Here is a 57,671-nt window from a genome sequence, read left to right on the forward strand (position 1 = left end):
CGTAACCCTCATAATGGCCACAAATAAAAACTAAATGTTCAGCTTGTGCCAATTCCTCCGCCTTAGCTTGGTTAAAGCTTTCACCCGCTGGATCCATTAAAACCACGCGTTTTTGGGTGTCAGGATGACGATCATTAATTAACTGCAAGGCCTCATCAATAGGTTGAACCTGTAATAGCATACCAGCACCTCCGCCATAAGGATAATCATCCACATGGCCATGCTTATTATGGGCAAACTGACGAAAATCGGTGAGTTCGATTTTAGCAATTCCCCGCTCCTGGGCCTTACCAATAATTGAACTAGTCATAGGTCCCGTAAACATCTCGGGAAAAAGGCTCAATATATCAATTTGCATCAGTCAATCAACCCTTCCATCAATTGTATGGTTATTTGCCCTGACTCCAAGTCAATGTTTTGAACAACATCAGCAATGTAAGGAATAAGAATATCCTTGTGACCGGGCTCAGGACTTTGGACAGCAAAAACATCATTGGCTGGTAAAGCTAATATCTCACGCACCTTACCTAAGTATTGACCTTGGTCAGTCACCACTTCCAAGCCTACAATTTCATCATAGTAAAACTCATTTTCCCCCAACTCTTCTTGGCGCTGACTCGCATGAACTTTCAATTGAGTTCCCTTAAAAATCTCCACATCATTAATGGAATCATAGCCTTTAAAATGTAAGAGATGGAAATTTTTATGCAAGCGGTGGCCATCCACCTCTACTTGGGCCAAAAGCTCCTTGTCCTTGAAAATAGCTAATTCACTGCCCACTTGAAAACGTTCTTCAGGAAAATCAGTACTCGCTAAGACACGAAGCTCACCCCGTAAAGCTTGAGTATTCACAATCTTACCCACTTGAAAATATTGGTCAACCATAGCCTTCTCCTTCTCAATCATAGTGTATAGCCATTGTAATATAAAATTATCGGAAAGCCTAGACTTGATTGTTAGCCTAAGATAGGCAGGGACTCCTCAACACTTAACAAAAAAGCTGGAGCAAAAGCCCCAGCTTCATTAATAAATACAAGGTTGAATGGATTAGCCACTTTTGTCACACCCTGTTTAGTCGGGCTCTGAAAAGTAGGACTGACATGCGTTTCCCAAAAGTCTTTGATAGCTAGTCGCTATCTACAGCCTTTTGGTCCAACGATTCCGTCCTAACGCTTTTCATCTCATCCTTTTTAATCCATTTCGGCTTTGTTGTCAATTACTAAACGAATACGTTTAGGTCCATCGACACGAACGGAGTAGAGGATGGTACGTAAGGCGTTGGCCACACGTCCACCTTTACCGATAACACGACCGACATCATCTGGGTGTAAGAGTAAATGGTACTCCAAGAACTCCTCACCATCGACAATTTGTAATTCCAATTCGTCTTGGTGTTGGATCAAAGGTTCAACCATTGTTAATAACAATTGTTTGATATCAGGCATCATAGTGATCAACTACCTTATTTTTTGTATTTAGCGTCGTGATGTTTTTCTAATACCCCTTCACGAGATAAGATGTCGCGAACTGTATCAGTTGGTTGAGCACCATTTTGTAACCATTGTAAAGCTAAGTCTTGGTCTAAAACAACTTCAGCTGGATCAACAACTGGGTTGTAAGTTCCAATCTTTTCAATAATACGTCCATCACGTGGTGAACGTGCATCAGCTACAACGATACGGTAGAATGGATTACGTTTAGAACCCATACGTTTTAAGCGCATTTTTACTGCCATGAGTAAATTCCTCCTTAAATTTCTTTTTATATGCTTTCAACATATCACAATTAAACATTCTAACAAGTTTAAATAAGGCCGTCAAGTATTTTTTCTTTACAGGCTTTATTTTTCTATATCATTCCCTCACTCTCTATTATCTCGCCAAAGAAAAGATAATTTTCAGACTCTTCATTACCCTTATGCTATAATAATGAAAAAATATTGGGAGGCTGCCTATGTCACATTCAAACAAAACCTTCAGACTCACACTTGCTGCCTTATTAATCGCTATCGGGATTATCATTCCGATGGTTTCGCCCTTTAAAATTATTTTGGAACCGGCATCCTTTACCTTGGCTAGCCATGTACCGACCATGTTTGCCATGTTCCTTTCACCAAGCATTGCCTTGGTAGTCGCTTTGGGAACGGGACTAGGCTTCTTTTTTGGTGGTTTTCCTATCATCGTATCCTTACGAGCTCTCTCTCATATAGTCTTTGCGGCAATTGGGAGTTACTACCTAAAACACCATCCGAATACCTTGACCTCAACCACTCGTCGCTTCATCTTTAACTTCTTAATTGGAGGACTCCATGCCATTTGTGAGCTAATTGTAGTTATGGCCTTCTATTTCGGTGGGGATCTCGCAGGCAATTGGGATATCATCAATATCTTCCTCTTAGTGGGGATTGCCACTATTGCCCACTCAATGATTGATTTTGCAATCAGTTATTGGATTTATCGGTCCCTACCCCAATCCATCCGTAAGCAAATGAATTAATTAATGCAAAAAAGTCGCTAGTCTATTTAAGCTAGCGACTTTTTGTTATTAAAAATTATTTTTTACCCATTTTCTTCTTCAATTTTTTCATCCGGCGAGCCATTTTTTGGGCTTCAATTTGGTCACGTTTATTGACCTTGTTACCGCCTCCCATATTAGGCATGCCAGGCATAGAACCGCCACCGCCAAACATATTTTGCAAGTTCCCAAAGTTCCCATTAGACATGCTAGACATCATATCTCGGGTTTGTTTGAACTGTTTAATCAAGCGGTTAACAGTCGCCACATCATTAGCAGATCCTTTAGCAATCCGACGCCGACGTGACTGGGAAATATCATCAGGATTCTCCCGTTCATAAGGAGTCATGGATTGGATAATCGCCTTAGTACGGGCCATTTCCTTGGGATCAATATTAAGTTGGTCTAAACCAGGCATTTTATTGAGACCAGGAATCATTTTCATAATATCTTCCAGCGGGCCTAATTTGTTCATTTGGTCCATTTGTTTCAAGAAGTCATTAAAATCAAAGGTGTTAGCCTTCATCTTCTCAGCCATACGTTCAGCTTCTTGTTCATCGAATTCGGCTTGAGCCTTTTCAATCAGGGTCAACATGTCTCCCATACCCAAAATCCGATTCGCCATCCGGTCAGGATAGAATTTTTCAATTTCGCTTAATTTTTCCCCAGTACCGGTAAACTTAATAGGTTGGCCAGTCACAGACACAATAGACAAGGCAGCACCACCACGGCTATCCCCATCAATCTTGGTTAAAACCACCCCTGTGATATCTAAATCTTCATTAAAGGTCTTAGCCACATTGGCCGCTTCTTGACCGGACATGGCATCAACAGTTAAGAGAATTTCTTGAGGGTGCACCGCTGCTTTGATATTTTTCAACTCTGTCATCAAGGCTTGGTCAATTTGCAAACGACCTGCCGTGTCAATAAAGATGGTATCATAGCCTTCAGCTTCCGCCTTAGCTACTGCTTGTTGAGCAATATCAACTGGATTGGCCTCCGTTCCTAATGAGAAAACCGGCAAGTCCAATTGTTGACCAATTGTTTGTAACTGGTTGATAGCTGCCGGACGGTAAACGTCAGCTGCTACCAACAAAGGTTTCCGCTTATCTTGCTCACGAATCAAGTTAGCAATTTTACCAACAGTAGTCGTTTTACCAGCCCCTTGCAGACCAGCCATCATTATAATGGTAGGACCTTGATCTGCATAGGCTAAACCAACTTGCTCCCCACCCATGAGTTCAGTTAATTCATCATTAACAATCTTAACCACTTGTTGAGCAGGCGATAGCGACTGTAAAACTTCACTATTTAAGGCCCGTTCATTGACCCGTTTAACGAAATCTTTTACTACCTTGAAGTTAACATCCGCTTCTAATAAAGCCAGACGTACTTCACGCATCATTTCCTTTAAATCTGCTTCTTGAATTTTACCTTTTTTTCCCATTTTTTCGACGGCGCCTTGGAGACGGTCGGATAAACTTTCAAAAGCCATGTTTACACCTCTTTGTTTTCATTTTCTATTTCATCGTCAATGGCGATGAAATCAGCCAAGGACGTCATTAAGTGATGATCGCTAGGATAATTTGTTTTGACATAGGCAAGAATGTGGTCCCCCAAATCACGACGTTGATCGTATTGGTGAATCAAATGCAAGAGGTCTTCATACGACTGCAAAATCTTCTCCGTGCGGCGGATATTATCATAAACCGCTTGTCGGCTAACCTGATAATTCTCAGCAATCTCACCCAGAGAATAATCTTCACCATAATACAAATCCACATAAGTGCGTTGCTTATTAGTCAATAAATCGCCATAGAAATCTAATAACCGATTCATCGCAGTTGTTTTCTTAATCTCCATTGCTTCTCACCTTTTGTCAAGCACTTTCCCTTTACATCATATAAGCATAACGAAATCCCCCCCCAAAGTCAATCAAGGATGTGACTCAATCGTGATTAGGGACGGACCATATCGGAAGGAGGCAAGAAATGGTGAAAGCCATTTTGATGGCTTATTCAGAAATGGACGCCGGCCCTGCGATTGCGAACTCGACTAAAAGGGTGTGACAAAAGTCGCTAAGAACAGAAGCCTTGGACCAAAACACGAAAGATGGCAAACAGTCATCTGAGGGCTTTTGGGAAAGGCAGTCTGTTCTGACTTTGGGAACCCGACTGTGAGGATGAGATGAAAAACGGTTAGCCCCAAAGGATTTGTCTGAAAATGGGAAGTATTCGCAGAATACTGACTCATTTGCAGAAAATACTGATGGAGCTGTTTTTCAGAACTCGACTAAAGGGTGTGACAAAAGTCGTTAAGAACAGAAGCCTTGGACCAAAACACGAAAGATGGCAAACAGCCATCAGAGAGCTTTAGGAAAGGCAGTCTGTTCTGACTTTTGGAGTCCGACTGCAAGGGTGTGATGAAAAGTGGTAGGACGGAATCGTTGGACCAAAAGGCTGTAGATAGCGACTAGCTATCAAAGACTTTTGGGAAACGCATGTCAGTCCTGCTTTTCAGAACCCGACTGCAAGGATGTGATGAAAAGCGCTAGAACTGAAAGAGAGATTGTTCGTCTAAAGAATAGAGGCTGGGACTTTTATCCCAGCCTCATACTAATACTGACTTCTAGCAACTTTACTCTTTTGTCGTGAAAGTCACACTATCCATCATTTGAGTAATTTCTTGATCATAGTCCATACCACCACCGTCAGCAGCAATCACCATAAAGGCCATCATTAAATCATCCTTTTCAGTAATAACAATCGCCCCTTTTCCAGGTACGCCTTGCGCGTTGAAGCTTGCATCATAGCGGTAAGCTTTTTGCCCGTCGATTTCGGTTTGACTAGTTTCGTCAACACTCATTTCGCCGAAATTTCCTCCAATAGAGGCAATTAAGTCGTCACGAGCCTCTTCATCGTCAAGGCTAAAGTTACTTGGCCACATATCAATAGTGGCTAGTGACCCATCCTTACTGTAAAGATAGTTTATAATTCCTTCGTCATTATGATTTACTTCTTGCCAACCTGCTGGCATAGTGAAATCCGCCTGTGTCTTTACTCCTAGCATAGGATTTTTAAAGACTTCAATGCTATCCTTATCTTCTTGACTTAACTCACCAATTTTAGCAGAATCAATAAATTGATTCATAATGTCATCGGTTAGTTCTTCCTCACCAGCTTGCAAGGTGGTGACGTAAGCAATATAAGAATCTTGGTTAGGAATAATTAAGCCATCGACAGCATATTCTTCACCTTCAGAAGCGAGCTGCCCTTTTATATGGTAAGCATCTCGACCAGCAACTTGGATTTTCTCTTCAGAATTTTGTCCATAAAGGCCGTCACCGCTAGCTAACAAGCCTTGCATAATGTCTTGACGATTCTGCTCATCCAAGACATTAATGTCCTGAATCCCATAAACAGTCATCACTGAGCCTTCATCGCCACGCAAAATCTTAGTCGCTGTACCATCCCGGGAATAATCAGTGAAAAAACTTGGCGCTAGGTAGCTAAGATTGAGAAAATCCACGTTTTCGTAAGAGTCTTGGTTGGTTTGCATCTCTTCCATAACATTAACCGTAGCTTCTTGACCACTGTCTTGTGGCTCCTTGGCTAAGGCATCACAGCCCGCCAGTAAAATCAGACTCGTTAACAATACAAGCGTTTTTTTCATAACGACCTCCACGTTTTTTAGGTGACTTATTCAACATCTAGATTCTATCATAGGAAAGCAAGGCAACCAAGTCCCTTAAAGCTTTCCAAGAGAAGCAGTAAAAACGAAAAAAGCGAAAATAACGAATCGAAAATGCAAAGAGACTGGGAAACTATTCCCAGCCTCTTATAAATTAGGGCTTTCTTACACTTAATGTTGGCTAGCGCCAGAATCAGCATCAGTGTTGGACTCTTCGGTTTGGTTGCTAGCACTAGCGCCGGTGTCAGCGTCAGTTGCATTTGGTGCAGCCAAGGTGGTTGCTGTTTGATCAGATTGAGCCGCTGAAGCGCCTGACGCGCCATCAACATTACCACCAACCAATTCTTGGCCAGTTTTTTCCAGATACCAATCAATCATTGGTTGGATGTCTTGGACATACTCATTGACCCCACGGTAGTTGCCATCTTCATCAACAATCCGTTGGTAAGAGTGAACGACAAACTTATCTGGGCCATGGGTCGGCACGTGGAGACGGAAGCATTCTGTTTGCCCGCTACGCAAGAGGTGGATAACCTTCTTAACATTATCATGAGCCCGTTCTGGATGGCATGCTCCTAGAGGATTTCCTACTTGACTAGGTTTCCGCTTGGCCAGCATATTATCAGTTGGCGTGTTGTAATTATAATACAGGAACTGATTATTTTCATCAGCAAAGGTCAATTCCTGAGGCATAGATTTCAAAAACTCAGAAATTTGGTTGACTGTCATTACCCCATGGTCTAGGCGGACATAGTCATCACCACTAGCAGCATTAACTTTGGTGGCAGCTTCTTCCACCCAATTATCGGAAGATTTTTCTACATCAATAGTGGTTTCAATAGTCCCACTTGCCCAGAGATCTTCATCACGAGGGTCACCAGATTCAACTTGGTTGAAGATTTGTACAAATTTAGTGAATTTATTTAAGTAATCACCTAAGACTTTGATAGTGCCTTCATCTTTCAATTGCCCATCTTGATCAAAGGCGGTTTGTGCTTCCCCTAATAAGAATTCATTACCTGGAAAAGTATACGCCCCCACGCCTGGTGCTTCTAAAACTTGGCGCAAATGCAATTGTGAGCTAGACGTTCCTTGATCCAAATAAGATGCTCCCATGACCATAACTGGTTTATTAGCAAACGGATGGGCCTGGTAAGACATCCATTCTAGGTAAGACTTCAATACTGGCGGAATGGTACGTGAATGTTCCCCAGTCGAGATAATCACACCATCAGCCCCATTCAACTTACGAAGATGGGTTTTCATTAAATCTGATTCAGTAAAATCAACATGCGGATCAAAGAGTGGGAAATCCGCAATAGATAAGACTTCTAAATTAAATTGTGATGCAAAATGGTCCTTAATAAAGTAAAGTAATTTTTCATTGTAAGAGGTCACTTCATCTAGTGACCCAACAATTCCGATAAGTTTCATTATTAGCCTCCTTATTTACGTGTAAAGCGTTGGTCATAAGCAGCCGCATGTGCCTTGCCTTGGTCAACTTGGTCTTGGTCATGAGGATGACGGGCAATCAAGTCCAAGAAACGCGTCATATAGCTTTCTAAATCGGCCAAATCTGTTTCATCTTTGAGTCGCCCTTGATCATCAAAAGCTTGCAAGGCATAAGATACCAAGTAAGAATCACCTGACAAAACATCAGCAGCTAATTGAGGGGCATTTAGCATTTGGCGTAAATGGAATTGTGCCCGGGAAGATCCCAAACGACCATAAGATGTTCCCATTAACAGAGTTGGCTTTTCCACAAAAGGATACACGCCATAAGACAACCAAGCCAAGGCATTAGATAAGATAGCTGGCACAGAATGGTCGTATTCAGCCACAGAAATAATCACACCATCCGCTTGGTCAATTTTGTCTGCTAGGTCTGCCACTTCTTCTGGTAGTTGGAAATCAGCTGGCTTATTGAATAGTGGCCATTCCCGTACTGAGACAATCTCCACATCAATATCATTTTGGAAATGGTCTTCGACAAATTCTAATAATTTCTTATTAGTTGAATCGATACTAGGCGAACCCAGTATAGCAATAATATTTTTCATTACACTCTTCCTTTCACTAACCTATACTCTTAAATCAACCATGTTCAAAACCTGGCGACTAGCAAAACGTTGGCCTGACTTATCAATGGCAATGGCTTCGATACCTGTTTCTTGGTCAACCTTCTCCATTATTTCAGGAATACTTAATCCAAATAATCGCGTTGTCCATATCTCTCCTTCTAGGGACGTCGGAGACACAATAGTCAGGGAAGCTAAATCGCTAGCCACCGGGTAACCCGTGTTCGGATCAAAGATATGGTGGTAGCTTTTTCCATCAAGTTGCAGATAGCGTTCATAAATCCCTGACGTCACCACTGATCCTTGGTCAATCTTAATGACCATATCATTAATGCCACGTTTTTGTTTAGGATTTTGAATACCAATTCGCCACTGACCACCAGGACGATTAGGTGGGTCTCCCATCACCATCAGATTCCCCCCTAGATTAATCAGCGCCGATGCCACTTGCATATCAGCCAAATAATCCATAATTTTATCCGCAAAATATCCCTTAGCCAAGGCTCCTAGGTCGATACTCATACCTGTTTTTTCCAAGAATACACAATGATTTTCAAAATCCAAGGCAATGGCATGGGGATCAGTCAAAGCTAACTTATTTTGAATCATTTGATCACTAGGTCGTTGAGCATCTGTGAAACCAATCCGCCAGGCTGAAGCCAAGGGCCCAATGGCAATATTTAAAAATGATGGTTGGGCTAGGGAATGTTCCTTACCAATAGCAACCAAGTCAAAAACATCCTCAGATACCTGAACCCACTCCTTGCCAGCTGCTGCTCGCAAACGTCCTAGTTGCGACTGATCATCATGAGCTGAAAAGCGGGCATTGAAATCCACCAGCATGGCTTCTACATGGTCCAAAAATGTTTGGGGCTGGTCAGCCGTAACCTGAATATCGATCACAGTGCCCATCATTCGCACCTGTCTACTTTGCGTTTCGATACCACCATCTCCTAAAGAAAGCTTAAGTGAACGGTTTCACTTAAGCTTATTGTAACCACTTTCCCAGGGTCTTGACAAGGAAAAATTGAAAATTTTTCAAAATTTCCATTGACAATCCTCCCCTCACTCTGTAAAATATCTCTCAGTGCAAAAATAGAATGGAGCTGAAGGAAATGCAAACACGTCATTTAATTAACATTAGTGATTTTACCCGTCGAGATCTCGACTCCCTTTTATCATTAGCTCAACAAATTATTAAGAGTCCCAAAGACTTTTCCCATTTGTGTGATGGAAAAATTCTTGGGACTCTTTTTTTTGAGCCTTCAACCCGAACTCGCCTTTCATTTGAGTCCGCTATGAACCGTTTAGGTGGGTCAGTGATTGGTATTGCGGAAGCCGCTTCTTCCTCAACCACCAAGGGAGAAAGTTTGGCCGATACCATTCGCACCGTATCAGCTTATACAGACATTATGGCCATGCGCCATCCCTTAGAAGGAGCAGCCACTCTAGCCAGTCAAACCACTCAAGTTCCCTTGATCAATGCGGGGGATGGCGGACACCAACATCCTACCCAAACCTTGTCTGACCTCTTGACGATTTTAGAAACACGAGGCCAACTGAATGGACAAACCATTGCCCTATGCGGAGACTTGAAGTTTGGTCGGACAGTACATTCCCTCATCTCTGCCCTATCGCTTTATCCAGACAATCGTTTTATCCTAGTGTCACCTGAAGAACTGCAGCTGCCAACTTATATCAAACAAAATCTTAGTCAGGCTGGGATCCCTTTCCAAGAAGAAGAGCGATTAGAAAACGTACTCGACCAAGTCGATGTGCTCTACATGACCCGGGTGCAGAAGGAACGTTTCTTCAATGAAGCGGATTATGTGCGTTTGAAAGATTCCTATATCTTAGACAATGACAAACTGAAAGACGCCAAGGAAGACTTGGCCATTCTCCATCCCCTACCTCGGGTCAATGAAATTCAGCCGGAAGTGGACTCTGATCCACGAGCCAAGTATTTCGACCAAGTGGGATATGGCGTTATTGTCCGGATGGCGTTAATTATTACTTTACTAGGATTGGAGGACTAAAAATGTTAGAAATTACAGCAATTGGTTCAGGAATCGTTATTGATCATATCAAGGCTGGCCAAGGAATTAAGATTTTCCGTACTTTGAAATTAGACCAAGCCGACTTTGCGGTGGCTTTAATTACTAATGCCTCTAGTGAAAAGATGGGACGCAAAGATATTATCAAAATTGAAAAAACTATTGATCTCGACCTCGATTTACTGGGACTCTTTGGCCAAGAGATAACAGCTAATATCATCCAAAATGAAGAAATTATTGATAAAAAGACGATTCAACTACCACAAACCATCACTAGTGTATTAACTTGCAAGAATCCGCGTTGTATCTCCAACCACGAACGCCAAGTGACGTCGCGTTTTGATCGGGTAGAAGAAGCTAGCAACCAGTATATTTGCCATTACTGTGATCAGCCCTATGAATGGGAGGATGCCTAAATGTTAGTGATTAAAAACGCGCGCCTAGTCGATAGTCAAGTCGATTGCCAGGTAGACCTCTTAATTGACCAAGGCAAGATTGTGGCAATTGGTCAAGATTTACAGGCTGACCAAGTCATTGATGGCCAAGGCCAGGTGCTGATGCCAGCCTTTGTTGATACTCACGTGCATTTTCGTGACCCCGGCTTTACAGCCAAAGAAGATTTGCAGACCGGCATGCAATCCGCACTCCGGGGCGGATATGGAGCCGTTAATCTTATGGCCAACACCAAACCGGTCGTTGATCATCCTGAAGTTTACCAAGACATCATGGACCGGGCTCAGGCTCTGGACTTGATTGCTATCTGTCAATCATACGCCGTATCCAAGAACTTGGCCGGAATCGAGTGGGTGGATTTTGACCAAATTCCCGACACTGTTAAATTCTTATCCGATGATGGCCATGGTCTCCACCAGTCCAAACAAACCTATGACCTATTCAAGGAATTAGCCAAACGTGATTTAGCAGTCATGATTCATGAGGAGGATGATGAGATTTCCCCAATTGATTACCGAATTGCTGAGGACATTGATACGATTCGTGACGTCTACTTATCTGGTAAAACAGGGGCACGCGTGCACTTCTGTCATGTATCTACTATTGATGCCATGGAAGCCATCATTGCTGGTAAGAAAAAAGGCTATCCAATCACTGCCGAAGTAACGCCCCACCATCTCTACCTAGCGGATTTTGACTATCAGGTTAATCCACCTATCCGTAGTCAGGCGGATGTAGATTTTCTGATTTCAGCGGCTTTGAGAGGAGAAGTAGACTGCATTGCCACTGACCACGCTCCCCATACGGAAACCGATAAATTCCAAGGGTCACCTGGTTTAGTTGGCTTAGAAACTGCCTTCTACATCATTTACAAGGTTTTAGTGGAAAATCACGGTGCTAGCTTGTCGCTACTCTCCCGATTAATGAGTCAGCGCCCCGCGGAAATTCTTGCCTATGACCATAAAGGGCGTTTGAAAATTGGCTACGATGCCGACTTAGTGATGATTAACCTTAATGAACAGACCCAGATTCAGGCCGAAGATATGGCATCCAAGTCCCATAATAGTCCCTTTATTGGGGAAAGTTTCACCGGTAAAATCACTCATACAATTATTGGAGGACAAGTCAAATATCAAGTTGAGCAAAGCAAGGCTTAAAAGAAGGAGGATAAAATGGCACTTAAAACCCAAATTGCTAACTTTCATTTCGACAACTGCTTGATGAATGGGTCGGGAATCTATTGTTCGGAACGAGAGTCTTTGGCCAAAATCGACCAATCGGCGGCTGGAACCTTTATCACCAAAACTGCCACCTTAGAGAAACGCTTAGGAAATCCCAAGCCACGTTATTTTAAGTTTCAAATTGGCTCTATTAATTCATTTGGTTTACCCAACTTAGGTATCGACTATTACTTAGACGCATTGGCAGATTTCCAAGCCAAAAATCCCGAAAAAACTTATTTTCTATCGGTAGCTGAAATGTCAGCGGAAAAGATTTACCAAGTATTAAAAATCGTTCAAGCGTCGGATTTCCCAGGATTGATAGAGCTAAATCTTTCTTGTCCCAACATAGCTGGCAAAGGACAACTCGCCTATGACTTCGATAGTACTGATCGCTTGTTGGGCGAAATTTTTACCTGGTTCAACAAACCTCTAGGCATTAAGTTACCCCCTTATTTCGATCCTTCCCACTTTGACCAGATGGCAGAAATCATTAACAAATATCCACTAGTTTTCGTCAATGCCATCAATTCCATTGGCAACGGCCTAGTCATCCAAGGACAAAAGACCGCCATCAAGCCCCAACACGGGCTAGGTGGCCTCGGCGGTTCCATCGCCAAACCTACTGCCCTAGCCAACGTTCATGCCTGGTTCACCCGTCTCCGTCCTGATATTGCCATCATCGGAACTGGCGGTGTCTCTAGCGGGCAGGATGCTTTCGAACATATTCTCTGTGGTGCTAGCATGGTCCAAGTCGCCACCGCCCTAGGACACCAAGGTCCTGACATCTTCGCCCGCATCAGCCAAAAACTGGAGAGCATTATGGCCGACTACGGCTACCACGACATCTCTGACTTCCGGGGCAAGTTACAATACCGCTAAAGTTATGAATAAAAAATTGCACTATACAAACAAGCTAAGTAGTGACCACAAAAAAAGAAGCTGGCCAAAGCCAGCTTCTTTTACTTGTCATTGTTTATTTTGCCCGTGATTTATAGCTACCACCGTCAGTGGTGTTGATTACTAGGACTTCGCCGTTTTCGATAAAGTCAGGCACGTTAACCACTAAGCCAGTTTCCATCGTAGCAGGTTTTCCTGAACCAGTCACAGTTGCCCCTTTAATTGAAGGTTGTGTTTCTTGAACTGCCAATTCAACAGTGTTTGGCACTTCCACACCAATTACTTCATCCCCGAAGAATTGAATTTTGGCATTCATATTTTCCTTTAAGAATAACATTTCATCTTCAACAGAGTCGTGAGGTAATTCATATTGTTCAAAAGTTTCCAAATCCATGAAAACTTCAGATTCACCATTGTTATATAGATATTGAACATCTTTTGACTCTAGGAAAGCACGTTCAAATTTTTCGTCAGGGCGGAAAGTGGTGTCATAAGTGGCCCCAGAACGGATGTCACGTAATTTCATACGCATAACAGTGTTCCCTTTACCAGGTTTGTGGTGGCTAGCTTCCAATACTTTGATTAATTTACCATCTTGTACAAAAGCCATTCCAGCTCTCAAATCAACTGCAGGTATCATAATTCACAGAACTCCTTTATCATCTTGATTTCATACCATATCATTATAGCACATTGGCCAAGCCGGTACAAAAAAATCTAAGAGACAAACAAGAAAGACAAAATCCCATCACACTATTTAACAGTTAGACCACTTTTCCCATACCCTTGTTTCAAACCAAAACATAAGGACCATCTAGTCAAACATCTTGCCCGGATTCAAGATTCCCTTTGGATCCAAGGCCTTCTTAATACCACGCAAAACACTGATATAAGTCTCATCTTTGAAATAGGACAAATAATCTTTCTTTTCTAATCCGATGCCATGTTCTGCGGTCAATAAACCTCCGTGATTGGCCACGTAAGTGAACAAATCATGTTCGTAGGCTTTTTTAGTGGCCTCCCATTCTTGGTCGCTTTGTGTGTCGCGCATAACACAAATATGAATATTCCCATCTCCCGCATGGCCAAAGAAGCCAGTTTTCACTTGATGTTTCTCTCCCAAGCGTTTGCCTTCAATCACTAGATTAGTAAAGTAATGATTAGGTACCACGGGGTCATACATTTTCCAATCCCCTTGGGCTACGATACCATTCAAGATATTATCGCGAATTTGCCACATTTCGCTGGCTTCATTTTCAGATAATTCTCGTGCTTCAATAGCACCAGCCTTATTCCCTAATTCTTGGATGGTCTCCAATTGGTAGTCCAAACCAGCATGGCCATTGTCAGCCACAGTAGCCAAAAGAAAGGCTTGGCCAGGTACCGCTGGCATTTCTTTGTCAATAAATTGTTCAGAGTAATGAATTCCGGATTCTTCTAATAATTCCAAAGCTATTGGCTGAACAGGCGACTTCACCACTTCGAAGATTGTATTGGCAACCCCATCCAAAGAGGCAAATCCTAAAATCAATGACTTCTCATAGAGGGGGCGAGGTGTGAGTTTCAATTGCATTTCAGTGATTACTCCTAACGTCCCCTCTGCCCCTATGAAGAGATCTTTCAAGTCATAGGCAGTAGCGTCTTTTTTATTAAGAGACCCTACATGCATGATTTCTCCATTGGCAAGGACCACATCATAGCCACGAATATTATCACGGGTCACCCCATATTTAATGGCCCGCATACCTCCCGCATTGGTAGAAGCAGTCCCACCGACACTAGCATTTTTATTCCCAGGGTCAGGGGCGTAAAAATAAGGTGTCCCTTTTAAATAGTCGCGAATATCCGCTAGCGTCACACCCGCTTGAACATTAAGGGTTAAGGTTTGCTCGTCCAAGGAAATGATTTGGTTCATCTTCTCAATACTCAACAACCAAGCATGGTTAGTGGGATAAGTCGCACTGGTTAAGCCGGTTTGACTCCCCACAGTCACCACATGCTGATTTTGGCTGTTAGCTTTTTGCATAAATTCCGCCACTTCTTCAGTTGACCTGGGAAAGGCAATTAAGTCAGCCGACCCCGCCTGGTCTTCTGCCATATAGGTTTTTAAATACTTGTCACTAATCGATTTTTCAATCTGCATAAGTAAGCCTCCAATAATTGTAAGTGTTTCCACTCCTAATTGTCATACAATTCCAACAAAAAAGCAACCAAGCTGGCTGCTTTAGAAATGATTTATTTGATTTGAAGAAGAAGTTGGTCCACTGTAAAGCTTAGTCTAGCTCGTTAACTTTTATAAACTTAACTCTATCCCTTATCTATTGAACAGCTGGAGTAGTGGAAGGGTCTTGATCGTTGGCATTGCTGCCTTGATTACCCTCTGATGTGCCACTAGCAGCCGGTTGATTTTCACTACTGGCTTCTTCTCCATCCACTGCGGCCTCTTCAGCAGTAGCACCATTCACTACAATATCATCAATTTCTGATACTAAAACTTCAATTTCAGCATCTGACCAATAGTCGGTCAATATAGTGAGTAGATAAGGCTTTTCCCCAATCACAAAGCCAGTTGTGTGATTATAGTACGGCCAGTAAGCCCCAATTTTTTGGAAAACATTTCCTTGAGCTACATCAAGTTTCGTGCCATCATAGTCTGTTTGATCCATGGCTAGCATGCCTTGACGCTCTTCTTGACCATAGAGGTAAAGCGTGGCTTGGGCTAATTCTCTAGCCGTGATATAAACATTGTATTCTGATACCCCGTAAACATTTTGCACAAATTGATCGAAATCATCCTTATTAGGATAAGCCACGTAATGCAAGAGCATATCGGCACCGATATTATCAGAATTTTCCATGGTTCTTTGCGTGATATCCAATAAGGTAAAACTGCCATTAGTCAAGTCTTCGTTTTGCAAAGTTCCAGACCCAATCGACCCAAAAGACTGTGGGTAGTCATGAACTTCAGGCGTATAAGTAAAAGTATCATCCCAAGACAAGTCTCCGCGCGCCACTAGTTCCTGAGTATAGGCCACTAAGATTACCTTAGGTGCGGATGCACCGTAAACCATATCGTCAGCATTCAATTCAGCATAAGACCCATCTTCAAGACTTTGATAATAGACGCGAACAGGTTGACCTTGGTACTGGTTCAGCAAAGCTTGGACTTCTTGAGCTACTTCTCCTTGCTCAGCAACAGCTGTATCTGCCATCTCTAGAGAACGCACTTCAATCGTTTCATCCCCTAAGCCACTACTATCTTGTTCATCATTAGCGAAGAGTTTGCTGATACCAAAAATAATCCCGGCTAAAATTAATAAGGCAGACACCGCCATGCCTGTCTTAATGATTCGTTTTTTTCTCCTGGACATTGTCATCCAACCGCTCCTAAAATAAATTTTCTCTATTTAGTTTACCATAGTAAGGCATTTGTCTTTTATCCTTACTATAAAAGACAAACAATTGTAATATTCTATTAACTATAATAGGTAGAAACGCAGAAAAATTTACATAAATAATACAAAACTCAGCTAGTATGTCATACTATTTATTCATCATTAGCAAAAACAAAAAGATGAGGGTTAAGATTCCAGAATAAAATCTTTATATCGTTGATATCGTGGTAAAACCGTCACAAATTGGCTCGGTCTGGAGGAGAATGGGCATCTGTTAGCCATGTAAGGGACGCCAAAGAATTACAAGCAGGGCAACTTGTTTGCCTACAGCTTGTTTGAGGCTGGCGAGGTGAGAGACCTTGGCTCGATCCGGTGCCATGGCTTTTAAACAGATGACCAATTCTCTGGAAGACCTAGCCAATGGCTAGAAAATAGGTTTTGAAACAAAACGCTTAGATTTTTGATTTTATCAATAGTATTTAAAAAGTAAAAAGACCATGTACATTGATACATACATGGTCTCAGAATGTATTTGTTTTCTTGTCTATTTGACAGGGGGTAGTTCAATTTTTGTCCCAGTCTCAATCATTTCTTCTTATTCGTCTTTGGTCATTGATTTTTCCTGGCTCAACCATTTGGTCAAACTTGGCACATCGTGAACGACTAAGAAATCCTCTTGGCCAGTGGCTTGGCCTTTTAAATCTAACCAAGCGGCCTGCCAGCCGGCACCAAGCGCCCCGTGAATATCAGTATTCAAGGCGTCACCAAAATAGAGAATGTCTTGACCAGGAATACCTAAGCTTTCACTAACATGAGCGAAAATTTCAAAACTAGGCTTGGCATAAGGCAAATCTCCTGAAACAAAGAGACGACTCTTATCAAAGTATTGGTCTAAGTCTAAGTGATGGATTTTAGTCCACTGCCCTTCTGAGGAGCCATTGGTTAAAACAAAGGTTTGAATCCCCATACTATGGGCTTGGCGTAGGCAGTCAGTAATGCCCTCGCGCAAGCTAAGATTTTGTTGTTCGGCATGGTAAACAGCGTTGAAATACAGCCCCTGATTATAGTCAATACTATAACCAAAATGAGCATAAGTCCGAATGACTCGATCAACTGAATAAGCTTCACGAGATTTCTCTCTCGCATTGAAAGCCACAAATTCTTCTTGAGAATAGTGCTCAAAGACGGGCTCAAATTGCGCGAAAGTGACATCCATTTCCAAAACCTGCATTTGCATGACCTCATAGGTACGCCGGTAAAGCTCAGCACGACTATATAAGGTATCATCTAAATCAAAACCTATTGCACGAATCATTGTTTACTCCTTGCCTCTTTAATTTTGTACCTCAACAACATCTTTAATTAATTGGTAAATGAACTTCTCAGCTTCAAAGACTTGCAAGTCATCCAAACCTTCACCCAAACCGATCAGTTTGACAGGAAGGTCAAGTTCATAACGAATAGCGAAGATAACGCCACCCTTGGCTGTCCCATCGAGTTTTGTTAAAACTAAACCAGAGATATCCACTGTTTTGTCGAATTCCTTAGCCTGAATCAAAGCATTTTGCCCAGTGGTAGCATCTAATACCAGCAAGGTCTCATGCGGCGCTTGCGGAATTTCTCTTTGGATAATCCGTTTCATCTTTTCTAGTTCATTCATCAAGTTAACCTTGTTTTGCAAACGACCGGCAGTATCAATTAAGAGGTAGTCGTAATCACCGTTAGTGGCTTCCTTGACGGCATCGAAGGCCACAGAAGCTGGGTCACCATGGGCTTTACCAGAAATGACTGGCACGTCCACACGCTTGCCCCATTCTTCTAATTGTTCAATGGCACCGGCCCTAAAGGTATCTCCAGCTGCCAGTAAAACTTTATGACCCGCTTGTTTTAATTGATAGGCATATTTTCCGATAGTGGTAGTTTTACCCACACCATTAACCCCCACAAAGAGGACCACAGTTGGACCATCTGGATTTTTGGCGATGCTAACATCAGGCTCGCCTCCTTGGTCATAGATATCAATCATCTTTTCCACAATGAGGTTTTTCACTTCTTCCCCATTACGAGCGCCTTTGAGCTGGATTTCTTCACGTAGGGCATCTGACAGGGCAATCGTCATATCGAAACCGACATCTGAAGTAATCAATGTTTCTTCTAAATCGTCAAAGAATTCTTCATCCACTTCCCGGAAGCCGGCAAACAATTCATTGATACGGTCAGAAAATGACTTCCGAGTTTTTTCTACCCCTTTGTCATATTTTTCTAATATATTCTTCTCTTCTTGAGCGTCTTCCTTATTCTGCTGTTCAACAATTGGATCTTCGCCGGTAAAGGCTTTTTTAATACGGTCAAATAATCCCATGTTTTCCCTACTCTCTCCTACTTATTAATGTGGTAATTCCGCTAAAAAGTGACGGATGGCCTGGGCCACCCCACTATCCTGGTTGTTGGCGGTAACGTAATCAGCTATGGCCTTGACATCAGAACGAGCATTGCCCATAGCCACAGCTATCCCTGCCCATTGTAACATAGCTAAGTCATTTTCTTCATCCCCAATTGCCATAACCTGCGCCTGAGGAATCCCTAGCAGCTTGGCAAGTTGGCTGAGGCCTTGTCCCTTGTCTACTCCCTTAGGCATAATTTCTAATTGGTGGGGATGGGACTGCATGACAGAATAGTCATTTCGCAAGCTTTCAGGTATTTCTTCTAAACGAGAAGCCAAGTGGTCTGCTTCGGTCGCCACCACTAATTTAAAAATCGCGGATTGAGCGTCAGAATCCATATTTTCTACCCCAGTAAAGGGCAAGAAAGGCATAGTCTTATGGTAGTTACTAGGGTGGCCATCCGGATATGGGTATTCATACACTTGGTCAAGCCCCACTGCCACCACTGGTAGATCCAAACTAAGTAAAGACTGGGCGATGGGCGTCACTTGGTCACTAGGTAAGGTTCTTTTTGACATAGCCTCACCTAGGTAATTTTGAATCACTAGCCCGCCATTATAAGTCAATGAATAATGATCAGCAGTATTCAGACCAAGCTGGTCCAATAAGTGTTGGATGGCTTCTAGGGGACGGCCAGTGGCAATTGCCACTTCTACCCCTTGAGCCAAGGCTGCTTGCACGGCCTCTTTGTTGGCTTGAGAAATTTCCTTGTGGTCATCGAGTAAGGTACCATCTAAATCGATGGCGATGAGTTTTACCATAATGGTCCTCCTTGTATTTCATGATTGCAGTATCCGACTAGTCAATAACCTTGCTTTACCATTGTCATTTTTGTCATTACCTTTTCAGTATAGCATTTTAAGCTAATTCTTCCTCCGAAAAATCTTCCAAACGCACAGAAGCGAGTTTAGAGACACCAGATTCTTGCATGGTGACGCCATATAAAATATTGGCTGCTTCCATCGTTCCCTTACGGTGAGTAATGACAATAAATTGAGTGGATTGGGCGAATTCACGCAGGTAGCGACCGTAACGAGCAACATTGGCTTCGTCCAGGGCAGCTTCCACCTCATCCAAAATTGAGAATGGCACGTCTTTTTTAACAGCCAAAATAGCAAACAGCAGAGCAATAGCCGTTAAAGCTTTTTCTCCACCAGATAAGAGACTTAAATGTTGGAGTCGTTTGCCAGGGGGTTGCGCCACAATTTCTACACCAGAATGGAGAAGGTCGCTAGGATCAGTCAAGGATAGACTGGCCTTCCCTCCACCAAACAATTTTGGGAAAATATCTTCAAAAGCGGTCCTTACCGCTTCAAAAGTCGTTTTGAACCGTTCACTGACTTCATCATCCATAGCGGCCATGGTGGTCAAGAGATTTTCCTTGGCTGCTAAGACATCGTCTCTTTGCTTGCTCATAAATTGGTAGCGGTCATTAACAGCAGCAAACTCTTCAATGGCAGCTAAATTAACGGGGCCTAATTGGTCAATAGCCTTTTTCAATTCTCTTACTTTTTGGGAAGCTTCATCAATAGACATGCTGAGCTCGCTCTGAGCCCGAGCCCGCTCATAGGTAAGACCATAATCTTCACTTAAATGTTTGAGGTGACTATCAATGCTTTCTTCATAGCGGTTTACCGCCGCCTCCAATTTGGCCTGTTTATAGTAAAGGCTCTCTAAATCTTGAGTAAGCTGGTTATTAGCTTGGTCAATAGCTTGGGCCTGGTCCTGAGCCTGACTACGCTGAGCTTGGGCCACTTTCAGGTCTTTTTGGCGGCTAGTCTGTTGGTTAAGTAAATCATCATAAGCCTTTTGTTTTTCCTGACGATTGCTGGAATGGGCCTGGCTTTGACCAGCTATTGCGGCAATCCGGTCCTCTAAAGCCTGCAAATCTTCTCGAGCAGTATCCAAATCAGTGGCTGTTTGTTTTTCTCTAGCTTGTAGGTGATTAAATTGTTCCATAAAAACTGCATAGTCGGTTTCTTTTTTCTGTAATTCCGCTTGAACTTTTTGTAATTTTTCTTGTTTTTCACTGGCTGACAAGTTGAGATCTTGGATAGCTTGGTTCAAGTCGGCTAAGCTTCGGCTTTGGTTTTCCAGTTGCTCCTTGGCTTGGGCTAAATCGTCTTGGGCTTGGGCTAAATCTGCCTGGTTATTAACTTCATCATAGTCTTGGGCAGCCAAATCTTTTTCACTTTGGCTAAGACGAGTTTTAATTTGCTCTAATTCTTGTTGGAGACTACGTTCTTGGAAGCGGAAGTCGTCACCTTGGCTCTTAATTGCATCGAGGGCTTGACTCAACTGATTAATGGTTTGTTCGAGAGCTTGGACTTGCTTGGCCAAGTTTTGCCGCTGATCTTGAAAATGGTCCAATTGTTGGCTAAGGTCAGTCAATTCTTGTTTCCGTGACAAGAGGCCATTTCCTTGCTTTTTATTGGCCCCTCCAGCCATAGACCCACCAGTATTGATAACATCTCGTTCCAGAGTCACGATCCGTTGACGGTTGTTAAGAGCGGAGGCAATTTTTTGAGCATGGGCTAAATTGTCCACTACCAAGGTCTGCCCCATTAGATTGGTCATAATATTGGCATAAGTGGGGTCATAATCCACCAACTCTGCCATAACACCAATAAAGCCAGGATAACTTTGGGCTGTGGCTAAGACTTTATCAGCCAAAGAACGCCCCTTGATAACATCCAAAGGCAAGAAAGTCGCCCGACCTCCACGTTTATCCTTTAATTCTTGGATCACTTGGCTAGCTACTCGCCGGTCTTCAGTGACGATATTTTGCATGGCCCCACCTAGCGCCGTTTCCACGGCAGCTACATATTGGCTAGGTACGGTCATTAAATCAGCAACAGGACCATGAATACCGGCAATCCGTTTTCTGGCCTTGAGGGCATTTCGAACGCCATAATAAAAACCATCGTGGTCACTCTCCAAGGATTCTAAGCTATTCTTCCGAGCTTGAACTTGGTAGAACTGCCGTTCCAATTGGTCCTTTTGTTGTTTGAGCTTTTCTTGCTCAACTTGCGCTTGTTTAAGCTTTTGGGCCTTACTTTGATAGTTGGCTAATAAGTCCGATACTTCCTGACTTTTGGCTTCCAATGCTTGCGCTTTTTCCTCTTGGTCAGCTCGTAAACGCTCTAGCTTAGTTTGACCAGTTTGCCGGCTTTGTTTAAAACGCTCCTGGCGCTGAGTCAACAGATTAATATCTTTTTCTAATTGGCTAATCTGGTTTTTAATCTGCGACTGGGCTTGGATAGCATCGATATAGTCTTGACGCTTGGCCTCGATACTTTCTTCATCGCTAGCGGTTAGACTCTGCAATTGAGCTTGACTGGCATCACGTTGGGCTTTTTTGTCATCGCCACTGAGCTTGGCATCGTGAACTTGGGCTTTAATCAAGGTCAAGTCGCGATGAAGACGGTCTACCTTAGATTGGGCTTGAGCCAAGGCGTCTTCTTGACTGGCCTTATCCTTAAGATTGAAGGCTTCTTCTTGGTCCATCAAGTCGATTTCCCGTTTCAAACTTTCAGCTTCGCGTAATAGTCTAATATAATCTGTATTCAATTGGTCAGCTTGCGCTTCAGCATCGGCTTCTTCTTGACGGTATTTAGCTAAGTCTTCATTGTATTGACTTTGCTGGCTTTTATGCGACTTGATGTCCTCTTGGTAGGCAGCTAGGTCCTTTTTAGCCACTTCCCATTGTTGGTTGAGGGTTTCTACTTGGACTGCAGTCAAGGCAATTTCGATGTCTGATAGCTTCGCCTTTTTCTCTTGGTAATCCAAGGCCACGTCCTTTTGTTTCTCTAAGGGCTCTAGGCGTCCTTCCACTTCTACCAAGATATCATTAATGCGGTGAAGGTTATCTTGGGTATGGTCGAGTTTCTTTTCTGCTTCTTTTTTACGGTTTTTATATTTCATCACCCCAGCAGCTTCTTCAAAGATGCCGCGCCGGTCTTCCGCCTTTTGGGTGAAAATAGCCTCAACCTGGCCTTGGGAAATAATAGAGAAAGAATCGCGCCCAATCCCGGTATCCATCATCAGTTCGGTCATGTCCTTGAGCCGGCAATTTTTCTGGTTGATCATGTAGGTGGATTCCCCTGACCGAGTATAACGCCGAGTCATGGCTACTTCATCAACATCCATATTGAGTAAGCGGTCAGTGTTGTCAAAAATCAAAGACACTTGGGCATAGTGGGCCTTCTTCCGGTTAGAGGCTCCCGCAAAAATGACATCATCCATCTTACGTCCTCGCAAGGACTTGGCTGACTGCTCGCCTAAAACCCATTTAATGGCTTCGGTGATATTGGATTTTCCGCTGCCATTGGGACCCACAATTGCCGTAAAACCAGCGTCAAAATCGATACTCGTTTTGTCAGCAAAACTCTTGAACCCGACCATTTCAATGCGTTTAAGGTGCACACTTGTCACTACTTTCTTTCATTATTACTTGCCTGGTGATTTTCTAGGGCGCTGAGAGCCGCTGCTTGTTCGGCATGTTTCTTAGATCGACCCTTACCGCGTCCAATTTCCTTGCCATTGAGTTGGACAGCCACTGTAAATTCCTTGGCATGTGCTGGTCCTTCTTCTTTAATCAAGTCATAATGCAACTTAATTTGACCATGCTTTTGCAACTCTTCTTGGAGGGCGGTCTTGGCATCCATTCGTTGGTTGAAATAGCCACTCTTAATCTTAGGATAAATGGTTATTGATAACAGTCTTTCCACAGCATCTATACCAAGATCAAGATAAATAGCCCCTAAAACCGATTCAAACAGATCACACAAGAGAGATTCCCGTTGGCGGCCACCAGAAGATTCTTCTCCATGACCTAAACGAACAAATTGGTCAAAACCACATTCTACACAGCGTTTGGATAGACTCTCTTCACGAACAATTAGGGCCCGTAACCGTGACATGTCTCCTTCTGGCATCTTGGGATAATGCACATAGAGATAGTGAGACACCTGCAAATCTAGCACCGCATCACCTAAAAACTCAATCCGCTCATTATCAGTTAATTTCTTGCGACGATTTTCATTAACATATGATGAATGGGTCAAGGCTTCGATGTAAGGTGCCTTTTTTTGAATATGGAGGTCAAATTTTTCTGCCAATAAATCAGCAAAGGCTTGAATATCCATAGCAATCTCCTTTCCTAAATCCAAATAAAAACTGGCTTACAACCACATGAGCTGGAGTCATAAACCAGTGTCTAAGTATCTTGGGGCTTATTGATGCGCGTCGATGTATTTCACGATGTCATCAATAGTAACAATATTTTCAATATCTTCGTCAGCAATTTGAATACCGAAGTTATCTTCTAATTCCATAACCAATTCCACAACATCTAGGGAATCTGCACCTAGGTCTTCTTGGAAGGTCATTTCAGGAGTGACACGCTCCTCTTCCACACCAAAACGGTCAGTCACTAATTCTTTGATTTTTTCAAATGTATTTTCTTGGCTCATACTTATTCTCCTTTATCTTGTTCAGACTGGGCAGCTTTTTCGCGTTTAAAGTCTTCAGCAAAGCGAGTGGCTAATTCCGGTACAACTTCAACATCCAATACTTGGATGGCCTGTTGAATCGCATAGAAAATATTCTTCGCATTAGCTGTCCCATGGCATTTAATCACTGGTGCTTTGACACCAAATAATAGGGCACCACCTACTTGATTATAATCCATGCTTTTCAGGGTGTCTTTGAGTTGCTTTTTAATCAATAAACCACCTAGCTTTGTAGATAGGTTACCATTTTTCAAGGCATCTGTCACTACCTTCATCACTTGGCTGGCCGTCCCTTCAATGGATTTGAGGACAGCATTACCAGTGAAACCATCTGCCACTACCACATCCGCTTGGCCTGACAAAACATCTCGAGCCTCGATGTTACCAGTGAAATTGATCGCTTGGTTTTGGCTTAGCGCTTGATGCGCTGCTTTTAAAACTTCTGTCCCTTTAGATGCTTCTGCCCCATTATTTAACAGGGCAACCCTAGCAAAGGACTTACCTTGAACTTGCTCAGCATAAGCTTGTCCCATTTGGGCATATTGAAATAGGTGTTTGGCCTTACTCTCAGAATTGGCTCCTGAATCAATCAGCAACCAATTATCTCCTGGTTGGCTTAAATTAGGCAAAGCTGCCATAAATGCAGGACGTTCGATACCCTTCATACGGCCAACGATTAATAAGCCTGATGATAAGAGGGCACCAGAATTACCTGCTGACAACATGGCATCCGCCTGTCCAGACTTGACCGCCCGGGCTGCCATCACCATGGATGACCCCTTCTTCTGACGTATGGCCTTGACCGGCTCGTCTTCAGAAGTGATCTTTTCTGGGGCATGAACGACCGCTAGATTAGTCGGCAAATCAGCCGGCATGTGGTCACGTAGGGCCGACTCGTCCCCATATAATTGTATCTCGACATCAGGGAAGTGATGTGCAGCCTCAACCGCTCCCGCTACAATCTCAGCGGGCGCTTGGTCGCCACCCATCCCATCAACTGCTATCCGCCATTTGCTTGTCTCTGCCATAATGTCGCTCCTTTTTTATGATACCCCTATTGTATCGAATTTCCCCTCACTTGTTAAGTTTTTTGAGCCCACCTTGGCAAAGGAAAGACCGCTTTCAGGCGGTCTTATCCGACGCAAATTCTTAATTAATAAACTTTGCTCTTGCTTCAAATTACCCATCCATGCGCAAAGTGAATTTCCCCTAGTTTTACTTGCCAGTACTGTGTCATAACTGGCTTATCTCTAACTATCCTAGTAAATTCATCGAGATAAGCCCCGTTTTACTAGAAATCACAATCAATTCCGTGTAACAAACACAGCTCTAGCTATTTATTTAAGCTAATAGCGCAAAACATCCCATTCCAAAAGAAAAGAGAGCGCCACGACGCTCTCTTCTTCATCTATATTGTCTTTGTCTAGCTGCCGAATCTAACTAAGCCAGCAAGCGAGCTAGGCTTGGAAGCTGGCATCTTGGTCCCTAAGCCATTGGTAGAGGTCGGGATAACTAGCTGGATCTGCCAACAACTCAGGCAAGAAGACTTTGGCATCCTGGCGGGCTGTTTCTAGAATAAGGCCATCCGTCACAGGGTCAGCTAACTTGAAGTCGGGCATACCTGATTGCTTGGTACCGAAATAGTCACCGGCGCCGCGCAAGACCAAGTCTTGTTGGCTAAGGTAAAAACCGTCCGTCGATTCAGCCATAATCTGCATCCGCTGGCGACCGTTTTCCGTTTTAGGATCAGCAATCAATACACAGTAAGATTGCTGACTACCCCGTCCTACACGGCCACGCAATTGGTGAAGCTGGGCTAGGCCAAAACGGTCCGCATCGAGGATAATCATGAAGCTAGCATTAGGAACGTTAACCCCGACTTCAATCACCGTGGTCGCCACTAAAATTTGCACTTTATTCTCATTAAAGGCTGCCATCACTTGAGCCTTTTCATCGGTGGTCATTTTACCATGGAGGAGTCCCACACCAAAGCGGGCCCCATATCTTTCTTGGTATTCTTGGTAGATGTACTCAGCGTTCTGAACTTCTAGCGCTTCAGATTCTCCAATCAAAGGACAAATCACATAAGCTTGGCGGCCTGCTTGGAGTTCAGTCAGTAAATTAGCTTGCACATTTTCCGCACGTTGAGGTCGAACCCAGGCGGTTTGAATGGGCTGGCGACCTGAAGGAATTTCTTGCAACTTAGACACATCCATATCCCCCATAATAGTAATCTCCAAGGTCCGAGGAATTGGTGTAGCCGTCATATACAAAATATTAGGTGCCGCGGATTTCCCTTTAGCCGCTAAAGCCTGGCGTTGCCGGACTCCAAAACGGTGCTGTTCATCAATCACGGCTAAGCCCAAATCAGCAAAGGCTACATCGTCTTGAATCAAAGCATGGGTCCCAATCACTAATTGGCAAGTGCCATCAGCCAAGTCAGCTAAAATTTGTCGGCGCGCCTTAGCAGTAGTTGACCCTGTTAATAGGGCCACTTGATAAGGACTATCCGCTAAAAAACCTTGCAAGGTCTCATAATGTTGCTCAGCTAAAATTTCTGTAGGTACCATAATAGCTGCCTGGTAGCCTGCTTGCATGGTGGCCACCATGGCTAAGAGGGCCACCACCGTCTTCCCTGATCCAACATCCCCTTGGAGGAGGCGGTTCATCTGATAAGGCTGTCGAAGATCTGCACAGATTTCATTAACCACTTGTTTTTGCCCCTGAGTTAATTCGAAAGGAATTATCTGGATAAAAGCTTTCAACGCTTGGTTGTCATAGAGAACTTCCACCCCATTGGCGGCCTGCTTACGCCGCGACCGCCGTCCCAAGAGACGCAAACCGTAGAGGAAAAGTTCCTGGTATTTAACCTGACGGCGAGCCTGGTCATGGTCTTGTGGACTATTGGGAAAATGCATGGCCTCAATGGCATCATGGTGGCTTAAAAGCCGGTACTTCTCACATAGGGCGTCGGGTAAGAGCTCAGGAATCAAGTCATGGTAATTATCCCAGGCAGTCCGAATGTCCTTAATTATGCTAGCCTGTGATAATCCCTGGGTAACATGATAAATAGCCGAGAAATCACTAGTTTCTTCTGCCTTATTCTTAAATAATTTAAAGCCGGTCACCTGCTGATAACCCGCATCATACTTGCCATAAACAATAATCTCTTGACCCATCTCTACTTGCTTTTTTAAGTAAGCTTGGTTGAAGAAGACCACATTTAAAACCGCCGCTTCTACTTGAACTCGAAAGGAGAGCCGATTGCGTTTACGGCCATAGTATTGGGCCACTGGTTGAGTCACCACCTGACCAGAGATGGTCGCTTTTTGTCCATCAACAAGTTCATCTAAAGACTTAATGGACACATCTTCATAACGAAAAGGGTAATGAGTCAGCAAGTCATAAACAGTCTCAATCCCTAATTTAGCCATTTTTTCGGCCTTTTTAGGTCCCACGCCCTTTAACTGGCTGACTGGATCTGTTAGTGCTCGCATCTCATTACCTCCATGCTTAGTATTCACTTGTCCATTATATTATAAGAGGGAAACATCTCCTAGAATTTTGATTAAATCGCGGCGATTTTGAAAACCTGACAATTGGTTAATAATTAAGAAGTCAGTACACTTCAAATAACGTTGCATCCGGCGCAAGGTCGCTTGTACCTTACGAGGTGTGCCAACGACCTTGTAGTTTTCATAAGGATCTTCCGCATCCTTATCCAGCAACTCGGATTCGTCACGGGCTTGGTCCATCGACATCAACTGTAACATATTACGTTTGTTGTCAGGAAAGACCTTGATCCACTCATTCAATGCCAAGTTTAAAGGTTTGATATCTGCCTTCTGATAAGCAGACACAGCATAAAGGGCCACGGTCGCTTCTGGTTTTTTGCGGTGGCCATTGGCTTGGAAGTTGGCCTTATAGATTCGAATGGCTTCCCGACACTGGTCAATATCCCCAGTGATGAAGAGGCCATAAACCATCCCCCAACCATTTTTCGCAATAAATTTTACATTATTGAGGCCAGTCACCATCACTGATAGGTTGGGTGCAGCTGAGAAGTCTAAGGGCAAGACTTGGAGCTTATGCCGAGGATCGGCTTCATCGAAGGAGCCATTCATAAAACGATAGGTATCTTTCAAGCCTTCACGGTAGTCTTCATCAGTTCCCATGATCACTCCCGCATCAAGTTGGAAATTCACTTCGTCCTCTACGCTATGACCAATACCTGCTTCGATACGGTCAGGATAAAGAGCATGTAAAACCCGAAAGTTTTCAGCAATTTGGAAGGGTGACAGGTTGTTCATCATCACAGCACCTGTTCCTAACTTAATGCGCTTTGTATGGGCAGCCAAATGTGCCACCATGACAAGGGGAGAATTGGAAATAACTGCGGGTGTACTATGGTGTTCAGACACCCAATAACGTTGTAGTCCCACCTCATCCGCGGTTTGAGCAAGCCGCGTACTATTGATAAAACTTTCCTGCACTGAGGTGGAATGGTCTCTCGGTATCATATCTAAAATACCAATTTTTGAACTCATTAGGATTCCCCCATTATTATTTTCGTATGTCATTCAACAAATGTGTTATTGAACAATAAACTCATTCATCATTCGTGGTGATTTTCAGTCATTATTTTGTCTAAGGCCGATTATAAAATTAACCAGCAACGAGTTGGTTTTATCGAACCATAGTAACCAAATATAGTAGACCTAGTTTCTTGAACCACTACCATTAAGTAGCATTATATTACGAAATCATTCGAAATTAAACCCTTTTCCTGCAATTAATTCCCATTCTCATGAAAATTTAATAGCTATTTCACAACATTTTCCTCTTTTTCAGTATAATTATGCGTTTTTGTTATACAGTTAAGTATATCATGGTAAAAGAAAAAAGAGAACGGATACATTTCCGTTCTCGCAGTATTATCCTTTTTTGTACGATTTTAGTATTTTAATAGACGAAGTCCGTTGAGAATAACCAATATTGTGCTCCCTTCGTGGAAGACCACACCTGCTGGAAGATCAAGCCAACCCAGCAAATTCAATAGCACTAAAATCACAATCACACCCACAGCAAAAACCACATTTTCTTTGATAATTCGATTGAGACGATGGCTCAACTGGTAGGAATGATAGAGTTTGCCTAGGTCATTTTTTACGATAACTATGTCCCCTGATTCCATCGCAATAGAAGCACCTGATCCCATGGCAATCCCCAAATCGGCATTGGCCAAGGCAGGCGCGTCATTGATACCATCACCAATCATTCCTACGACTTGACCTTGGTCTTGGGCCAGAGTGACTTGACGAATTTTGTCTTCAGGGAGGCATTGGGACCAGACCTGGTCGATGCCGGTTGCTTGGGCTACTTTTTGAGCAACCCCATCATTATCCCCTGTTAAGAGTTGGACAGTAACCCCAGAGGCTTGAAAATCAGCCACTGCTTTTTGAGCTTCAGGACGAACACGGTCGGCCAAGGCAATCATCCCTACAACGTGGTGGTTACGCCCTACAAAAATGGTCGTTTGACCTACTTTGGCTAAGGGCAATAAGTGATCAGGATCAGCATAGTCATTAAACATGGATAGTTTACCGACCAAGACATTTCCCTGACGCAAACCTGCTCCTGACTCTTCTTCCACCGGCTGACTTTGATCCACTTGGGATAAGTCTAAATCGTTAAAATGCGTCGTAATGGCTTGTGCGATAGGATGAGAGGAGCTCTGTTCCATGGCCACAACTTGGGCTAGAATATCTGAATCCATGTGGTAGTCCACCACCTGGAAGTTACCATAAGTAAGGGTTCCGGTTTTATCAACAAAAAGTGTTTCTAGGTTAGCCAAGGATTCCATAGCCGCCCCACCCTTACATAGGATTCCTTGCTTGGCCCCATTAGAAATTGCCGCTAGAGAAGCCGGTGTTGCGGAAGCCACCAAGGCACAAGGTGAAGCCACTGTCAAAAGCACCATACCTCGGTAAAAAGCAGCTGTAAAGCCATAGCCTAAGAGGTAAAGGGCCAAGATAAACAAAGGTACCGCAATAAGGACACCAGTGACATATTTCGATTCAAAAGCATCAATCGTCCGCGCCACCCTAGAGGGACGAGATTGGGCTTGATCCACCATACGAATAATATTAGAAAAAATAGTTTCCGAACTTGACTTGCTGACCTTTAACTTGAAAGCATTCCCTTCATTGATGGTGCCCGCAAAGACTTCTTCTCCCTCTGACCGTGATACTGGTAAGGATTCCCCCGTGAGCGAAGACTCATTCACTTCTACCGTACGGTCCGCCCAACCATCGATTGGTAGACGTTCACCCTTTTGTACTAACACCCAATCACCCACGCGCAAATCTTCAGTAGCAACTTCCTCGCTTTGACCAGATGGGAGCAGGCGGTGGGCACGATCAGGGACTTGGTCCATTAACTCCGTAATCGCCTGACTGGATTTATTGGTGGCATAGTCCTCTAAAATCTCCGCCGTGGCAAAAATAATCAATAACATAGCGCCTTCAGATTCATAGCCGATTAAGCAAGCGCCTAGTGCTGACAAAACCATAAGCAAGTCGACATTCACCTGGCGTTCATACATGGTATCAACAATGGCATCCTTAGCTGCATGGTAGCCACAGAACAAGATTGCGGCATAGAAAGCCCAAACTGATAATGGCGATTGGAAAGCCATTAATAGAAAAGCTAGCACCGTACAAGCGACCCCTAACAATAAAAACTGTCCCTCACGTTGATTACGAATAAAAGTCCACATCATATCGCCCCCAAATTTTATTGATCCCAAACTAAAGGTTTAGCAATGACTGTTTCCAGTCAAATGATTTTGTTTAGTTTAGATTCATTCTAATCTACGTTTTAATTATACCCCTTTTTAAGATGAAAATCAGTAGAAAAGGGGGTATAAATCGCAAAGCGAAAGCATTACGGCTAGATTTGCATGTTAAGTGAATAGAATCACATGATTTGGATGAACTTTGTTCTGGCAGTGATCACTTCTGAAAATAAATGATTTTTCCCATCTTTCTTCCTATTATAATATAACAAAAAAGCCAGCTACTGATTCATCAGTAACTGGCTTCAACTCGAGAGGAAGTTTTAACTTAATTATTTAACTTTTTTCTTACCCGCAAAGGTGAAGATTAAGCCTAGTCCGGCTAATAAGCTTCCTACTACTGTTAATGGTGTAGCTTCTTGACCAGTAGCTGGTAGGCTGCTTGCTTTGACTTCTTTGTCGGCTTGTTTTTCACCGGCAGTTTCTTTATGTCCGCCCTTGTCAGCTTGGTCAGCCTTAGCTGCTTCAACGACTGCCACTACTGGGTCTTGGTCAGCTTTAGCATGATTTCCTGCTTCTTCTGCTTTACCAGAGACTGTCGCTTCAGGGTCTGTATCCGTATTATCTGCTTTGTTAGTGTCTTCCTTACCAGCGTCGCCCTTAGGTGTTTCTTCCTTACCAGTGTTGGCTTCTTCATCCTTAACCGGTGGGACAACTTGGTCGCCCTCTTGATTACCAGCTTCTTCGTTACCTGCTTGGTTGTTTTCAGCCAAGTCTGCGTTGTGGGCAGCTAGGTCAAATTGATCGTTAATTAATGAATAAGAAGCGATCAATTTCGGTTGACGCAATTCTGGTGTTTCTGCATCAAGGACATTACCTTCCACTTGGTAAAGGTCGATACGCAATTCATCAGGTGTTACAGTGTAAACCCCAAAGTTTTGCGTTGATGATTCCCGATTGTTGGAATGAGAGTTTTCAAAGTATGGCGAATCACCTGGTTGGTCAGAACGATCAAATAGTGACCGGTAGTAGTCAAGATCTTCTTGCGTCATATGACTTAATTTTGGACGAACCTTGTGAATATGTTCTAATGGTGCATTATAAATATCATCATAGAGTTTGGTTCCGGCCGCATTCGGAATCACAAACATTGTTCCATCAGTCATCAAGAATTCGCGTCCTTGGTCATCTGTCAACAAGTCAGATTGCTTGTCAACTGCCCCATCTGAGAAAACATCGATGTTTGCCACTAAAGGTTTTGTGGTGGTTAAGACATGGTCGTGACCGTTTAAGACTAAGTCAACATCATGTTTATCTAAGATCGTAATCAAATCTTCACGTACGGCTTGCACATCAGCATCTTGCAGTGAGTGGTAAGAAGAAGAGTACAATGGTTTGTGATAAGTCACTACTAACCAGTTCACCCCACGTTGACGGGCATCGGCAAGGTCATTATCTAACCATGACAATTGCTCGTTAGATAGGGCCGCACCATTCGGATTGTCAGCATCTTTTTGATTGTCATTAGTGTTTAAAACAACAAAGTGGCTACCATTATAGTCATAAGAATAGTAAGTTCCGGCATCTTCTGAGTTAGTGATTGGCACATTCAGATGGTCCACATAAGATGTCTTGTAAGTATCATGGTTCCCTGGCACAAAGGTATGGGCGACATTTAAATAACCTGCTTGTGATTGGTTCATGATGTCTTTCCATTCATCTTCCACTGCAGATACTTCCACAATGTCACCAGTATGTAAGGCGAAATCAGCATCACCAGCAACAGCCAAGGCTTCATTTAAGGTTTGTGCCCCAAAAGCAGCTTCATTACGGGCATTTTCATTCCAGAAGGCATTTTGCGTGTCAGTGTAATGAACAAATTTGAATGGATCTTGGCCAGCAGCTGCCGTTTTGAAAGTCCCTAAAGGTGACATATGACCAGTGGCACCTAAGCGGTAGTAGTAAGTGGTGTTGGCTTTTAAGCCAGTAGCCTTAGCTTTGTTGATGGTTTCCATAACCGGTTGTAAGCTGGCACCATCACTGTAAGCGCCCCCTGTCCAGTCGTGGTTGTCTTGGGCAATCACGTCATCAGTGAAGTAAACCGAACGCCCTTCTTCATCATAATCAGCTAATTCATAAATGACATTGCCATCTTGGTCCCGTTCCAAGTGGTTGGTTTGGGTTCCCTTTTGTTGGGCCTCGAAACGTTTACCATCAGATAAGTCTTCGTGTTCAGACACAATGACATGGGCATCTTCAAGGGCATCCTTGGTATACCAGTTGAAGGCCATTTCTGAGCTAGGGTCAGAAGGAATGGTCGTCGCAATCCGGTCAGGATCGTTTGATTGTTCCACAGGGGCGACTTCTGGTTTTTCATAAGAAACAGCCACTTCTTGGTTACCCACTTGGGCCGTTAATTCCTCGGCTGCTTGGTCTGCTTGGTCTTCAGCCGCTTGGTCGGCTTCAGGTGTTGCTTCTGCTGTAGGTTCAGCATCAGCTGCTGCTTGCCCTTGGTCTTCAGCTGGGGCCGGTGCTTGTTCAGCTGGTGCTGCTTGGCTAGCTGCAGTTGTTGTTTGGCTAGGAAGTCCTTCCTCTGCTGCTAATGTACTTTGTGAATAAGCACCCAATAGAGACACGGTAATTAAACCTGATAGGAATAAATGCTTGTACTTGCGATTCGCCATACTTTTCCTCCTTAAAATACTTGAGCAACTCGACATATTCACTATACCGAATAAATATTTATTTCCTGTAAATTTTAGGTAAAGTTGCTGTAAATTTGGCCAAAAGCATAAATTTCACCTTCAAAATAAACAAGGCTTAAATTCAAGAATTCGTCAAAAAAAGAAACTTGCATTTTGTGCAAGTTTCTTCCTATATATGTACAGTGTAAATATATGAACTGTACATATATATCACCTAGGACCAAAGATATCTTAGCTAATTACTTACAGGTACAAGACTCCTCTTCCAAATGTTGGCCCATAATCGCAGCCACTATATCACGGGCCACCTGGTCGAGATGGTTGAGGTAATAGTCGCGATCCTGGTTATTAGCCAGGAAAAAGAGTTCAAGTAGGCGGTAGTTGATGCCATGGCTAGCGGCCATGTTGAGGTTCAAGAGGTCTTGACGTTTACTCAAGCCCCGACTGGTACGCGTGACCAAGCCAAAGTGCTGGTCGATACAGTCTAGGAGGTTTAGGTCAATGGCATCCGCTTGGAAGCGACGATGGATAATCACATGACCACCAGCCCCTGGTTTTTGCGCCGCATCCAAATGCAGCTCCACAACAATATAATTTTTATAGGCTAAAATATCCTTGGCATGGTAGTAGAGATTACCCGGATAGAATTTCGCCTTAAGATGATGGGCTTGGCACCATTTCTCCAAATAGGGTTTTAGCTTGCGGATCATCTTAGCTTCGGTGTAATCCTTGTAGACACAGCCCGTGTCTCCTTCCCCATGGCCAAAAGCAAATAAGACACCGGTGTAGTTTTTGTAGTTAGTTGTTTTCATTGCGGTCTCCTTTCCAGAGTAAGGGTTTTAAGGCGGCAAGTTTTTTAGCTAGGCGGCGTTTGCGGCCGTGAATGGCTTGACGAGTGACCTGGTACTTGTCAGTAAAATAGTGAGAATCGCCGCGGTGGAGAATCACATCCATGAGAAAGGCATAGTCCTGATCAGATAAAATCTTCTTGGCCTTGGCCATAAAGACCCGTGACATGAGCCCTGATTCGGCGACGGCATCATAGGTCAGGACATCAAACACTTGGTCCACGACTTCTTCCCTTTGTTTGCGACGGGAATGCTGACGAAGAAAATCTAAGAGTCGCCAGCGGATTAAATTCATGGCGTAGGCAGTAAAACGATAATTATCCTCATCAGACAAGGCATCCCCATCAAAATCTTGAGCGCATCGGTAGAGGTTAATCTGACTCTGCTGGTAGCAGTCATCATAGTAATCGTCATAGGGATAAATGTGCAAGTCCCATAAGATACGGTGTAACATGGCTTGGTACTGGTCGAGTAAACGTGGGTAGTCTTCTGCTTGAAACATAAATCACATCCTTCACTTATTTGCCGGCACAACAAGCATAAGGCCTAGTGATAAATTTTGCTAATCGAAAAATGTGCTATTTTCTTGGTCAAATTGCTGAATTTCTCATTAAAAATAGCGAAATTTCCCCAATAATAAGCCTTTATAAGTGATTTTTAGTTTAATTTGATTTTATTTTTACGTAAAACGGTTATTTTATCAACAAAAAGATGGAAAGTGATTTTTTTCAATAAAAAAGTTTACAGGGAGAAAAAAATATATTATATTTAAATCAGTTTTTCAAAGGAGGAAAGAAATGAAAACCAATAGTATTAATGATTTTGTTTATCGCAATTTATGTGAAATCAATAACGACCGCTTAGAGACCTTGCCACTAATGCCCCATTTTTGCTTTGATTATTCGATTATTGCCATTATTGATTTAAAACAATTCAACCATCCTGCCCAAAGCTTAGTGCTATTAATGGACCAGGATCCTATTCTTGTGCAAGAAAGTCCCAATCAAATTATGAAACCTTGGATTAAAAAAGCCAGCCGCTTTGAAAATGATTTGGATAGTGGCTTTAGCGATTCAGGCCGTAAGAAACCATATAAACGCCCCATTACTATTGGTAACTTTAGCTTTACTCCGTTTACGACATCTCACTCCTCAAATAATTGGTTAGCGATTCACTATATCGCGTCTATTGATAATTATGAGGATGCTACTGCTATCCGCATTAATGACAAACAAAGTTTCAAACTTGACACCGACTATCAAAAACTTAAAAAGAAACTGGATTATGCTAAAAAGGAAAGTCTTAAACAGTACAACTATTTTTATGGACTCTTTTCCTACTTTGCTTCCACTCCCGGACTACCGATGCAAATTCGTCGTCCTCAGACGAACAATGGTTTTGCGCCCTTAGAGGAGTGGTTCTTTTTTTTAGATCGAACAATTTTTGCATTTTTAGATAAGATTCCTGAGGAAGATTTGATTTCTGATAAGGAGAAGAATTTTTATAAGAAAATACGTCGACGTATTAAGGAAGAGAGGAGTAGATAAAAAGGGTGTGACAAAAGTCGTTCAGAACAGAAGCCTTGGACTAAAACTCGAAAGATGACGAACAGTCATCAGAGAGCTTTTAAGAAAGGCAGTCTGTTCTGACTTTTGGAACCCGACTAGGAGATACATATCCGTATATCATAAAAAGGCTGGGACTTTTTTGGTCCCAGCCTAGTTTATTTAAATTTATGAAGGTTCATGATTGATAAAATGATACAGGCCAAAGAGATAGCCCCAATATTTCCAGTATTCAGCCTGGGCAATATTTTGCACGTAATCAGGGGCCTCTTGCCAAGTGACAAGTTCGCCGTCAACGAGGTGATAAGCAGCAACATAGGTTAAATCAAAACCATAGTCTTTGTTGACCCGATCATAGATTAATTTGGTTCGACGCATATGGTAGTCAGAGGTAGTGATAATAGCGGAATCATAACCTAGTTCAGCCATCATTTCTAGAGTATAAACAGCATTCTCATAGGTTGAGGTGGCATGTGGTTCATTGATTAATTGGTCCGAACTAGCACCAGCTGCCTGATAATATTGGCCATTTATTTCATCTAAGGGTGAGGCAATAATCTTGCCCGAACGGGAATAACCGTCTTCAAGAAGAGATACAGCCTTATTGGCACGTTCTTCTGTGAGCTCCCCTTCTGGGACGATGATAACATCAGATACCTTGGGTTCTTGGTCGACAATTAAATTATTTAAGATAATTTGGCGACTAATTAAATAAAATGCTATAGGAAAGACGATTATTGTTCCTATAATTAATAAAGCTTTTTTCATTTTGTTTCAATTCCTTTTGGCTTGATGATAGCTACAAGGATAACATATAGAGATGAAAATAGTGCAATAAAAACATTGAAATCTTAATTAATAAGTGGCTAACAATTATAAGTGATTTCGATGCGAACTTATTTTCTTAATGATCGAACAATCTTTCTAATGAAGTGTCTCATTTTTCCTATTACTGTTAATTGCTGAAATGTCATCTTCTGATAAACATTTGCATATTCTTGTTCTAACGGTGTCATTAAATTTATAAATTCCATTAAGTCATCATGTTCTAAACTTTTTTTGAATTGTGTATGACTCAAAGTAGAAATCTTATACCGCAAATCTTGCACTTCTTTTCGAGATTGACTGATATTATTATTTGGCTCAACTCTTTTTTTAGGCGTCCATTCTTGTTTTTCCTCTTGTTTATATAATCGGTAGCTCAATTCCTGCTGGGTGTGGCGAAAATGACTAGCTTGAGATCGATTAATAACTTCCTTATCCACTCGATCAAATACTAATCTCTTTTCTTCCATAGCATCTTGAATCAATGCATTAATTTCAGGATGACGTACTACAAGAATATTATTACCACCGCTATCTTTTTGATATTCTTTAATCCAGGCATCTCCGACAGTGACATCTGCAGTTTCATTCATCACATCATCAGTGTAATCCGAAGCAAAAGGTTTGAAATAACCATGACCCCAGTTTTGACCTTTTAATTGACTTTTTGGCGTAATGACTTCTTGAATGCTGCCATCATTATTTTTCCCAATCACTTTAATCCCATAATCATTTGCTGGTCGATCATCAAGTTTGTGTCTAAAATCAATATCAACCAACTCAGCAGGTTTCACGCCCATTTGCCATGCCATAAAATCTGCAAATCGACTACTCTTTTGATGTCCACAGACGAGCCCGATGGTATATTTTATCGTTTCTTTAAAGTCTTCATTATAATACTGAAGTAGTCTCACAGCCATAATAAAACTTGGAATGCCAACTATGGCATAGTGTTTATTCGACTTTCTTATTTTCTTTAATACCTTTGAGAGCTCAACAGGATAATATTTTGTTTTGGCACCATCAATAATTTCATCAATGGTGTCAGAAATATCATATTCGAATAATTTACCGGGCGTACTGGATTTCTTTACGTGAATCACACCATCAATTTTGTTTTGTTTATAAAGTTCGACTAATATCCAACTGGCAAATCCTCCTGATGACGCATTTTCTCTAAAACTTTCTTCATTAACATGACCAACATAGTTGTCCAAATAATAACCAAGCCTTTGGTCATAATTAATATTTGGGACACCTGCATACAGTTTTTCACCCATTAAGCTTTCATCGATTTCTTCATTAAAATTGGGCGACAATTTTAAAGTTGCGTCATCAATAGCTTTTGAAAAGGTTTCCTCATAAAGCCCATACTCATTTAACTCAACTTTGCAATCATCATCAATGACTGCCATGACACCACTGGCTTCGCTATATTTCTTTAATTCATTAAATTGATTTAATTCCATATTTAACCCTCTCTAGCATTAATTAAATGGCTGCTTCAATAGTTGTTTTTCACTTGCATTTAATGCAAAACACCAAACACTAGCACAGAAACAAAGTGCGTAAATCAAACCATAAACACCTAATAGAATCAAACTATCGATGGTGACAAAGTAATGGATTAACCCTCCAATTAAGAAAGGGAGCAATAGTGCAGGGAATGTTGAAAAGATATTCTGCCAAAATTTAATGATGTCAAGTCCAATATTTTTATGATAATAAATATTTATTATCAAACCATTACCAATTAATAGAGACAATGAAGTCCCGATCGCGGCGCCTAATCCCCCATATATTTGGGATAAAGGAATGGTTAGTACTACATTAAAAATTGCAATTATGAATAATACAATCGATCTAAATTGATGTTTGTTTTGTGATCTTTGGATTTCAATTCCAACATTTTGAATAAGCGGTATGGTTAACGGAATGATTAATATCAAGGCAATTTGGTAGGCTTCTTCATAACCATCGCCAGCCCAAATATTAATAAACTCTTGACCAAAAATAACGAAGCCAGAAGCCACTAAAATTAATATGAAAAATTGTATTCGCCCTACCATATTGAATAAGACATTAATTTCTCTTTTGTAGTCATTCGATCCAATCATCTGATGAATTTTAGGGGTAAATATTTGCGAAATAACAGTGGACATTTGAGTATAATATAAAGATATTTTCTCTCCTACACTATAGATAGCAACCGATAAGGTCCCTCGGTACCTACCTAATATAACCTTATCAAGTTCATTATTGATTTGGTCTACAACCATATTCAAGAAGATAAAGAACGAATAGCTACCCACACTAATGAACAATTCTTTATCAAAACGATTAAAGATAAACTTAATATTAAGTTTAGTAAAACAATAAATCACATTCGCTAATAATGTAACAACATTGACTAGAACTGTTACCAGTACTAAACCGATTGAACCATAGCCAGCTAACAAAACTGGTAAGGAAATCAGCGGACTTGAAATTTGATTAATGATAGCGATAATGTTCTGAAAAATAAACCGTTGATTCGCAGTGATATAAGTAGAAAAGACCATTAAATTAAATCTAAAGAACATATTGAAAATAAGGAGTAAAACCATAATTTTCATTTTATGCATTTCTACCATTGTCAAACCATCACCGAAAACTAAATTAAGATTTTCGGTGATAATGAAACCAGCAAAAAGAACTAGGAGACTTATAAAAATATATATAATTGTAAATTGTCCATTTAATGCTGCAATACCTGCTTGATCATTTTTTATTTTATATTTGGAAAAAAAGTGAACATAGGAACTATCAAAGCCAAAATTTAAAACACCTAAAGAGGCAATGACAGCAGCAACTAAATTATATAAACCAAAGTCATCTTGACCTAGTAACCGTATCATTATCGGGGTATATAGAATACCAATGGCTATACCTAATCCCCGTGATATATATGATAATACAGCTCCTATTCGTCGTTCTTTATAAGTCTCCATACATTATTTACTCCTCATTAAGATTCATAGCATTTTTTAAGAATTGGATTGATTTTTGCTTTTCTAATTCTAAAATTTGCATTGCATCTGAAAAATCAATTGTTTCTAATGCAGCGGCATAGTCATTAATAACATGACTCTTTCGGTCTTCAAGCTTAAAATTACGCAGTATCGTATCAATACGAGAATTCATATTACCACGTTTAAAAGTAATAAAATTCTTATTATAAATGATTGAAAAAGCCACACCGTGGAAGGAATCCGTTAAAAAAATTCGACTATTTTTGATATAGTCAATAAACTCTCTAGGGGACGTTTCATACGTTAATTTTTCATTGCGTTGCCCCATATTAATAACTTTTAATCCATAATTTTTTTTATAGAAATCAATTATTTTTTCTTTTTCTTCATCTAATCCACCCAAGAAGTAAGTTAACACGTAATCTTCATCTGGACGATTATTAGCAGCTTTAGCAACTTGATTCCAATCCTCAGCAGCTAACAACATGGTCGGATCCAAAACAACTTCTGGTTGATAATCCAACATTTCATCAACAATTGCGGAGCCTTCTTTTTCACGTACGGAAATATGATTAAAGTCCGCTAAATAAGGTTTATATATATGCATAACTTCATTGGGAAGTTCAGGCAATCCAATACTAGCCGCATAGGCAATTTTTTTACGTTTTGAAGTAAATGGAAGCATAAATTGTGGTTGTCCTTTGATATATCTTGGATTCCAAACCTGGTCGCTCCCTACGATAAAATAGTCATAATTTTTTTCATTTTCCTGACTAAAGGCTTGTTCATTCAAATAATCATCAGTAAATGATTTAAATAAATCGGTTCGTTTATTTTCAGAAGCTGCATATTTTCTCTCTTCAGCAAGCATTTTTATTTTTCTGGGAACTAGACGTGCATAGCCAAAAAGGTTTCTTTTTGGCTTCTCTTCCGTCATTTCTTCCATTAAAAAATCTGAGCTAGTATTAAAGGCGAGTGAATCAACCTCATAACCCAGTTTTTCAAGAATTATTTTTAAGGCATAATTCTGCAGTCGATTACCATAATTAAAATAACCTAACAGAGTGACTATTCCAACTTTTTTCATAAATGCGCTCCTTATTTAAAAATACGAATAATTGAGTGTCTACATTGGGGATGCATCGCAAAAGCGAGCCTAGTAATGACTTGTTTTTTAGAATAAACACGAAAGAGATTTTTTAAGCCAATTCCACGTATCATTTTTCGGTACTTTTCTAGTAATGCATTATAAGTATCAATATGATTGTTAAAATTAAAGTGATCAAAAAATAATAAGATATATTCTAAGACATATTTAGTCGCCAAGCTAATAAGCATCTCATTTTCAGGAAATTGCGTTTTTATTTCTTGCAGGGCTTTTTCGCCAGCAGTGATGCCATCGATACGATTTAATTTAAATTCTAAATTACTCGCACTATCAGGATTATCTTCGTAATAATAAAAATCTTCAGAAATTATTTTCTTCTTTTTAGCTCTTGAATGCGTCATCACATTAAACAAATAATCTTCACTAAAGCTTAATTTTTCATACTGAAGATTATTTATTATCTGCTTCCGATATAATTTATTACAATTATAATTTGTTGTATTTTCGTGGCGCAAATAATGTAACAAAATCCTCTCATTATCTTCTATCAACTCATCTTGTAAATGATTGCCAGCAAATTCACCACTAATATTATTTCTCAAATAACCACATTCAACAATATCGCATTCATGTTCTTTCGCGACAGTTAGCATCTTTAGATACATGTTTTCACCAATAAAATCATCGCTATCAACAAAGGTTAAATAGTCCCCGCTAGCAATTTTTAAGCCTTCATTCCTTGCTGCAGAAACACCTGCATTATCTTGGGCAATATATTTTATTCGTGAGTCTGCCTCCGCATATTTTTCACAGATTTCACCTGATCCATCACTTGATCCGTCATTAATCAAAATAATTTCTAAGTTCTGGAAACTTTGTGAAATAATACTATCAATACAGCGGACTAAAAAATTTTCTGCATTGTAAATTGGAACAATAACCGAAAGTTTCAAACCTAATTCCCCTCATATACTTGAGATAATAACTGATTCCATTCTTCCTTTATAACAGATTCCTTGAAGTCTTGTACTCTCTTGACTGCATTTTGACCCATATCTTTAGCTACTTTCTCATTATTTAATAAGAAAGCCATTTTATCTGCAAAAGCTTTGCTATCGTAATTATCAATCAAGAATCCATTAACTTCATCTTGAATTATTTCACTAGGGCCATCTGTTTTATACGATATAACCGGCAAACCACATTCCATCGCTTCCGTAACAACTAATCCGAATCCTTCAATTCGTGACGGCAATACGAAATAAGAGGCATTTAAATAATAAGGTAAGACATCTTTTTGTTCACCGATTAATCGCACATTTTCTGATAAGTTGTTTGTTTCAATATCGTTTTCTAATCGCTTAAAGTCAGGCCCATCTCCAACAATATTAATCACAAAGTCTTCATGCGTTTCTTTCAGATAAGTTAAACTTTCAATCAACATTTCTAAGCCTTTTGTGATGTAGCTAATCCTTCCCACAAACAATATTGGCTTATCCTCTTGACTTGCTTTTGTATCTGAATAAAAGGACATAGGGTTATATATTTTTTCAACTCTAGTATTGACTTTGGATTGATAGTTTTCCTTGCTCTTATTGGTCAAAACAATGAGACAATCAAGTTTAGAAAATGCATAACTATAAAGGTTTCCCAAATTCCAAGCATAATCATTTGCCGTTTCAAAATAGCGCTCATAAGTATTATGTAACCAGCCAACTTTTTTACTATTAAGATCTAACAAACCTACCAATGCAGAGGCGAAAGGGCTAATCCCAATAACGATATCAAACTGATAAGGATTAAGGATGGATTCAAAAGCCTTTAATTCTCTCTTAGAAAAAGCATTTTTTATAGCAAAGTCTAAACTTTTAAATTGGTAAATATATTGATAAAACTTAGTGAAAATTATTTCCTTTATTCGTTTTGTTTTTTGCCTAACCAGCGACTTATCCCAGATAATTTGAATATTACTATCTAACTCATAAATTAAAGTTGATGCTTTATCATAATCTGAATAAAAGAGTACGGAAACCGAATGATCTTTGGCTAACATATTAAGAACTTTAGCTGTGACTCTTTGTTGACCACCGGTATCTGATAAATCATTAGTAATAAAACATAACTTCATATTTTCCTCCTAGTTGTGACTCATAACTGTTTCACTTATCTCATTTGCTTTTATTTTTCTAGCAATTTGGCTGCTTATCGCTATACCAATGATGTAAATAACTAGTGGATAATTATCATACAATGGGTTTCCAGTAAAACCCCACAATATAAATAGTAATTGCATGACTTGAGACATTAATAAAAAATTAATAATCTTTTTTTGATTAAGATTCGCAATTAATCTATCCGTTTTAACAAAATTATATATAATAGTCAGAATAAATACGCTAAAACCTATTATTCCTTGTTCTCTTAATACCTGTAGATAGATATTATGAGCATTGTTAATAGGTATAATTTCCTTAGTTGAATAGGTTCCTTGACCGATAATAGGACTTTCTTTAAAACTATTCCACACTATCTCATAAAACTGTAAGCGCCCAGTAGTAATATCCTCGGCATTCATACTTCTCAGCAAAATATCTTGCCCAATTTGACTCTTAACTAGAAATAAAGTAAATAAACCTGCAAAGATTATAAATGGAAATATAATCAGATACTTACGTTTGGATATTCTGAATATTAGATAGGAAATAATCACTATGCTAAAAGCTAAAAACCCTCTTTTTGCTGTGAGAAATAGTAAATAATACAAGAATAAAAATGCAATTAAATAAAAATACTTATTAATCATTTTTGTTGAAGTATTGTAAAACTTAATAAAGGTATAATATAAAACTAAACAGATAAAAAAACCTATTATAGCTGGATTTTGAGTAAACCCTACAAGTACGTCATTATATATATAATCTAATGCATCAGAATAATGTTGTTGTGATAGATGCCTAGCGTTTATACTATTTAATAAAGGAACACTGACAATTTGCAGAATTCCTCCCATAATAAATATCGAACTAATTTTAATTACATAGTCAATCAAAACCTCTGGCCAATCAGTTAAACTTTCTAAATTAATAAACATCAACATCACTATGATTAATGTACAAACATACTTCCAATGTTCATAAGCAATATTTGAATTCAATAATAAACCAAAACAACTAATCATAACGAATAATGATAGCATTATAAGATTGCTATTAATTCTCAAGGTAAGCTTTTGTCTAAAAACAATCAAAAAAATACTAACTATAAAGATACTACCCATAAATAAAATATCTAAATGTGGAAAAAATATAATACCAAAAAGATAGATCGCTATAGCTAAACAATAAATAATTGTTAAAAAAGTAGGGTTTTTATTTGTCATAATTAATAGTCCTTTACTACATAATTTTTCTTATTTTTATAGTTTAGTATATTATACATGTTATCTTAAATATTCTTATAGGCTTATCTTATAACTAATGATAATTGAAAGTAGATAATACATATATTTCTAGAATATTAAAGCAACCTATTTGAATAGATTCTTTTAAATTAGCAAGTCCTAACTAAGAATTTATTCATCATTTTAATACACAAAATGAAGTGACATAAATAATTAATAAATTCTATCAATCTCTCTTAGAAATTTAAAATAGCTATGTATACAAAAGTTAAAAACTATATTAAAAAATTAAGATTTCAAATTATTTTTTTAATTACTACTTAGATATATTTCTTTTAACTTCTTACTCCCGTTAACAATATTATAATTGGACTTAGATATCTTTTCATGCCCTTTTAATTGTTCACGACAGTATTTTGATTTTTTTATTTCTTCAAGCTTATTATAAATATTTGAGTAACTTTCACTTAAATTGAAATAACTTATCAAATCAGTCAACTTTACTTCTTTAGTGATTGTATCAGAAACTAAGCATTCAAGATCAGACGACTGAGCTTCAATTAAAGTTAATGGTAAACCTTCAAATAAAGAAGGCATAAATAATACATCGAACGCGGAATAGTAATCTTGAACATTATCAACATTCCCTGCAAAATATACCACTTTAGTTAAATTTAAAGAGTCAACTAAATCCAATACCTCCTGAAATAATTCTCCTTCGCCTAACAGCACCAATCTTAAATCACTATTTTTTTTAAACATATAGTTAAAACATTTTATTAGGAATATATGATTTTTTGGCTTTGTAAAACTGGCTACATTACCAATTATAAAATTATCTTCCCACTTTAATTTTCTTCTTAAATAGTGCCGTTTTTGGGAATTATATTTAAATTTGTTTATATCAATTGCATTTTCTAATATATTAAAGTTATCTTCTCCATATAAAAAGCTTCCTGCTGCTTTCCCACACGCCAAAGGATAATTATAATTTCTTATGAAGAGAGGTTTTAAAAATTTATGTAAGTTTGGATATTTTGTAAAAGTACTATGCCCATGAGGTATTCGCAATCTTACTCCATGTTTTTTAGCTAATTTTAATTCTAAAGCCATAGTACGACTATTCCCGTGAATATGAATAACATCATAGCTTCCTATCTTTAAAATTTCAGATAGCTTTTTTATATACTTTACTAAATTTTTATGACGATTAGGTAAGACGTAAAAATTAGATCCGTTTTCATTAAACAAATTCTTTTGGGCATTTGTAGGTTCATTGATAAAAGCAAAATCGAAATGCATATCACTTTTATCCATCGAAATATAATTATTAAGAATTACTTGAGTTATACCGCTATTTTTAAATTTAGTTGTACAAACGATTAATACCTTCATAACTATCTCCTAAATAAAATTCTATTTATTTTTTATTTTCCTAATTGTTAATTTTATGAATCCAACGAATTTAGACGGACTATACCGAAATGAAGAACTAGCTAATCTTAACGAATAAACCCATTGTTTATTTTTAAGAGTATTAATCATTAATTTTTGTTTCCAAATATTCTCTATATCTGGATTGGCAGTAAGCTCATCTTTATACTTAATGAACATTCTTTCCCAACCCGAAATTTTTCTTTCCGAATTAGAAGTAATCCTTTCGTTAGAATGCTCACGATAATTTACTAAAATTTCATCAGAATACGAAATATTATAATTCTTAGCTATTTGTAAAAATAAATCCCAATCTTGATTAGAAGCTAAATTTTTTTCATATCCTCCTACATTTTCCAATACATTTTTGGGAATTACAACCAATGAATTCCCACCTATAAAATTTTTCTCTAATAATTTTTTATAAACATTACCATTGTGCAATTCGTTGTTTAATAATCTTTTAAAATTATCATTTTCATCAATAATATTAGCTTTACAATAAACTAACCCAATAGTGTCTTCTTCAGCATTATTGAAAATATCAATTTGTTTTTCAAGTTTATCTTTTCGCCATGTGTCATCATCATCTATAAAAGCGATATATTTGCCTTGAGCTGCTTCAATTCCAGTATTTCTTGCATAATTAGCACCTAAATTATTCTTGTGTTGGATATATTTTATACGAGAATCCTGAATTTTTTTTATAGACTCTTCAATATTATCTCTTTTTTTATATTCTTCTCCACTATCATCAATAATAATGAACTCCAAATTAGAATAAGATTGATCCAAAACACTAATTATAGACTTTTTTATTAGTTCAAATTCCCGTTTATACGTTGGCATGCATACACTGACTAATTCTTCCACTATTTCACCTCGCTAATATAAATAAGAAACTGTTTTTTTATATTTTAATAAATGCATAAGTAAATAACTACAACATAGAAATAATTAACAAGATAAAATATTTGTATAAATTATTTTAAATTTAATTAATAAAACTTTCTTTAGAGCAGTTTTTTACTTATACTGACATTTTTAGTTAACAACTTTATCTTATCCAATGAATTCATTAATTATTTCTAAAACATTTGATGGTCGATCATATTTTTTACTGATAGGATTCTCTTTCATACTGAGGTAAACTGAGCCTAATTGGTCCATATTTTGTACCGATTTAAGATAACCCATTTCATCAAGAACAGATGACACTTGAGTTTGATGGTCATCGATATGTTCACCATATTTGGCTAACCTCGGTACTGCAATAACTTGTTTTCCTTTTTTTATTGCACCGATAAGCGCTCCTGTCCCTCCATGGGAGATGATCAAATCAGCTTGATCCTGCTTGTTTGAAAACTTGTCTGAATCAATAAATCGTTCATAGTCATAATTTTGAGGAGTATAAGTTGATTGACCTATTTGAGCAAATATTGGCTCGGAAATAACGTCATCTTCAACTAATTCATCTAATTTCTTCAACAAACGGTCAAACTGATACTCTCTAGACCCTAAACTAACAAAAATCAATAGATACTTCCTCCATATACTGCGTCGGGATAAATCTCTAACAATGGTTCCCATTGTACGATAAATAAATCGGCATATTTATACATTAATTTTCCTGCTTTAGTGCCATCATAAACACGTGCAAATGTTTCGATAAAAATTATTTTTTTACCAAATAACTTTGCGATAAAGCACAATGGTAATGCCACCATAGTACCAGTGGTAATAATATAATCCGGCTTTTCTTTAAACCAAATTTTTAAAGATCCCCCAAAATTTTTTACCATTTTCCAAGGGAACCATTTGTCTTTTAATCCAGTTTGATTAAGGTAATAGTCAGCAGAACTTTTAAAACCTGTTTTTTCAGTTACCCAGAAAATATCATGCTCTTCTTCTAAGGCTTTCAATCTTTTTAATTGTTCATAATGCCCACCTGAAGAAGATACTAAACATATTTTCGCCATAATCTGCCTCACATTTCTGTTAATCTAATCGATTCTTCAAAATCCCTTATTTGATAATCAAAATCATATTGCGACATGGCATGGTCATATTTCAAATCACCAAAGACTTTGTTCAGGGTGTTAACTCGTCGTAATGGGGTAATCATGCCATTAAATAATCGCGTCGCTCTTACCCTTTTACCATGAATATGAGCAATTGTGCGTACGAGATCACTTGTTTTTACATATTCTTTATTTTGTGGGTGGAAGTAGCCCGACCGTTGACCAATAATCACTTGGTAAATACATTCCATTAAATTATCAATATGTATCATAGAACGGGCGTTGTCATAATCAGGAAAAATCGGCGTTTTTTGCGCTAAGTTAGCCAAACGTGGATAGTTTCCTTTTGACCCTTTCCCGTAAACCATTGGTGGACGCATTATCGCAATCTTAAAATGCTCATCTGCTAAGGATAGGATGCCTTCTTCAGCTTGTTTCTTGCTATCGCCGTAGAAATTATCCGGTTGGGTCGCTTGTTCATCTGTTATGGTGCTCTTCTGACTACCGAAGACAATCATCGAACTCATAAAAACAAACTGTTTTGCGCCATCTGCCTTAGCTTTTTTTGCTACGTTTATTGTTAAATCACGATTCACCTGATAATACAAGTCTTCCAAACTAGGATCAGAAGAGTTGTGGGCAATACCAGCAACATGGAAGATAGTGTCATAGTGGCCAAAATCCTCTTCCTCCCAGGCACCATCACGAGAGGAAATTTCTCTAATGTCTAGTGGATAGTCATAATTTTGACAGTGTTGAATGAATGATTGGCCAATATAAGAGTCTTCTCCGACAATTAAAACTTTCCTCATTCTTCCACATCCTTCTTCTCTGCATTCAAGGTTCCCGTTCCACCTTCGACAACCCCTTCACTCTTGATAATTGAGAGGATGGTGCCGAAGAAGCATTTGATGTCTAGTCCGAATGTCAGGTTCTGGACGTATTCGCCATCTAATCGTGCTTTGACAGGAATTTCGAGTTCATCACGACCGTTGATCTGTGCCCAACCCGTAAGGCCAGGCTTCACATCGTTGGCGCCATATTTGTCCCGTTCAGCGATTAAGTCATCCTGATTCCAGAGTGCAGGACGTGGGCCGATTACCGCCATCTCCCCTTTGACAATATTAATCAGCTGAGGCAGTTCGTCGAGTGATGTTTTGCGTATGAATTTACCTGACTTAGTAATGAAGGCTTCGGGGTCATTTAAGAGGTGGGTGGGCATATCACTAGGCGTGTCGGTACGCATGGACCGAAATTTATAGATTTGGAAGAATTCCTTGTTCTCGCCTACCCGTTTTTGACGAAAAAAAACAGGGCCTGGTGAGTCTATTTTGATCCATATTGCTAGCGCTAACAATATGGGACTCAAGACAATAAGCCCGATTCCACTTAATATAAAATCAATTAGTCGTTTAAAAAAGTTCTGATACATCTTTTAGCTCCTAATGAAATACGTTATTGATATCTCCTAAATTTTAACATAAACAGACACATAATTGGGCAAAAATTATTAAAAAGTACAAAGGGAACAAATATGTACTATTTAACGAAAAGTTTTGATTTGTCGTTAAAAAGCCAGCAAGGATGTCTTGCTGGCTTTTTTTATATTCATTTCCCAAACGTTTTCCAAAAAGTCAGGACTTACATGAGTTTACAAAATACCTTCTATATCATTTTTCTATTTTCCGGATTTTGTTTAATCGATCTAGTCCCTAAATGACTTTTGTCACGCTGTCTTTTAATATAATATTCATTATTTTTTATGAATAGGTTTGGCAGGAACACCTACTACTGTACTATTTTCAGGTACATCTTTAGTAACAACTGAACCTGCTCCGATTGTTGAACCTTTTCCTATTTTTACAGGTCCCATGATAACTGAATTAGATCCAATAAAAACATCATCTTCAATATAAGGAGCTACAACTTTTTCGCCATTTATAACCCTACGTTTATTACGATTAGCACCTAATGTAACATTTTGCATAATAGTTACATTACTCCCAATCTTACAGTCCTTATGCATCACTACCCCTAATCCACTATGGGGTAAATTTACTGTTTTATCCATATCTACAGAAGGCTTTATATCGCAAGAAAATGCTATTCGATTAACTATCCATAGAAAGTTTGGTATAACCGGTATTTCTTTCAAGTATAAATTTCTTGAAAGTAAAAATATTTGTTTTCTCGCATCCATCTAATCTAGCTCCAATTTAAATATAAATGATCAATTACTAAAAATTTTATGTTCAAATTTATCTAATCATCAAACCTGCTCCAAAATGCAGCTCCTTCGACTGTTTCCTAAAGACGTTTAGAGCTCCCCCATTTTGTCGCACTCTTATTTATTCCACTGAGATGAGGTAGTGGTAGACGGGTTGGTTACCTGGGACGATTTCGATTTCGATGTCGTCATATTTATCTTCGATGGCTTGGCCGATTTTTTGGGCGTCGTTTTCTTGGACTTGGTCGCCGTAGATTAGGGTGACGAGTTCGGCGTCGTCGTCTAGCATAGCTTCGATGGTGGCGATGGTGGCCTGGTCGAGGTCTGCATTGGCAACTTTAATGTCTTTTTCGATGATGCCCATGTAGTCACCGTCTTTGATTTGGATGCCGTCGATTGAGGTGTCACGGATGGCGTTGGTGATAGCCCCTGATTTAACGTTATCGAGTTCGGCGGTCATGTTGTCTTGGTTATCTTCTAGGCTGGCTTGGTCGTTGAATCCGAGCATGGCGGTTAGCCCTTGGTTGATGGACCGACTTGGAACAACAACAGCAGGTTGGTCAGCGACTTCGGCAGCTTGTTTGGCGGCCATGAAGATATTTGAGTTGTTTGGTAGAATAATGATATTTTCGGCGTTAGCTTGGTCGATGGCGTCTAGGATATCTTGGGTGGACGGGTTCATGGTTTGGCCACCATTGATGATTTGGGTGACACCTAGGCTCTTGAAGAGTTCGTGTACACCGTCTCCGGCTGCGACGGAGATGATGCCGTATGGGCTCTTCTTAGCGGCTTCTTTGGGTTGAACTTCAGCCCCTTTGCCAGCTAGGATGTCGTCATGTTGTAGACGCATGTTATCGACTTTGATTTTGATGAGGTCACCGAATTTTTGACCGTAGTTCATGACTTCACCTGGTGTTTCAGTGTGGACGTGAACTTTGACGACTTCATCATCAGCAACAACGAGTAGAGAATCTCCTAAGCTGTCAAGGTAGTTACGGAATTCATCGTAGTCAAATTCGTCGGTGACGGTTTTGCCTTTACCGAGGCTAACCATGATTTCGGTACAGAAACCGTATTTGATGTCTTCAGTCTCTACAGAATGAGAGGCGTTGAAGAAGTTGTCATGGTGAGCAAGTTCGGTAATATCGGCTGATTCTGGGTCAAGGGTATTTACGGGTACCGCTTGGCCAGTTAGGGATTCAAGAAAACCAGTGTAGATGAAGAGTAGGCCTTGGCCTCCTGAGTCGACAACGCCGACTTCTTTGAGGACGGGCAATTGTTCTTGTGTTTGATCGAGGGCCTCTTGGGCTTTACTTTGGACTGCTGACATGACGGCAATGACATCTTCACCAGCAGCGGCAGCGTCAAGTCCGGCTTGGGCCGATTCTCTGGCCACAGTTAGGATGGTTCCTTCTACAGGTTTCATGACTGCTTTGTAGGCCGTGTCAACGCCCGCTTGGAAGGCATTAGCCAATTCTTGGGCATTGATTGACTCTTGGCAAGCTTCTAATCCTCGACTGAATCCGCGGAAGAGTTGGGAGAGAATAACCCCTGAGTTCCCACGGGCACCCATGAGCAATCCCTTGGCTAGGGCTTGGGCTAGGGCCGTGATTGTTTCTTCCTGGGTGTTCTTCACGTGTTCCATACCGGAAGTAAAGGACAAGTTCATGTTCGTTCCAGTGTCGCCATCAGGTACAGGGAACACATTTAACGAGTTTACATATTCGGCATTCGCATTAAGACGGTTGCCTCCAACTTCGATCATGTCACGGAAGGCCGTAACTGAAATTTTTTCGTTTTCCAAAAGAAATAATCCTCCTCAATTGACGTTTTCAGGCGGGTGCCTAGTCCTCTATGACTCGAACGTCTTGAACAAATACATTCACAACATTCGCGCTTAAGCCTAATTGTTTCTCTAGCTCGTATTTCACGGAACGTTGTACGTTGCGACAGATTTCTGAGATCTTGGTGCCATAGTTGACCATAATGTAAACGTCAACCACCACTAAACCATCGTCAGTGGAGACAACCACGCCGCGACTATAATTATCAATGTTTAATATATCTTGGATTCCATCACGGAATTGATGTTTGCTGGCCATCCCAACGACCCCATAGTTTTGGGTAGTGGCAATACCAACAACACGTGCAATTGATTCATTGCTTATATCGATTTCACCAAATTTTGATTGCATAATAAATGCCATAGTAGTGATAACCTCCTCACTAGGATAAGAGCGATAGGTGAAGCTATTTTTATCAATAGTCATTCCACATTCTACCACATATTGTCTCATTATAGAATAAAAGCCTAGGAAATTAAAGCGCAATTTTCTTCTTTGGAGACGATTTAACGACATTTTTTGGGGGTAAAAGCCTAATCTAACGGGCTTTTACTGGGACAAATCGTAATAGTTCTTAAAATTATGTCTTTTTTAAATTTAAAGATTTTTTAGGGCTTGAAAATGACGATGGGTTAAGGCTTTTGATCGCTTAGAGGAGGTTTATGCCAAATATTTACCTGGCTAATGCCTTGCATAAAATCTAGATTCCATTTACAATCATAATGTAAATACCACGTGATATTGTGCGTTTATCGAAAGGTAACGCACAATATGTTGTGTATAGAGAAGGAGGCTATCACAATGCTTGTTTACATGTCAGTGGTAGGTAATACCCGTGCCTTCGTTAACAAGGTAGACCATCCTAAGCTTGAAATCACCGAAGATAACTGCCAAGAGGTCACTGTTGATGAAGACTTTATCGCCATTATTCCTACCTATGATGAAGGAACCACGGAATTAATGTGGCGTTTTATGGAGACTGGCGATAATGCGAAATTCTGTCGCGGTGTTATGGGGGGTGGCAATCGTAATTTTGCCCAACTCTTCTGTTACACAGCTAAGGATTTTGCGGAAGATTTTCAAGTGCCTCTACTCCATATGTTTGAATTCCAAGGCTCAGCCTATGACGTTGACTTATTAGAAAAGGAGATTAGTAAAATTGACAACTCAACCCACTCCAGTCGATAAACCTAATGCAATCACCTATTTTGAGCTCAATAATCGGGTCAACATCCCGGTTGATGGCAAGATCCCACTCGAGAAAGACCGGGAAGCTGTTCGGGCCTATTTCCTAGAACATGTCAATCCCAATACGGTTTTCTTCTATACCTTGCATGAGAAGATTCATTATTTAATCGACAATAATTATATCGAAGCTGATTTTATTGAACTGTACGATTTCGATTTTATCAAGAAATTATTTAAACACCTCTATGATGCTAAGTTCCGTTTTATGTCTTTCATGGGGGCCTTTAAATTTTATAACCAATATGCCCTTAAAACGCGTGACGGCAAACGGTATTTAGAACGTTATGAAGACCGGATTGCCTTTACTGCCTTGTATCTGGCCCAAGGTGACGAAGACTTGGCGCTAAATATTGCGGATGAGCATATCAACCACCGCATTCAAATGGCGACCCCTACTTTCCTTAATGCTGGTAAGAAGGCCCGTGGTGAAATGGTATCTTGTTTCCTAGTGGATGTGCAAGACAACATGGAATCCATTGGTCGGACCGTTAACTCTGCCCTTCAATTGTCAAAACGTGGCGGTGGGGTTGGTATTAACTTAACCAACTTGCGGGAAGCTGGTGCCCCAATCAAAGGGATTGAGCATGCCGGATCTGGTGTGGTCCCAGTTATGAAGTTATTCGAAGACTCTTTTTCCTATGCCAACCAATTAGGAGCGCGTCAAGGGGCTGGTGTGACTTACCTTAACGTCTTCCACCCTGATATCTATGCTTTCCTATCTACTAAGAAGGAAAACGCCGATGAAAAAGTCCGGGTTAAAACCTTGTCATTAGGGGTAATCGTACCCGATAAATATTATGAACTATTGAAGACTAATGAACCAATGTTCCTATTCAGCCCTTATGATGTAGAGCGGATTTATGGTAAACCTTTTGCCTATATCGATATCACTGAAAAATACGATGAAATGGTAAAAAACGATGACATCCGCAAATACAAAACGAATGCGCGCGAATTAGAACAAGAATTGTCTAAACTCCAACAAGAATCTGGTTATCCTTATGTGGTTAACATCGACACCGCCAACAAGGAAAACCCTGTTTACGGTCGGATCATCATGTCTAACTTGTGTTCTGAAATCCTTCAAGTTCAAAGCCCCTCCGAAATGAATGATGACTTGTCTTATGCAGAAGTTGGAACGGATGTGTCATGTAACTTAGCTTCTACCAATGTCTTAGAAATGTTGCGGTCTGATGACTTTGCCAAATCAGTGGAAACGGCCGTTCGTGCCCTCACCCAAGTGTCTGATATGACCAACATTGCAGCTGTCCCAACTGTCCAAAAAGGGAACGCCCGCTACAATTCGATTGGCCTAGGCGCCATGGGCTTGCATACAGCCTTTGCGGTCAACCAGATCCACTATGGCTCTGAGGAGTCCTTGGAATTAACTGATGCCTACTTCCGAACCTTGCGCTTCTATGCCTTAAAAGCTTCAAATAAAATTGCTAAGGAACGCGGCGAAAGCTTCTATGAGTTCGACAAGTCCGCTTATGCTGATGGGTCTTGGCTCAAGAGTCACTACATTGACCAAGACGAGTTTACCTTTAAATCTGACAAGGTGGCGGAAATCTTTGCTGACATTCCTGTTCCTAGCCGAGAAGACTGGCAAGCCCTCAACGAAGCAATCCAAGCTGACGGTCTCTACCATTCTTACTTACTCGCGGTAGCACCAACTGGATCCATTTCTTATATCAATGAGACATCAAGTTCCCTCCACCCTATTGTGTGGCGTGTGGAACACCGCCAAGAAGGTAGCGTAGGTGCGGTTTACTACCCAACCCCTTACCTATCCAATGACACGATGCCTTATTTCGAATCTGCCTACGATATTGACCAACGCAAAATCATCGACGTCTATGCCGCAGCCCAAAAACACGTCGACCAAGGTATGTCACTCACCCTATTCATGCGGTCCGAAATCCCTGAAGGCCTCTATGAGTGGAAAGCCGGCAAGACCAACAAAATGACCACCCGGGACCTCAACAAGCTCCGGAACTACGCCTACTCACAAGGCATCAAATCTCTCTACTACATCCGGACCTACACTGACGACGGTGACATTATCGGTGCTAACATGTGTGAAAGCTGTGTCGTATAGTTAGAAATAAGCAATAAGCTCATTGCCCCTCCATCTCTTTGTCGTTTCAAAAGAGTTTGGAGCTGCAATGAAAAACTCCACCTTGCGAGGAGTTTTTTCTTATCATTTCCTTCTATTTGTAGCAGGTTAAATTGGGTTAGCTGGTTAAAACTTTGTCGGAGGCGGTTTGTTGGCAATACGATTGTAGTAAGACCTGGGCTGGCAGTCAAGTTTTGTCGTGATGTTAACTCCGCCTATCTAAGGAAAATAAACAGGGACTAGTTAGTTTAAACTTTAATCTCGGTGACTTTGCAATCTGATTACCACCAGGCTTTGCTTAATAGTCAAATATTGCTATGATGTAAACTCCGCCTCGCGCGGAGTTTTTTCATTGGGAGGGAGTGGTTTCAACTTCCTGCTGGTAAGAAATCTGATAGTCGGTTTAAGGATAACTATTGGGGGAGTAGGAACTTCGCTAAGGCGAAGTTTTTCATTTTTGAAGGTAATAGTTATGATAACAATAATTCTTCCCATTACTTTTAGCAATATGATAGGATTTTAGACTGCGCGTAATCACTGAATCCGCAAATTGCTGTGCTGCTAAGTTCAAAATATTGCAGCGATTAATTGGTCGCTTGTCGTTGTACGACAACAAAGACAGCTGTTTATAGACATTAAAGACCATATCCGCCTTAGAAATTTTCTCCTTACATTCTAAACAATACATGTATTTCTTCTTGACTTGGAGCTGGTACGATTGGCAGTTGGGGCATCGACAACCCTTGCGTATTTTAGTCCAAGTATTTTCATCAATAGTCAATCCTTCCTCTTTGAAATTAATTTGATGACGACGAATAGCTTCCAAGTCCTGCTTAGAGTAATTATTGAAGTTATACTTTTCAGTTACGGTTTGCAAATGCCGTTTAATTTGGTTTCTGGTAATAATCGTAAATTGCTCATCACTATCCCACTTAACTTCACTGTTAGGATGAATAAACACCATACTAGCAATTACTTTTGTTGTAGGATCAACAGAATGCGCCATGTTTTCAATGATTCGTTGGCGATTACGCATGGCAGCAAACTGATCACTCCGCAATGCTTCCCCTCTCAATAAGGATTGATTATTTTTATATTCCATCACGCCATTATAATTTTTCACCTCAACTAGCCACCAGACTCTATCCCCTAACAGTAAAAAATCACACTGAGTTTTACCTGAAAACTCAAAAGTAATATCATGAATGATTTGACACTGTTTTGGTAAATATTGCTGCAAAAATTGCCCCATTTCTTGCTCCCCCTCTGCCCCTAGCTTTCGCCAATAATAATCTCGATACAATTTAGAATCCTTTGTGATTAAATCCCGCAAATACATCTCTTCTAATAGCTGGTAACGTGTAAACTTGCTCATTAGCCCTCTCCTTTTATAGAATACTTTTACTTTTACTTTTCATTTACCTTGCACGTCTTATCATCACAGATATAACGCGTATATCTCTTTTGCTCTTCTTATTTCTTCAGATATGACGTGTATACCTCTTTTGCTCTTCTTATCACCCCAGATATGACGTGCATACCACTCTTGCTCTTCTTATCACTACAGATATGACGTGCATACCACTCTTGCTCTTCTTAAAATTCTCCTCTATATATAGATACGTAAAAAAACACCAACTTTGCTAAGAAAGTTGGTGTTTTTCACAATTTATTTAAAAGTAAAACTAGAAGTCGTAGTCGTCATCGTCCATGGCTTCGGCTTCACCCATAAGATAGCCGGATCCGACTTGGGAGAAGAAGTCATGGTTAGTGGTGTCGGTAGATAAACCGTTCATAACGATTGGGTTAACGTTTTCGGCGGTCCCTTCGTCGTAATAGGCTGGGAAGCCAAGGTTTTGTAAGGCTTTATTGGCGTTGTAGCGAATAAAGACTTTGACTTCTTCAGTCCAACCGACTTGGTCGTAAACTTCTTCGGCATACTTGTCTTCGTTTTCCATAAGTTTGTGTAAGAGGTCGTACATCCACAAGTTAAGTTCGTATTGCTCGTCTTCGGACAGTTCGCGGTAGGCGAGTTGGAACTTGTAACCAATGTAAGTTCCGTGAACGGATTCATCACGGATAATCAACTTGATGATTTCCGCAACGTTTACTAGGCGGTCATTGCCTAGATACCATAGTGGGGTGAAGAAACCACTGTAAAAGAGATAAGTTTCTAGGAACACTGAGGCAATTTTGATCTGCAAGGGATTGCCATTTTGATAGATATCGTTAATGACACGCGCTTTGAATTGCAAACGTTCG

The 57,671-nt window shown here is 40.3% G+C and carries 52 protein-coding genes (2 of these 52 only partly in view); 8 read left to right on the forward strand and 44 right to left on the reverse strand.

Annotation, left to right across the window (positions count from 1 at the left end; all coding sequences use genetic code 11):
- From trmD to rpsP, 4 genes are all read right to left on the reverse strand, one after another.
- Window positions 1–358: the start of a tRNA (guanosine(37)-N1)-methyltransferase TrmD gene (trmD, locus tag OW157_RS02455; RefSeq protein ID WP_268751744.1), read on the reverse strand. 398 nt of this gene lie to the left of the window's left edge; only the first 358 of its 756 coding nucleotides appear in the window; its start codon is at window positions 356–358; its stop codon lies off the left edge, out of view.
- On the reverse strand, window positions 358–885 hold the full coding sequence (gene rimM, locus OW157_RS02460) for a ribosome maturation factor RimM (protein ID WP_268751745.1): 528 nt from the start codon (window positions 883–885) through the stop codon (window positions 358–360). Before rimM ends, trmD begins: the two co-directional genes overlap by 1 nt.
- Before the next feature lie 305 nt (window positions 886–1,190).
- The gene (locus OW157_RS02465; RefSeq protein WP_268752241.1) at window positions 1,191–1,445 is read right to left on the reverse strand and encodes a KH domain-containing protein; all 255 of its coding nucleotides are present in this window, start codon (window positions 1,443–1,445) and stop codon (window positions 1,191–1,193) included.
- Window positions 1,446–1,462: 17 nt separating this feature from the next.
- Window positions 1,463–1,735 (reverse strand): 30S ribosomal protein S16, encoded by a 273-nt coding sequence (gene rpsP, locus OW157_RS02470; protein WP_268751746.1) that lies wholly within the window; start codon window positions 1,733–1,735, stop codon window positions 1,463–1,465.
- 218 nt (window positions 1,736–1,953) lie between these two features.
- Between rpsP and OW157_RS02475 the strand changes: the two genes are divergently transcribed.
- Window positions 1,954–2,496: a hypothetical protein gene (locus OW157_RS02475; RefSeq protein ID WP_268751747.1), complete on the forward strand. Its 543-nt coding sequence runs from the start codon at window positions 1,954–1,956 to the stop codon at window positions 2,494–2,496.
- Between the two features lie 55 nt (window positions 2,497–2,551).
- Here OW157_RS02475 and ffh read toward each other — a convergent pair whose 3' ends face one another.
- The 6 genes from ffh to OW157_RS02505 form a co-directional block, all read right to left on the reverse strand.
- Window positions 2,552–4,009, reverse strand: coding sequence for a signal recognition particle protein (gene ffh / locus OW157_RS02480; protein WP_268751748.1), 1,458 nt, complete (start codon window positions 4,007–4,009; stop codon window positions 2,552–2,554).
- Between the two features lie 2 nt (window positions 4,010–4,011).
- Window positions 4,012–4,377: a putative DNA-binding protein gene (locus OW157_RS02485; RefSeq protein WP_268751749.1), complete on the reverse strand. Its 366-nt coding sequence runs from the start codon at window positions 4,375–4,377 to the stop codon at window positions 4,012–4,014.
- Window positions 4,378–5,151: 774 nt separating this feature from the next.
- Window positions 5,152–6,186 carry a hypothetical protein gene (locus OW157_RS02490; protein ID WP_268751750.1) on the reverse strand — a complete coding sequence of 345 codons (1,035 nt, stop codon included), beginning with the start codon at window positions 6,184–6,186 and terminating at the stop codon, window positions 5,152–5,154.
- A 189-nt stretch (window positions 6,187–6,375) separates the two neighbouring features.
- Complete coding sequence (locus tag OW157_RS02495; protein ID WP_268751751.1) at window positions 6,376–7,638, reverse strand: NADPH-dependent oxidoreductase; 1,263 nt, start codon at window positions 7,636–7,638, stop codon at window positions 6,376–6,378.
- An 11-nt stretch (window positions 7,639–7,649) separates the two neighbouring features.
- Window positions 7,650–8,264 (reverse strand): NADPH-dependent FMN reductase, encoded by a 615-nt coding sequence (locus OW157_RS02500; protein ID WP_268751752.1) that lies wholly within the window; start codon window positions 8,262–8,264, stop codon window positions 7,650–7,652.
- Between the two features lie 21 nt (window positions 8,265–8,285).
- The gene (locus OW157_RS02505) at window positions 8,286–9,224 is read right to left on the reverse strand and encodes an FAD:protein FMN transferase (protein WP_268752242.1); all 939 of its coding nucleotides are present in this window, start codon (window positions 9,222–9,224) and stop codon (window positions 8,286–8,288) included.
- 173 nt (window positions 9,225–9,397) lie between these two features.
- Between OW157_RS02505 and pyrB the strand changes: the two genes are divergently transcribed.
- The 4 genes from pyrB to OW157_RS02525 are packed head-to-tail and all read left to right on the forward strand — an operon-like array spanning window position 9,398 to window position 12,891.
- Window positions 9,398–10,318 (forward strand): aspartate carbamoyltransferase, encoded by a 921-nt coding sequence (gene pyrB / locus OW157_RS02510; RefSeq protein ID WP_268751753.1) that lies wholly within the window; start codon window positions 9,398–9,400, stop codon window positions 10,316–10,318.
- Between the two features lie 2 nt (window positions 10,319–10,320).
- Window positions 10,321–10,752, forward strand: a complete 432-nt coding sequence (locus OW157_RS02515; protein ID WP_268751754.1) for an aspartate carbamoyltransferase regulatory subunit — start codon at window positions 10,321–10,323, stop codon at window positions 10,750–10,752.
- Window positions 10,753–11,946: a dihydroorotase gene (locus OW157_RS02520; protein WP_268751755.1), complete on the forward strand. Its 1,194-nt coding sequence runs from the start codon at window positions 10,753–10,755 to the stop codon at window positions 11,944–11,946.
- A gap of 15 nt (window positions 11,947–11,961) precedes the next feature.
- Window positions 11,962–12,891 (forward strand): dihydroorotate oxidase, encoded by a 930-nt coding sequence (locus OW157_RS02525; protein WP_268751756.1) that lies wholly within the window; start codon window positions 11,962–11,964, stop codon window positions 12,889–12,891.
- A gap of 94 nt (window positions 12,892–12,985) precedes the next feature.
- On the opposite strand, the gene efp is transcribed toward OW157_RS02525, so the two are convergent.
- From efp to OW157_RS02605, 16 genes are all read right to left on the reverse strand, one after another.
- The gene (efp, locus tag OW157_RS02530) at window positions 12,986–13,549 is read right to left on the reverse strand and encodes an elongation factor P (RefSeq protein WP_268751757.1); all 564 of its coding nucleotides are present in this window, start codon (window positions 13,547–13,549) and stop codon (window positions 12,986–12,988) included.
- Between the two features lie 174 nt (window positions 13,550–13,723).
- Entirely contained in the window at window positions 13,724–15,052 is a 1,329-nt protein-coding gene (locus tag OW157_RS02535) for an FAD-binding oxidoreductase (RefSeq protein WP_268751758.1), read from the reverse strand.
- 175 nt (window positions 15,053–15,227) lie between these two features.
- Window positions 15,228–16,286, reverse strand: a complete 1,059-nt coding sequence (locus tag OW157_RS02540) for a serine hydrolase (RefSeq protein WP_268751759.1) — start codon at window positions 16,284–16,286, stop codon at window positions 15,228–15,230.
- A 613-nt stretch (window positions 16,287–16,899) separates the two neighbouring features.
- Window positions 16,900–17,619 (reverse strand): HAD family hydrolase, encoded by a 720-nt coding sequence (locus OW157_RS02545; protein ID WP_268751760.1) that lies wholly within the window; start codon window positions 17,617–17,619, stop codon window positions 16,900–16,902.
- A gap of 18 nt (window positions 17,620–17,637) precedes the next feature.
- Window positions 17,638–18,666 (reverse strand): signal recognition particle-docking protein FtsY, encoded by a 1,029-nt coding sequence (gene ftsY / locus OW157_RS02550; protein ID WP_268751761.1) that lies wholly within the window; start codon window positions 18,664–18,666, stop codon window positions 17,638–17,640.
- A gap of 24 nt (window positions 18,667–18,690) precedes the next feature.
- The gene (locus OW157_RS02555) at window positions 18,691–19,509 is read right to left on the reverse strand and encodes a Cof-type HAD-IIB family hydrolase (protein ID WP_268751762.1); all 819 of its coding nucleotides are present in this window, start codon (window positions 19,507–19,509) and stop codon (window positions 18,691–18,693) included.
- A 97-nt stretch (window positions 19,510–19,606) separates the two neighbouring features.
- Window positions 19,607–23,173, reverse strand: a complete 3,567-nt coding sequence (gene smc / locus OW157_RS02560) for a chromosome segregation protein SMC (RefSeq protein ID WP_268751764.1) — start codon at window positions 23,171–23,173, stop codon at window positions 19,607–19,609.
- Window positions 23,174–23,181: 8 nt separating this feature from the next.
- Window positions 23,182–23,895 carry a ribonuclease III gene (gene rnc / locus OW157_RS02565; RefSeq protein WP_268751765.1) on the reverse strand — a complete coding sequence of 238 codons (714 nt, stop codon included), beginning with the start codon at window positions 23,893–23,895 and terminating at the stop codon, window positions 23,182–23,184.
- Between the two features lie 87 nt (window positions 23,896–23,982).
- On the reverse strand, window positions 23,983–24,222 hold the full coding sequence (acpP, locus tag OW157_RS02570; RefSeq protein ID WP_268751766.1) for an acyl carrier protein: 240 nt from the start codon (window positions 24,220–24,222) through the stop codon (window positions 23,983–23,985).
- A gap of 2 nt (window positions 24,223–24,224) precedes the next feature.
- The gene (gene plsX / locus OW157_RS02575; RefSeq protein ID WP_268751767.1) at window positions 24,225–25,289 is read right to left on the reverse strand and encodes a phosphate acyltransferase PlsX; all 1,065 of its coding nucleotides are present in this window, start codon (window positions 25,287–25,289) and stop codon (window positions 24,225–24,227) included.
- A gap of 429 nt (window positions 25,290–25,718) precedes the next feature.
- Window positions 25,719–27,758 carry an ATP-dependent DNA helicase RecG gene (gene recG / locus OW157_RS02580; protein ID WP_268751768.1) on the reverse strand — a complete coding sequence of 680 codons (2,040 nt, stop codon included), beginning with the start codon at window positions 27,756–27,758 and terminating at the stop codon, window positions 25,719–25,721.
- A 39-nt stretch (window positions 27,759–27,797) separates the two neighbouring features.
- On the reverse strand, window positions 27,798–28,808 hold the full coding sequence (locus OW157_RS02585; RefSeq protein WP_268751769.1) for an MsnO8 family LLM class oxidoreductase: 1,011 nt from the start codon (window positions 28,806–28,808) through the stop codon (window positions 27,798–27,800).
- Between the two features lie 407 nt (window positions 28,809–29,215).
- Window positions 29,216–31,039: a heavy metal translocating P-type ATPase gene (locus OW157_RS02590; protein ID WP_268751770.1), complete on the reverse strand. Its 1,824-nt coding sequence runs from the start codon at window positions 31,037–31,039 to the stop codon at window positions 29,216–29,218.
- 350 nt (window positions 31,040–31,389) lie between these two features.
- Window positions 31,390–33,741 (reverse strand): metallophosphoesterase, encoded by a 2,352-nt coding sequence (locus OW157_RS02595; RefSeq protein WP_268751771.1) that lies wholly within the window; start codon window positions 33,739–33,741, stop codon window positions 31,390–31,392.
- A gap of 260 nt (window positions 33,742–34,001) precedes the next feature.
- Window positions 34,002–34,574 (reverse strand): N-acetylmuramoyl-L-alanine amidase, encoded by a 573-nt coding sequence (locus OW157_RS02600; protein ID WP_268751772.1) that lies wholly within the window; start codon window positions 34,572–34,574, stop codon window positions 34,002–34,004.
- Window positions 34,561–35,112: a sigma factor gene (locus tag OW157_RS02605; RefSeq protein ID WP_268751773.1), complete on the reverse strand. Its 552-nt coding sequence runs from the start codon at window positions 35,110–35,112 to the stop codon at window positions 34,561–34,563. Before OW157_RS02605 ends, OW157_RS02600 begins: the two co-directional genes overlap by 14 nt.
- A 295-nt stretch (window positions 35,113–35,407) precedes the next feature.
- Between OW157_RS02605 and OW157_RS02610 the strand changes: the two genes are divergently transcribed.
- On the forward strand, window positions 35,408–36,157 hold the full coding sequence (locus OW157_RS02610) for a hypothetical protein (protein WP_268751774.1): 750 nt from the start codon (window positions 35,408–35,410) through the stop codon (window positions 36,155–36,157).
- A gap of 186 nt (window positions 36,158–36,343) precedes the next feature.
- Here OW157_RS02610 and OW157_RS02615 read toward each other — a convergent pair whose 3' ends face one another.
- The 16 genes from OW157_RS02615 to OW157_RS02690 all read right to left on the reverse strand — a co-directional run bounded on the left by OW157_RS02615 (window position 36,344) and on the right by OW157_RS02690 (window position 52,408).
- Entirely contained in the window at window positions 36,344–36,943 is a 600-nt protein-coding gene (locus OW157_RS02615) for a YdcF family protein (RefSeq protein ID WP_268751776.1), read from the reverse strand.
- Between the two features lie 128 nt (window positions 36,944–37,071).
- The gene (locus OW157_RS02620; protein ID WP_268751778.1) at window positions 37,072–38,469 is read right to left on the reverse strand and encodes a Coenzyme F420 hydrogenase/dehydrogenase, beta subunit C-terminal domain; all 1,398 of its coding nucleotides are present in this window, start codon (window positions 38,467–38,469) and stop codon (window positions 37,072–37,074) included.
- Between the two features lie 18 nt (window positions 38,470–38,487).
- Window positions 38,488–39,990, reverse strand: a complete 1,503-nt coding sequence (locus OW157_RS02625) for a lipopolysaccharide biosynthesis protein (protein WP_268751779.1) — start codon at window positions 39,988–39,990, stop codon at window positions 38,488–38,490.
- 7 nt (window positions 39,991–39,997) lie between these two features.
- The gene (locus OW157_RS02630; RefSeq protein ID WP_268751780.1) at window positions 39,998–41,098 is read right to left on the reverse strand and encodes a polysaccharide pyruvyl transferase family protein; all 1,101 of its coding nucleotides are present in this window, start codon (window positions 41,096–41,098) and stop codon (window positions 39,998–40,000) included.
- An 11-nt stretch (window positions 41,099–41,109) separates the two neighbouring features.
- On the reverse strand, window positions 41,110–42,072 hold the full coding sequence (locus tag OW157_RS02635; protein WP_268751781.1) for a glycosyltransferase: 963 nt from the start codon (window positions 42,070–42,072) through the stop codon (window positions 41,110–41,112).
- A 2-nt stretch (window positions 42,073–42,074) separates the two neighbouring features.
- Window positions 42,075–43,247 carry a glycosyltransferase gene (locus OW157_RS02640; protein WP_268751782.1) on the reverse strand — a complete coding sequence of 391 codons (1,173 nt, stop codon included), beginning with the start codon at window positions 43,245–43,247 and terminating at the stop codon, window positions 42,075–42,077.
- A 9-nt stretch (window positions 43,248–43,256) separates the two neighbouring features.
- The gene (locus OW157_RS02645; RefSeq protein WP_268751783.1) at window positions 43,257–44,498 is read right to left on the reverse strand and encodes an O-antigen ligase family protein; all 1,242 of its coding nucleotides are present in this window, start codon (window positions 44,496–44,498) and stop codon (window positions 43,257–43,259) included.
- Between the two features lie 330 nt (window positions 44,499–44,828).
- Window positions 44,829–45,914 carry a glycosyltransferase gene (locus tag OW157_RS02650; RefSeq protein ID WP_268751784.1) on the reverse strand — a complete coding sequence of 362 codons (1,086 nt, stop codon included), beginning with the start codon at window positions 45,912–45,914 and terminating at the stop codon, window positions 44,829–44,831.
- 21 nt (window positions 45,915–45,935) lie between these two features.
- Entirely contained in the window at window positions 45,936–46,826 is an 891-nt protein-coding gene (locus tag OW157_RS02655; protein ID WP_268751785.1) for a glycosyltransferase family 2 protein, read from the reverse strand.
- A gap of 189 nt (window positions 46,827–47,015) precedes the next feature.
- Entirely contained in the window at window positions 47,016–47,489 is a 474-nt protein-coding gene (gene pssE / locus OW157_RS02660) for a PssE/Cps14G family polysaccharide biosynthesis glycosyltransferase (protein ID WP_268751786.1), read from the reverse strand.
- A complete protein-coding gene (gene pssD, locus OW157_RS02665; protein WP_268751787.1) occupies window positions 47,486–47,932 on the reverse strand; it encodes a PssD/Cps14F family polysaccharide biosynthesis glycosyltransferase in 447 nt (148 codons plus the stop codon). Before pssD ends, pssE begins: the two co-directional genes overlap by 4 nt.
- 8 nt (window positions 47,933–47,940) lie before the next feature.
- On the reverse strand, window positions 47,941–48,786 hold the full coding sequence (locus tag OW157_RS02670; protein ID WP_268751788.1) for an NAD-dependent epimerase/dehydratase family protein: 846 nt from the start codon (window positions 48,784–48,786) through the stop codon (window positions 47,941–47,943).
- Complete coding sequence (locus OW157_RS02675) at window positions 48,783–49,406, reverse strand: sugar transferase (RefSeq protein ID WP_268751789.1); 624 nt, start codon at window positions 49,404–49,406, stop codon at window positions 48,783–48,785. The genes OW157_RS02670 and OW157_RS02675 overlap by 4 nt, the downstream gene beginning before the upstream one ends.
- A 321-nt stretch (window positions 49,407–49,727) precedes the next feature.
- A complete protein-coding gene (locus OW157_RS02680) occupies window positions 49,728–50,174 on the reverse strand; it encodes a serine O-acetyltransferase (RefSeq protein WP_268751790.1) in 447 nt (148 codons plus the stop codon).
- 148 nt (window positions 50,175–50,322) lie between these two features.
- Window positions 50,323–51,966: a DAK2 domain-containing protein gene (locus OW157_RS02685; protein WP_417882748.1), complete on the reverse strand. Its 1,644-nt coding sequence runs from the start codon at window positions 51,964–51,966 to the stop codon at window positions 50,323–50,325.
- 79 nt (window positions 51,967–52,045) lie between these two features.
- A complete protein-coding gene (locus OW157_RS02690; RefSeq protein ID WP_268751792.1) occupies window positions 52,046–52,408 on the reverse strand; it encodes an Asp23/Gls24 family envelope stress response protein in 363 nt (120 codons plus the stop codon).
- A 438-nt stretch (window positions 52,409–52,846) separates the two neighbouring features.
- On the opposite strand from OW157_RS02690, the gene nrdI reads away from it, so the two are divergent.
- Window positions 52,847–53,233 carry a class Ib ribonucleoside-diphosphate reductase assembly flavoprotein NrdI gene (gene nrdI / locus OW157_RS02695; RefSeq protein WP_268751793.1) on the forward strand — a complete coding sequence of 129 codons (387 nt, stop codon included), beginning with the start codon at window positions 52,847–52,849 and terminating at the stop codon, window positions 53,231–53,233.
- Complete coding sequence (nrdE, locus tag OW157_RS02700) at window positions 53,205–55,391, forward strand: class 1b ribonucleoside-diphosphate reductase subunit alpha (RefSeq protein ID WP_268751794.1); 2,187 nt, start codon at window positions 53,205–53,207, stop codon at window positions 55,389–55,391. The genes nrdI and nrdE overlap by 29 nt, the downstream gene beginning before the upstream one ends.
- 469 nt (window positions 55,392–55,860) lie before the next feature.
- Here nrdE and OW157_RS02705 read toward each other — a convergent pair whose 3' ends face one another.
- Both OW157_RS02705 and nrdF read right to left on the reverse strand, forming a co-directional pair.
- Window positions 55,861–56,784 carry a nuclease-related domain-containing protein gene (locus tag OW157_RS02705; RefSeq protein ID WP_268752771.1) on the reverse strand — a complete coding sequence of 308 codons (924 nt, stop codon included), beginning with the start codon at window positions 56,782–56,784 and terminating at the stop codon, window positions 55,861–55,863.
- 310 nt (window positions 56,785–57,094) lie between these two features.
- Window positions 57,095–57,671, reverse strand: partial view of a class 1b ribonucleoside-diphosphate reductase subunit beta gene (gene nrdF / locus OW157_RS02710; RefSeq protein ID WP_268751796.1) — the 3' portion only. It continues 434 nt past the right edge of the window; only the last 577 of its 1,011 coding nucleotides appear in the window; its start codon lies beyond the right edge, outside the window; its stop codon occupies window positions 57,095–57,097.

Source organism: Aerococcus kribbianus (genome assembly GCF_026805545.1).
GTDB classification, from domain to species: Bacteria; Bacillota; Bacilli; order Lactobacillales; family Aerococcaceae; genus Aerococcus; species Aerococcus kribbianus.

Excerpts from the sequence above, each read along its gene's own strand:
- OW157_RS02645 (WP_268751783.1), bottom strand. The coding sequence starts at position 44,498 with ATGACAAATAAAAACCCTACTTTTTTAACAATTATTTATTGTTTAGCT.
- rpsP (WP_268751746.1), bottom strand. The coding sequence starts at position 1,735 with ATGGCAGTAAAAATGCGCTTAAAACGTATGGGTTCTAAACGTAATCCA.
- OW157_RS02500 (WP_268751752.1), bottom strand. The coding sequence starts at position 8,264 with ATGAAAAATATTATTGCTATACTGGGTTCGCCTAGTATCGATTCAACT.
- OW157_RS02670 (WP_268751788.1), bottom strand. The coding sequence starts at position 48,786 with ATGAGGAAAGTTTTAATTGTCGGAGAAGACTCTTATATTGGCCAATCA.
- OW157_RS02680 (WP_268751790.1), bottom strand. The coding sequence starts at position 50,174 with ATGGATGCGAGAAAACAAATATTTTTACTTTCAAGAAATTTATACTTG.
- nrdI (WP_268751793.1), top strand. The coding sequence starts at position 52,847 with ATGCTTGTTTACATGTCAGTGGTAGGTAATACCCGTGCCTTCGTTAAC.
- OW157_RS02605 (WP_268751773.1), bottom strand. The coding sequence starts at position 35,112 with ATGTTTCAAGCAGAAGACTACCCACGTTTACTCGACCAGTACCAAGCC.
- OW157_RS02625 (WP_268751779.1), bottom strand. The coding sequence starts at position 39,990 with ATGGAGACTTATAAAGAACGACGAATAGGAGCTGTATTATCATATATA.
- OW157_RS02525 (WP_268751756.1), top strand. The coding sequence starts at position 11,962 with ATGGCACTTAAAACCCAAATTGCTAACTTTCATTTCGACAACTGCTTG.
- OW157_RS02520 (WP_268751755.1), top strand. The coding sequence starts at position 10,753 with ATGTTAGTGATTAAAAACGCGCGCCTAGTCGATAGTCAAGTCGATTGC.
- ftsY (WP_268751761.1), bottom strand. The coding sequence starts at position 18,666 with ATGGGATTATTTGACCGTATTAAAAAAGCCTTTACCGGCGAAGATCCA.
- recG (WP_268751768.1), bottom strand. The coding sequence starts at position 27,758 with ATGCGAGCACTAACAGATCCAGTCAGCCAGTTAAAGGGCGTGGGACCT.
- OW157_RS02600 (WP_268751772.1), bottom strand. The coding sequence starts at position 34,574 with ATGAAAACAACTAACTACAAAAACTACACCGGTGTCTTATTTGCTTTT.
- rnc (WP_268751765.1), bottom strand. The coding sequence starts at position 23,895 with ATGGATATTCAAGCCTTTGCTGATTTATTGGCAGAAAAATTTGACCTC.
- OW157_RS02485 (WP_268751749.1), bottom strand. The coding sequence starts at position 4,377 with ATGGAGATTAAGAAAACAACTGCGATGAATCGGTTATTAGATTTCTAT.
- OW157_RS02650 (WP_268751784.1), bottom strand. The coding sequence starts at position 45,914 with ATGAAGGTATTAATCGTTTGTACAACTAAATTTAAAAATAGCGGTATA.
- OW157_RS02630 (WP_268751780.1), bottom strand. The coding sequence starts at position 41,098 with ATGAAAAAAGTTGGAATAGTCACTCTGTTAGGTTATTTTAATTATGGT.
- OW157_RS02610 (WP_268751774.1), top strand. The coding sequence starts at position 35,408 with ATGAAAACCAATAGTATTAATGATTTTGTTTATCGCAATTTATGTGAA.
- OW157_RS02490 (WP_268751750.1), bottom strand. The coding sequence starts at position 6,186 with ATGAAAAAAACGCTTGTATTGTTAACGAGTCTGATTTTACTGGCGGGC.
- rimM (WP_268751745.1), bottom strand. The coding sequence starts at position 885 with ATGGTTGACCAATATTTTCAAGTGGGTAAGATTGTGAATACTCAAGCT.
- OW157_RS02515 (WP_268751754.1), top strand. The coding sequence starts at position 10,321 with ATGTTAGAAATTACAGCAATTGGTTCAGGAATCGTTATTGATCATATC.
- OW157_RS02590 (WP_268751770.1), bottom strand. The coding sequence starts at position 31,039 with ATGTGGACTTTTATTCGTAATCAACGTGAGGGACAGTTTTTATTGTTA.
- pssD (WP_268751787.1), bottom strand. The coding sequence starts at position 47,932 with ATGGCGAAAATATGTTTAGTATCTTCTTCAGGTGGGCATTATGAACAA.
- OW157_RS02540 (WP_268751759.1), bottom strand. The coding sequence starts at position 16,286 with ATGACAATGTCCAGGAGAAAAAAACGAATCATTAAGACAGGCATGGCG.
- pyrB (WP_268751753.1), top strand. The coding sequence starts at position 9,398 with ATGCAAACACGTCATTTAATTAACATTAGTGATTTTACCCGTCGAGAT.
- OW157_RS02615 (WP_268751776.1), bottom strand. The coding sequence starts at position 36,943 with ATGAAAAAAGCTTTATTAATTATAGGAACAATAATCGTCTTTCCTATA.
- OW157_RS02675 (WP_268751789.1), bottom strand. The coding sequence starts at position 49,406 with ATGTATCAGAACTTTTTTAAACGACTAATTGATTTTATATTAAGTGGA.
- OW157_RS02495 (WP_268751751.1), bottom strand. The coding sequence starts at position 7,638 with ATGAAACTTATCGGAATTGTTGGGTCACTAGATGAAGTGACCTCTTAC.
- OW157_RS02685 (WP_417882748.1), bottom strand. The coding sequence starts at position 51,966 with ATGATCGAAGTTGGAGGCAACCGTCTTAATGCGAATGCCGAATATGTA.
- OW157_RS02640 (WP_268751782.1), bottom strand. The coding sequence starts at position 43,247 with ATGAAGTTATGTTTTATTACTAATGATTTATCAGATACCGGTGGTCAA.
- OW157_RS02535 (WP_268751758.1), bottom strand. The coding sequence starts at position 15,052 with ATGCAGATTGAAAAATCGATTAGTGACAAGTATTTAAAAACCTATATG.
- OW157_RS02690 (WP_268751792.1), bottom strand. The coding sequence starts at position 52,408 with ATGGCATTTATTATGCAATCAAAATTTGGTGAAATCGATATAAGCAAT.
- OW157_RS02705 (WP_268752771.1), bottom strand. The coding sequence starts at position 56,784 with ATGAGCAAGTTTACACGTTACCAGCTATTAGAAGAGATGTATTTGCGG.
- OW157_RS02585 (WP_268751769.1), bottom strand. The coding sequence starts at position 28,808 with ATGAGTTCAAAAATTGGTATTTTAGATATGATACCGAGAGACCATTCC.
- OW157_RS02545 (WP_268751760.1), bottom strand. The coding sequence starts at position 17,619 with ATGATTCGTGCAATAGGTTTTGATTTAGATGATACCTTATATAGTCGT.
- OW157_RS02555 (WP_268751762.1), bottom strand. The coding sequence starts at position 19,509 with ATGGTAAAACTCATCGCCATCGATTTAGATGGTACCTTACTCGATGAC.
- plsX (WP_268751767.1), bottom strand. The coding sequence starts at position 25,289 with ATGGCAGAGACAAGCAAATGGCGGATAGCAGTTGATGGGATGGGTGGC.
- efp (WP_268751757.1), bottom strand. The coding sequence starts at position 13,549 with ATGATACCTGCAGTTGATTTGAGAGCTGGAATGGCTTTTGTACAAGAT.
- OW157_RS02475 (WP_268751747.1), top strand. The coding sequence starts at position 1,954 with ATGTCACATTCAAACAAAACCTTCAGACTCACACTTGCTGCCTTATTA.
- OW157_RS02595 (WP_268751771.1), bottom strand. The coding sequence starts at position 33,741 with ATGGCGAATCGCAAGTACAAGCATTTATTCCTATCAGGTTTAATTACC.
- OW157_RS02465 (WP_268752241.1), bottom strand. The coding sequence starts at position 1,445 with ATGCCTGATATCAAACAATTGTTATTAACAATGGTTGAACCTTTGATC.
- OW157_RS02620 (WP_268751778.1), bottom strand. The coding sequence starts at position 38,469 with ATGGAATTAAATCAATTTAATGAATTAAAGAAATATAGCGAAGCCAGT.
- ffh (WP_268751748.1), bottom strand. The coding sequence starts at position 4,009 with ATGGCTTTTGAAAGTTTATCCGACCGTCTCCAAGGCGCCGTCGAAAAA.
- acpP (WP_268751766.1), bottom strand. The coding sequence starts at position 24,222 with ATGAGCCAAGAAAATACATTTGAAAAAATCAAAGAATTAGTGACTGAC.